Origin of the sequence: Moorena sp. SIO3E8, from assembly GCF_010692445.1 — a bacterium.
In the GTDB taxonomy this organism is placed as follows: domain Bacteria; phylum Cyanobacteriota; class Cyanobacteriia; order Cyanobacteriales; family Coleofasciculaceae; genus Moorena; species Moorena bouillonii.
The window spans coordinates 1-57,671 of the sequence record NZ_JAAHHM010000033.1 but is presented as its reverse complement, the minus strand read 5'-3'; the positions used below and the strand labels follow the sequence as shown (position 1 = coordinate 57,671).

Here is a 57,671-nt window from a genome sequence, read left to right as displayed (position 1 = left end):
CATTAGAAAGCGCACAAAGAGCGAATTTAATTCTTAATGCGGAAAGCGCACCTGATAGCTATTAAAAACGCTGTAATAAGCCATAAGCACTAACTTAGTTTGAATACTGATATATTTTATATTGCTTATTTTATGTTACATAAAATGATAATTCTGCACTTAACAAAATTTAAAACCGCTACCGCTATATGCACCATATCTTTGAAGTCAAAAACTAACTCAAAATAATAAAAATAATTAGTTGGTTTCCCGGTTAACCATTACCGTTTATCCATTATTAATTTCTAGTATTAATAGGGATCAGTGTAGGAATTTTGATAATTTTTGTTCCCTCTGCCCTATTCCCTACTCCCTACTCCCTACTCCCTACTCCCTACTCCCTGTTCCCTAATTCTGAAACAATTCTATGGTAAATTAAGTCATAATCGTCCCATCCATTAACCACTGATACCGATACTCTAACTCAACTTTCATTAAAGGATAATTTTCCAATATCTCATCCTGAAGAATAATCTTTTCGGCTGCATCTCGCGCCAAAGTTAATACCTCTTGGTCTTCTACCAAACTAGCTAGAGCAAAATCTGCTAACCCGGATTGGCGCTTACCTAAAACTTCCCCAGGACCACGAAAACGCATATCCATTTCTGAGATAAAAAAGCCATCCTGGGACTGTTCTAATACCCCCAAACGTTGTCTGGCTGTTTCAGTATTAGAACCACTGACTAAAAGACAATAAGATTTGTCAGAACCTCGACCGACACGACCCCGTAATTGGTGTAACTGAGATAACCCAAACCGTTCTGCATTTTCAATCATCATTACAGTAGCATTGGGTACATCCACACCCACTTCAATCACGGTAGTTGAAACAATAATTTGGCTTTTGTTATCCCGAAAGGCACTGAGCGCTTTATCTTTATCGGCTGAACTCATCCGACCATGAAGTAACCCAACTTTAAATTCTGGAAATATACTTTCAGAAAGTCGTTTATGCTCCTCAATTGCTGAGCGTAAATCTAATTTTTCCGATTCTTCAATTAAGGGCAATACCATATAGGCTTGCCGTCCTTGAGCCACTTCTCGACGAATCAAGTCATAGGCATGTTTCCTCTCTTTAGCCCTTAGCACAGTTGTCTGAATCTTCTGACGACCAGGGGGCAATTCATCAATTTGACTCACATCCAAATCCCCGTGGAGGGTTAGCGCTAGGGTTCTGGGAATTGGTGTGGCGGTCAGAGTCAGCACATGGGGAGATTGACCTTTTTCCTGTAAACGAGCCCGTTGCTTTACCCCAAAGCGATGCTGTTCATCAATCACTACTAAACCCAAATTGTTGAAGTTCACTGGGTCTTGAATCAAAGCATGGGTTCCGACCAACAAAGGAAGTTCTCCTGTTTCTAGCTCGGAATGAATTTTTCGACGCTTGGAAACTTTAGTGGAACCTGTTAGTAATTCAACGGGAAGGTGTAGTAAATTGAACCAATTTCCTAACTTACGATAGTGCTGTTCAGCTAATACTTCAGTAGGAGCCATCAAAGCGGCTTGGTACCCCGATTGGATGGCGGCTAGAATAGCATAAACTGCCACAATAGTTTTACCGGAACCGACATCTCCTTGGACCAACCGATTCATGGGTGTCTCTGATTCCATATCCTTGAGAATTTCATTGATGACTCGTGTCTGAGCCCCAGTTAATTCAAACGGAAGCAGTTGATTAAATTGGTCAAAGAGTTTACCAATCGGAGCCATGACCGCACTGCTTTGGGTTTTACGCTGAGCTTGGCGACGCTTGAGAAATCCTAGCTGTAAGTAGAAAAATTCATCAAAGACTAAGCGCCTTCTGGCCTCAGCAAGGGTGTCTGCATCTTGGGGAAAATGAATGTTTGCGATCGCATCACAGACCCCCATCAACCCATATTCTTTACGAAAGGTTACTGGCAAGGGTTCCTTAATCAAAGACGTGTAGGGAAGTGCAGCAATTATTGCTCGCCTTACCAAGTCAGCTGGTACCCCTTCTGTTAGGGAATAAACCGGTACAACTCGACCTATTTTCATCGAGTCAATGCTACCCCCTGGATGCTCTAATACTTCCAGTTCCGGGTCTTCTAGGGTAATCCCATATTTATTTTTCTTTACCAAACCTGAGGCAGCTACCACTGCTCCCACTGGATACCGCCGCTTTTGTTGATACTGCCAGCTACGATTACTGTAACGAAAGCCAGCAAAAAAACGACTCAGCTTAATTTGACCAGTAGAGTCTTTTAAGACTATATCTAAAATAGTTAATTTTTTATTACGGGGGCTACTGAAGCAGTTACAGCGCTTCACCGTACCCATGATAGTGACTGTTTCACCAGGTACTAAGTCAGCCATATTAACCTGACGGGCATAGTTAATATGATCACGGGGGTAGTAATAGAGCAAGTCACGCACTTTGTGCAGACCCAGACGTCCTAAATACTCACTGTTTTTACTACCCACCGCTGCCAACTTAGCCAGTGGTAGGTCAAGGTTTTTTTTGCTACCAAGCTCTGAGGATGCCTGTTGTTTCTCCACCAAGGGCTTGGTTTTAGGCACTCTGACCATAGGATGTTCTGTTTGAGATTGATCTTCAACTAAACGGCGTTGAGTGTTCTGCTTGAGGTCGTTGAGAAAGCGGCGAGTATCAGCTACCAGATGTTGCCTTTGCTGTAGCGTCATCTGAGAATAACGGGCAAACTGATTGCCAATGTCCTGCCAACGCCGTTTCTCAGTTGATGTTAGGACATTAGGAGTCTTACCAAAACTGAGGCAGAGGAATTCACTAAAGCGGTATTGATTCCCTTCCAAATCAGTAAAGCCAACTCTTGCTTCTACCGACAGGGCTTTTTGCAATCGCACCCAATCTGGTAATTCGGTCATTGGTCATTGGTCATTAGTCATTAGTCATTGGTCATTGGTAATTACCTCAGTTTAATCGTCAAACCAGCTGGCACGCCATGCTGCTTCGGCTTGAGCAACTGCTTTTTGCCGCTGTTTTTTGTAATACTCTCGCTTCAGTTGACTCATTTTAGCTAATAGATCTCTGATTTTATTACGTCCAGGGGTCAAGTTAGGGTCTGCAAATTCTATTTCAGATAAGCGCAGCTTAATGGCAATAATACGGGTTAATCTGGATTCATCTGTTTCTCCATCACCTTTAGTTTCCATCATTATTTTGATAATATTGGGGGATTCAGCCGTTTCGATCGCAGATGCTTCGACTTTTGCCGCTGCTTCTAGGATTTCTTGGGGAAATTTGTCTGGTATAATCGAGTGTTTATGCAAGAGCCGATTGCTTTCCACAGAGACATCTTGAATAGTTTTGGTGATCCCACTTTCTAGGTGCTTAAGCCATTGCTCCAGTTTCTCTATGCTATTTCGTGGTTTACTGGTCAACTCAGCTGCTGGTGATGGCTCCCTTAGAGCATTCAAAAATCGAGAGTCTTCTGTAGATGAAGGCATTTCCGAGTCCTGATCCAAGTCCTGATCCGAGTCCTGATCCGAGTCCTGATCCGAGTCCTGATCCGAGTCCTGATCCAAGTCCTGATCCGAGTCCTGATCCAAGTCCTGATCCAAGTCATCAGTAGTAGCTGACCTTGACTCTTGCCACTGTTCTAGGAGTGATGGCAACTTTTGTTGAGTCTCTTGAGCCAGCTTTCGTAGGGATTGCTGTAACTGTTGCCGACTGTTAACCGACAAATTTAGAAAAGACTCAGGATACCCTTGAGTACAAATCCGATAGGAAGCCATAATCAGCTGTTGCCCCACGCATTCACCTAAAAAGGTCAAATAGTTAAAGTAGGTTGATTGGAATTCCTTTGCCAAATGGGTGATGGCTTCCTCTAACGCTGCCAATTCCTGGTCAATTCGATTCACTGGTGTTATCTATACAATTCCATAGCTAATCCGTTGAGCATATCAAATACATGCCTACTCTACAGTATGCCCATTTTCATAGTTGTAGCACGTTCGGCTTCTACCTGTGGGAGTGTCAAATTCTCCACACCCAATTAGATCCCCAACTAGACGTTGCATCTGCCTAGTTTTAAATACTCTGATTTTTTGGGAACAAACAGTATATATTGATACAGAAGTCTAACAGGAAAAGATCTTAGATCAAAGCACCTCAAAGACAAAGCTATTAACTAGTCAATTACCTCACCTAATCCGAAAGGATGTAGATGGGTTACTAAAGAGGTAGGACTTTCTTAGGGTTGACTAGACCACTGATGAGCGTTTAGCTGGGAACCATTTCCTTTATATTTCCCCAGTTCGGATTATCAGCAAATTTTAGCATGAGTGCATGGTAGTTGAGAAATCGTGGCGTACGTGGTCGAGGGGAGTAATCACTTTTACACGAGAGGTTGATCAGCATGTATTGTGTACCAGTTTTATCGAAATTGCTTAGTCAATTGTCTACTAAGAAAACATGCTTACTTGAACCTAGAACTGGATTAATTTCAAAACCATTAGTCTAAACCATTAGTTAGAGGTGCAGCATGTCGGTTGGGGCTAAGTACTTTCAAGGTGGCTTCCGTACCTTGAAAGCACCGTCAGCAAGTAACTATACCAGTATATGTGGGGCATTCTGCAGTAATTTTTAGTTAAAAATTTCATTTAAAGAAATTTTTAATGAAAAATTGCTTTAAATCCCTTGACTATAGTCCCAGTTATTTGTAGGGTTTTGTCTTAAGACGAGGCTTTAGCTGAAGAAACTCCCTGATTACTCGCGCAGACAGGGGTCTAGCATCTAGCAATCAGGTATGTAAAGGTAGCAGGGTGAGGTCATGATGAGTCCTTTAAAAACGATGGACTCTTAGGTTTCGGTGGCTAATTTTACAATTTGTTTCCTGAAGTTTCTCAGTGTGAGGAAGTGTATCTAAATCAGAGGTAAGTTAACGCTTATTATGTCAATTTCAAAATCTCAGCGAACAATGAAAAACAAGGGTACCCTAGTAAGATCTAGGCGACCTATGGCTCACCAAGCCTCCCGTTTAGAGCCATTTAAAGCGATCGCAAAATCGTTTTCCCCTTACTGGCTCGCCTGTATTCCCCTGACAGGGATAATTGTTCTAGTTTGGCATACAGCTGCTGTTGCCCAGGATAGCGCCGGACCTACCCCAGAAGAACTTCAGGGCACTCTTAATGCTATCTGGATATTAGTAGCTGCGATCCTAGTTATATTCATGAATGCCGGATTCGGAATGCTAGAAACCGGCTTCTGCCGCCAGAAGAATGCGGTTAATATTCTCGCGAAAAACCTAATTGTCTTTGCCTTAGCAACTATTTCGTTTTGGGCAATTGGTTTTTCCTTTATGTTCGGCAAAGGCAACGCATTTATTGGGCTGTCGGGCTTTTTCCTCAGCAGTGAAGACCCCGCTACCTATGGGTTAGATCCATTTCCAGCCGGTCTACCGATAGCCGTATTTTTCCTATTCCAAGCTGCCTTTGCTGGAACTGCTGCAACTATCGTGTCCGGTGCGGTTGCTGAACGGATTAAGTTCCTAGACTTCTTAATTTTCAGCATCCTGATTGTTGGGGTATCCTACTCCATCACTGGACACTGGGTTTGGAGCAGTGATGGTTGGCTTGGTGGCATGGGATTCTCAGACTTTGCTGGCTCAACCGTGGTTCACTCCGTTGGTGGCTGGGCGGCTTTGATGGGAGCTGCCTTCCTCGGACCCCGTAGCGGTAAGTACGAAAACGGTGAACCTCGTGCTATCCCAGGTCACAACATGAGTATTGCCACTCTTGGTTGCTTGATTCTCTGGATCGGCTGGTTTGGCTTCAATCCAGGTTCTGAACTAGCTGCTAGTGAGGCAGTTCCCTATATTGCGGTGACCACTAACCTAGCCGCAGCAGCTGGTGGGATTACTGCCACCTTGACGGCTTGGCTAAAAGATGGTAAGCCAGACCTGTCCATGATCATCAATGGAATTTTGGCTGGATTAGTGGCAATTACGGCTCCCTGTAATAATGTCAGCTATTTCTCAGCAGTTATTATTGGTGCTATTGGTGGCATCATCGTTGTCTTCTCTGTTTCCTTCTTTGACAACATCAAAATTGATGACCCAGTAGGGGCAATTTCAGTCCACTTGGTCAATGGTATCTGGGGAACCCTAGCCGTTGGACTTTTCGCTAAAGATTCAGGTCTGTTTACCGCCGGTAGTGCCGGTCAACTTGGCACCCAAATCCTGGGTATTCTAGCGATTGGGGGCTTCACGGTGCTGTTTAGTGGCATCCTCTGGTTCGTGCTCAAACTAACCCTCGGTATCCGGGTGACACCAGAAGAAGAACTGGAAGGCTTGGATATTGCCGAACACGGTATGGAAGCTTACGCTGGATTTGTCAAGGAATCCAGTGTGATACCTAGTTCTAGCATGGGTAACTTCAGTAGTACTACAGACATGGCTAGTAGCTCTGAATTTTAGCGTTTTGCTGACATGGCCGATTTCTTTTAACTAGGTTTTGTTAATAGTTTACAGTTAACTGTAAACAGTTAACTGTAAACTGATGGTATTACCTTTGCCTTCAGGGATGTTAGAAAGGAAATAATGCCAATTTTTTGTTCATTGAATTGAAGCGTTGTCCACCTTGGGCTTTACTATCCCTTGCTGCCAATGGGTTTATGATTGTGACTCTCACCTGGGTACTACTGGGTGAGTATCACCAGTCAAAGTCAGATCCAGTTAGCCATCCTGTGATAAATACCCGAATTTTAAATCCTACCCCTGAGCCAGTAATTGAATTAGGGCCACGACACCAGTTAAATTACCAACAATGGCTAGCACTGCTGGAGAAGGAAGCTCAGGTAGTGGCTAATCAACAACCGGAACAGTTAACTGTCCTGCTGGGAGATTCTCTAAGCCTATGGTTTCCCAACAAGCTGCTACCTCCAAAACGCTACTGGCTTAATCAAGGACTGTCTGGGGAAACCTCAGCAGGGTTGCTCAAGCGCTTAGATATTTTGGATCAGACTAAGCCAGAAGCAATTTTTGTGATGATTGGCATCAATGACCTAATTCGGGGGGTCAAGGATGAAGCAATTCTAGAAAACCAACGGCTAACGATTCGCTACTTGCGGCGAGCCCATACCGAAACTAAGATTGTCCTTCAATCGATTTTGCCCCATGGTGCTGAACAGGCAACCTGGGAAGGACGCGATCGCTTACTTACTATCCCCAACAGTCGCATCCAAAATCTGAACCAGCAACTAAAAGCGATCGCTCACGCAGAAGGAGCGATTTATCTAAATCTCTATCCCCTCTTTGCGGATAATCAGGGCAACCTGCAACCTGAGCTTAGTACCGATGGCTTGCATCTGAGTCCCCAAGGTTACTTAGTCTGGCGCTATGGTTTACAAATCTTTGAGGAACTTATCCTCCAAGAAGGATTAGCTATTCCGATAGCAAAGGGGACAGGGAGCAGGGAGTAGGGAGCAGGGAGTAGGAAAAAAAATTATCAGAATTTATTTAGGATTGCTATAGTAACTGAGGTCACGGTTGATTGAAAGTAAATTAATAATAGCAGTGATTAACAAGTAATTTGCTTAAGATAGCTCCATGGATACAAAAGCTTTCAAGCGCTCACTCCAGAAATCAGATAACTACCACCGTAAAGGATTTGGTCACGAAGCCGAAGTTACCTCTCAGTTGGAATCGGAATATCAAAGCAGTCTGATTGAAGAGATTCGTGCCAAGAACTATCGGCTGCAAAAGGGAGATGTGACCATCCGGCTAGCAGAAGCATTTGGCTTTTGCTGGGGTGTGGAGCGAGCTGTAGCCATGGCTTATGAAACCCGCACCCATTTCCCCAGTGAACAGATCTGGATTACCAATGAAATTATTCACAACCCCTCTGTTAACCAGCGCTTGCGGGAAATGGAAGTAAAATTTATTGCCGTTGAGGATGGCAAGAAAGACTTCTCTGTTGTTGGTGCTGGGGATGTAGTTATTTTACCAGCATTCGGTGCTAGTGTTCAGGAAATGCAGCTACTCCACGAGAAAGACTGCAAGATTGTAGATACTACCTGTCCCTGGGTGTCCAAAGTGTGGAACACGGTAGAGAAGCATAAGAAAAAAGAATACACTTCGATTATTCACGGCAAATATAAACACGAGGAAACCGTAGCAACGAGTTCCTTTGCCGGAAAATATCTAGTGGTACTGAATCTACAAGAAGCGGAATACGTTGCCAACTACATTCTCAATGGTGGTAACCGGGAGGAATTTCTCGATAAATTTAAAAACGCTATCTCCGCTGGCTTTGATCCAGAGGAGGATTTAGAGCAGATTGGGATTGCCAACCAAACTACTATGCTCAAGACCGAGACCGAACAGATCGGCAAACTTTTTGAGCGCACCATGATGAAGAAATATGGTACGTCTAATTTAAACGATCACTTCCAAAGCTTCAATACCATCTGTGATGCCACCCAAGAACGGCAGGATGCCATGTTGGAGCTAGTGGAAGAAAAGCTAGACTTGATGATTGTGATTGGTGGCTTTAATTCTTCCAATACCACTCACCTGCAAGAAATTGCGATTGAGCGACAACTACCATCCTATCACATTGACAGTGTCAACCGGATTATTTCTGCTGATGAAATCGAGCATAAACCCCTACATCAGGAGGTGGAAGTAGCACGAAATTGGCTTCCCTCTGGTTCGATAGTAGTAGGAGTAACCTCTGGAGCGTCTACTCCTGATCGGGTAGTAGAAGATGTAATCAATAAGATTTTTGAACTGAAGGTAACTGCTGTAGCAGTTTAAGAATAACTGGGATTAGTTAAAATTGAAAATTTCAACTGGTTAATAGCCATTGATTATTTTCAATTTTAACAATTTTGTAAGCATTCAGATCTAAGCTCATGCGCTACGCGCACGCTACGCGAACAGCCTAATGCTTACGTGCCTCGATATCGATCCTGGGGATGCTAAAAAACGATTGGATTCTTACCAGGAAAACAATGGTCAAAAGTTTGATTTATCCCTAGCAATCACGTTTCCATTATAAACGAATAGGTTGACTTAAAAAAAATAATAACGGTAAAATTAAATGTAGTTTACATCTACTTAAAAATTGTATTCGCGCCTCATATTTTTTTTTTAAAACTTTTTTTAGTAATTGCAAATTGCCATGGAAATCCAAGACTACTTCGACTTCCTAGCCTCTGACGACATTCGCATCAAAGGTAGCCGCATTGGTATCGAAAGCGTCCTCTACGAATATATCTACCGCGCCAGAACCCCTGAAGAAATTACCCAACAATTTGAAACCATTACCTTAGAACAGGTTCATGCCACTATTCTCTACTATCTACACAACAAAGAAGAGGTCAGCGCTTACTTAGCTGACTGGCTAGAGTTTTGCCGCCAACAACGAGAAGAACAAAAACAGAATCCTTCTCCTGCACGAAAGAGGTTCCGGCAATTGAAAGCAGAAGCCGCTCTGGAGCGAGAGTCATCCCAAGCGAAGAGCGCTGTATGACGATCCAATATTTACTGGACGAGCATATCGCCTCCCTTTACCGAACCCAACTGATGCGCCAAGCACCAGAACTTATTGTCAGAAGGATCGGCGATCCAGGCGCTCCTCCTAAAGGAACTCTCGATCCAGAGATTTTAATCTGGTGTGAGATTCATGATTTTATTTTAGTAACAAACAATAGGAAATCTATGCCTAAACATTTAGTAGACCATCTCGCAGAGAGTCGGCACGTACCGGGGATTTTTGTAATCGATCCATCCAATCATATTGGAGAAACCCTCGCAGAGCTAATCATTATTGCTGGAGCTTCCTTTCCCAAGGAATATCAAGACCGAATTGAATACTTACCCTTGAGCGAATAAAAAAACAACAGTGTAACGCACCTGAATGCTTACAGAATTTTAAATTAACATCCAAGGTGATAAATTAATGTAAGTATTAGGCTGAATACTGACGATCGTACTTATGAGCTAGAGTCGATTTTCTTCCCCCTACTCTCTACTCCCTACTCCCTACTCAAAATTACCATCAACCATTACCCTCCAATCGCCACAATAACCATCCTCCTGCTCCAAAACCGAATAAATTAGGTAACCAGGCGGCTAGAACTGGGGAGAGAATTCCTGCTATACCGAAACCTCCGATCACAAAGCTCAGTAAGTAGTAGCCAAAAATTACGATTAAACAGACCCCAAAGCTAGTCCCTTTGCTGATTCGTTTAGGTCGAATACTCATGCTTGCTCCCACTAAGCCAAAGATTATACAAATGAATGGAAAAGCAATTTTTTGTTGCATCCGCACTTGCAGCATCCGGAGTTTTTTGCGATCGCCAGCTCCCTTTAGCAACTGGATCATTTCTATGGATTGAAGAATATTCATCTCATAGGGGTCACGGGCTTTAGTGACTAAATCAAGGGGCGCTCTAGGAAATGGAATTTCTTGATGATCAAAGGTTACTATTTTCCGAAAAGAGGTTTTAGGACTAATGAAATAAATTGACCCATGAAAACAATCCCAGGTATTTTGCTTAGAGTTCCAACGGGCTGATTCCGATAGAATAATTTTCTTCAACTTACCCAGATTAGACCACTCCAAGACAGTCATATCTTTCATGCTCTGACCATCAAATCGATTTGCGTAGAATAAGCGTTTGAGTGTCTGAGTAGTTGTGCCATTGGGTTGGGGAAAAGTATGATACTCTGGATAGATAATACCGTTTTCCTCGAAAGAGGGTTTTTCCTGATTAAGAGCTTTTTCTAATGTTATAGTTGCTTGGTAGTTAGCGGCTGGAACAATTAATTCATTGAAGAGGAAAGTGATTCCCGTGACAATTAGGCTGAGAACTAGAGCAGGGGCAACTAGTCGGTATAAACTCACACCACAGCTGCGCAGGGCAATTAACTCACTGTCATTACTCAAGCGAGAATATGCTATTAGTGTAGCGAGCAGTACTGATATGGGTAAGGCATAGGAAATAAACTCAGGAAACTTCAACACCACGACTTGGGCAGCAATTGTCCAGGATAGTCCTAACTCAGTGATTTTGACTACCATATCAAACAGGCTACCCACAGCGACACCAATAGATGAAAACCCGCCAACACCAAATAGAAACGGTGGGATGAGTTCAGCAGCGATGTAGCGATCCATCACTGATAAGCTAGGAAAAACGAATTTGAGGAAGTAAGGTTTGCCCAGTTTCACTCTTCTTTAGTGGTTAGAGTTCTAAAAACCATAGAAAGCAATTTCATGGCTTTTGTTGCTAAGTTTTCCCCAATCCAGTAAACCTACCATGTCTTTTAGCGCGAGTATCTGTAAAATCTAATAATTATCATAATTATGAGGTACACATTATTTTTTTTATCCCTACTCCCTACTCCCTACTCCCTAAAATCAAGTAATTTGTACCTCATAAAATTAAAAAATAATAGATTATGATGCCTAATGCCCTGAAACGGTTGTCTCAACATCAATTTGTACTTGGTTGGCTGCTAGGGGGGCTACTGTTTCGGTGTATCATTGCTTTTTGGCTTTACCCTGGTATTGATGAAGCCTATTACTATGTCTATACCCTGCATCTAGACTGGAGTTATTTTGATCACCCAGTTTTAGTTGCCCTGACTACTGGCTTTGGGACTTGGATAACGGGAGAGGTTTCCCAATTCACTATTCGTCTGGGTTCCCTGATTTTGTATACAGGTAGCTTATTGCTACTGTATCTGACTAGCACTCATCTATTTAACACCAAAGCGGCTCGATTGACATTAGCGATCGCTACCATTATTCCGATTTTTCAAATTGGCTTTGGTGTGCTTACCCTACCCGATAGTCCCCTGATATTTTTCTGGTCAGCTAGTTTGTTATGTGCTGCTTACGAATTTTTTCCCCTAAGAGCGAAACATTTAAGTAAAAAATTATCTAGTAAACTATCTACTAAACCCAATAGTTTATATTCCAATACTCCACACCCTAACCCCCATACCCTAACCCCTATTTATGGTTCATACCAACCTAGCTATCGGTTAGCACTCCTGGGTATTTTAGTAGGTTTAGCTTGTCTAGGTAAATATCATGGCTTTGTTTTGGGCTTAGGATTAGTTGGTTTTTGCTTAACCAGTCCACGTCATCGTTGTGCATTATTGTCACCTTGGGCATGGCTAGGTTTAATCTTATTTATCATAACTATTTTTCCAATTTGGTACTGGAATATACAGCATGATTGGATATCCTTTACTTTCCATTTATCCACCCGTTTTCAACCAGAGCCAGAGGTACCTCAGCAGGGCTACAATTGGCTAAATGTATTAGTGATAGTTTTATCTGGGATAGCTTATCTTTTCCCTACGATGGCATTGCCCATGTGGTGGGTGAGTTTGCGATCGCTACTTGCTCAATTTACCTGGTATAGCAAGACATCAAAATTGGAGTCAAGATTGATCCTATGGGTATCCCTACCCCTAGTTGTCGGCTTTACCCTCTTAGCAGGATATCACCAAATTTTGCCCACTTGGCCGATGCCAGGATTTTGGGGGATAACCTTACTACTAGGGCAACAGGCGCAACAGTGGCAAATGCGTTCGCCCTTAGGCGGGCACTTCCTGTCATCGCGCCATTGGGTTAACCGATGGCTAAAGGGTTCAGCCATAGCAATAGCTAGCCTATTATTGTTTGTGCTGCTGCATATCACTACAGGAACACTGCAAAAATCCGGTCACTATGCTTTACTTGGGGGTTTTCTCTCTCCCAAGGATGACCCCTCTACAGAACTGATTGATATTCAGCAACTGCGACAAGGATTTGCTGAGTCTCCTGTCCTGAGTGAGGCATTACAAAAGTCTAGCTTTGTCTTTAGTAATGGGTATTATATCAGTGGGATCGTAGCGATGGCGATTAGTCCCCTGACCTCTACACCGATTACCTGCTTGGGAGAGGATATGCGTGGTTTTATGGTCTGGTTCCAGCCTGAGCAATGGTTGGGTAAAGATGGACTATACGTTACTCTGGAGCGATTTCAAGAATTGACAGATAGCTATCGAGCTTATTTTCAGGATATGCAGGAAATAGGGACAGTGCCGATTCGACGAGCTGGAGCAGTCACAGAGGTTTTCCATGTGTATTGGGCGACTAAGATGGTCAAGCCTTATCCTAGCTGAGCGGTCGAATCGGTCATAGATCTGGGATTGAAGCTTTTCTCAGTCGCTCTGCACGGATACAGCCTCCCTGCCAATGCCACTTCGGGTCAGATTCACTTGGCTTATATTGCGCCCAAGCATTGCCACTCTCATCCTGATACAAGGCTGTAATCTCGGCAGTAGCTCTACTTCCCCAAGGTGCTTTTACTCTAATCTGGTCTTGGCACTGGAAAACTTCACCCTCAGAATTAGTTACGCTCTTGAGTGCGATTTGGGGTTTGCGCTCAATCGGGGGTATTTTTTTGATTACTAATTTTTTTGGCGGCTCAGATGTAGTCAAGTTTCTTGAGGAATTGTAGTATCTATTACTTTCTTCTATTTTAGACGCTACATACCAGCAAGTAGCAAGGGGGTAAGTTGGTAAAGAATATCAATTCCGGTGGAATACCCATCATAAAAGTGTGGGAAGGGTGGGGAGATGGGGAGATGGGGAGATGGGGAGATGGGGAGATGGGGAGATGGGGAGATGGGGAGATGGGGAGATTTTTACAAAGCGACTGCATCAAGACAGGGTAATTATCCGGAGATCATATAATCAGGGGTATTGACATTTTACCTGGGAACATCCCTACTTCCAAGCAAATGCCATTATCTATCCTGGGAGGCTACATGGGTGTTTGTATTGAGGTTAGTAAAAGCTTATCGAAAATGTCGCAGAGTCTACCAAAAACTTTTATGATTTGTTAGACTTAAATTAGGGTAACACCGACAGGGATTATTATGTAACTTAAATTAAAGCCGAAAACCAAGGGTTTAATAGTTGCGCTCTCTATCCCGGTGGAACCAACTTTGTTGACATTTTTATGGCGCTCGCGGGATATTCCGTCACAGAAGCGCGGAGATACCCCCTGGATGTGAAAGCATCTTGCCTTGGCGGGCGAGGGTCCATTTTCGTAGACTTTGGTAGCTAAAAAGTATCGGACAATACATAGAAAACCAAACAAGAAAAAGAGCCTATAACCAAGGGACACTCCCCTATCGGATCAGTCTCGCTTGGTTAATCATTCCATAATTGCACCGCGCGATCGCACAAAGTGCCCGCCTAAGGGCGAACGCAAAGCGAAATTGTAAACAGTATCGCTGCCAAAAATGCTGCTACTGTCCGAACGTGATTCCAAAATGTCCAATCGGTCAGGAATCTTGCCCATAGTTTTGTAGCTTCAGTACTGTCTGGCGTGACGATGGCGAGGGCATCATTCAGCGGGATATTGCAGGCGAAGGTCACGCCGATTGTGCCAATCAGATAAAGCAAAGTACCCGCCAGCCAATAGACAGCACCTGGTTGATGCCACTGCAGCACTAACGAAATAGTTAGCAATGTGCAAGCAGCAGCCGTTCCCAGAAATGCCATCATAAACCAGGGATTGATCACCGTGATATTAATCGATTGCATGGTGGCAATACCCTGTCCTGGTGGTTGCTGAGCCAAAGCCTTCATCACAAAGGTCGAAAAGGCGAAGAAGATACCAGCAGCCAGACCACTGCCGATTGCCGTCAACAGCATTAGAGAAAAGCGGAAGTTGTGAACAGTTACCATAAAGCCTCTTGGGAATTCTCGTGTTTTTTGACAGTGTTTAATATGTAAGCCGTCAGCAGTCAGCGGTCAGCGGTCAGCCGTCAGTTTTTGGCTGATATTTCACTAAGCATTCAGATGTTTGACATTGTCTTGATGCAGTCGCTCCTAAACTCCGAAACTCAGTCATAGCTTACTTTTGACTTCTGACTTCTAACTTCTGACTTGCGCTATAGCTGATAGCTGATCCCTGAATACTTACTTCAATAGGACAAACTTGGTGTCTGGTGAATATACTTGTCATCTGCCAGTTGCTTCAATATGAAATCAGCGACATCAGCACGAGAAATTTTGAGTTTTGATGTCTTATCGTTACTTGGAAAACCGTGTCGATATTTGCCAGTGCGATTCCCATCTACAAAGGCTCCAGGACGAACAATTGTCCAGTCTAGACTGCTTTGCTGAACATAGTTCTCTTGCCTTTGATGATCAGCAAACACGTTCCGTAACAGGAATCCAAACATGATATACTTCCAGAAAAAGTTAAGATTTTCCCAACTATCTCCTGCTCCAAGGGTTGATTGGCAGATAAAGCGTCGGATACCTGCTTTTTCCATGGCGTGAATGATCTGTTGCGTCCCCTGTGACCGGATTGTCCCTGTCATCTTCTGACCTGCTCCGAGTACACACACCACTGCTTCTTGACCTTGTACTGCCTTCTCCACTGATGGCAGATCCATGACATCCCCCTGAAGAACCTTGAGATTTGCGTGGTTGATGTCCAGCTTGGCGGGATTCCGTGCAAATGCTGTAACCCTGTGTCCCTGCTCAAGAGCCTGTTCCACAACCTGACGACCTGTACCACCGGTTGAACCAAAAATAAGTATATTCATCTTGTTGATACTTTCTGCTTAACAATCACCCTTACAGCTTAGAAAGGCGATTCATGCTAAGCTGTCTAATTCCTGTGGTACTATCACAATCTTGCGATGGCTTTTCACGTTTTTGCTGGAAACTAGCCCAACCTGACTATAATCAGAACTAAAGCATTCAGCGGTCAGCGGTCAGCGGTTAGCTTTCCATAACTCAGATTCAAAAGCTTCCTAGCCCATAACCACATCAAGTAACCTGCCCATTAGCTGATAGCTGATAACTGATAGCTGATAGCTTAGATCAGAACTAGACGCACTGGCCTTGGATTATGAAAAATCCTGCTATCCAACAGCCTCAAACAAATGACTTATCCCAGAAGTCTCGCCAAACTCAATCCTGGGAAAATATTCGAGTCCAACACTTCCAACATCCTGCTGGAGAGGGAAATTGTCATTACAATGAAGAACATACCCTTTCTATCTCCCTTGCTCCTCGTCCCGTTCGCTTGCTGCAAATTCAGGCAGGCAAAACCTATACAGGGCTGTATAAAAAAGGAGACATGTCCATTACCCCTGCCAAGACACCGTTTTTTGCTCGGTGGGACAGTGATGATAATTACTTGCAGATTCGGCTGAAATCTCAGTTTATTCAAAGTGTTGCTAGCCAAACCCTAGAACAGAATCCCGATCGGCTAGAATTACTGCCTGAATTTCGGACTCGCAATCCACAGATTGAAGCGATCGCAATCATGCTACTCACTGAACTTCAACAGGAATCTTCAGGCAGTACACTTTACATTGATTCTCTGGCTAACGTCTTAGCAGTCAATTTACTCAGGCAGCACGCAGCTACCAAACCTCAGTTGCCAATTTACCAGGGTGGCTTGCCCCTGCGTCAACTACAGCAAATTATAGATTATATTGATACATATTTAGATCGAGATATTAAACTAGCAGAATTAGCTCGATTGCTAGACATGAGCCAATTCCATTTCAGCCGTCTATTTAAGCAATCAATCGGCATGTCTCCCTACCAATACTTGATCCAGCAACGGGTAGAACGGGCGAAGCAGTTGTTGAAACAAAAAGACCGATTAATTGTGGACATTGCCTTAGAGTGTGGGTTCAACAGCCACAGCCATTTGAGCAAAAAGTTTCGAGAATTTACCGGCATGACACCGAAAGCATACAGAGCACATTAGTCCTCTGATCGTGAGTATCCCCTTCGGAAACCAACCATGATACAGTATGACCCATTGCAGTATTTACCCTCTGCAGAAGAGCTACCAGATTCCGACGATACCCCTGTGGATAATGAATTACAAATCCTAATTCCCACTCTATTAAGAGCAGTACTCTCTTCGCTGTGGTCAGAGCGCCAAGATTGGTTCCTAGGGGTAAACATGGGAGTTTACTATAAACCGAAAGAACCGGCTATTGTGCCTGATGGTTTCCTAAGTCTAGGGGTAGTGCGACGTAAGAGTGCAAAGGGAAGGCTCAGCTATGTCCTATGGGAAGAAAATTATATCGTTCCCCAATGGGTGTTAGAAGTCGTTTCTCAAACGCCAGGGGGTGAGTATGACCAGAAGCTGGAAAAATACGCTCAACTAGGAGTACTCAATTACACCATTTATAATCCCCACCATTGGCGACGGGATAAGCATGAGCCGTTGGAGGTGTATCGCTTGGTAGACGGGCAATATATCAGACAATCCGGTGAACCGATAGAGATACCAGAACTAGGCTTGTTAATTGGACGAGAACAAGGGATATACGAGGGATGGCAACGAGAGTGGTTATACTGGTACGATTACCAAGGAAATCGGTTATTGACACCAGAGCAAATTGCACAACAGGAATATCAACGAGCTCAACGGTTAGCGGATTATCTCAAAACAATGGGGATTGATCCAGAAACCCTACCGTGAATGGGAATCCTAACCGTCAATCTTTGATCAACCTTTGATTGATCATAATCCATAGTGGATCAATTTAAAACCCGACTTTCCGGATATAGGGTAAAAGGGATTGCTATACTAACCACAGCATAGATGGTAAAAAAGCGAGATTTGTTGTAAGATATGCAGCCCACTGACGCCAACAAGTTTACTGATAAAGCCTGGGAAGCGATTGTTAAATCTCAAGATGTCGCCCGTCGCTGCAAAAATCAACAGCTGGAAGTCGAACACGTTGCGATCGCATTGTTGGAACAAGATGGGCTACCCAATCGAATTCTATCCCGTATCACTGTTGATGTTAACCGGTTTCAGCAACAACTGGAAAATTTTGCTAACCGCCAACCTAAGGTCGCTAACCTAGACCAATTGTACCTGGGTCGTGCTTTAGACGTGATGCTCGATAATGCGGAAGCCTATCGCAAGGCTTTGCAGGATGACTATATTGCAGTAGAACATCTGTTACTGGCTTTAGCGGTGGATGAACGGGTAGGACGCCGCTTGCTCAAAACCTATAACCAGGATGCGGCAAAGCTCGAAGCCGCCATTAAAGCCATCCGAGGCTCTCAAAAGGTCACAGACCAAAATCCCGAATCCCGTTACGAAGCCTTGGAAAAATACGGGCGGGATTTGACCGAAGCCGCTCAAGCCGGAAAACTTGACCCAGTGATTGGTCGGGATGAAGAAATTCGTCGGGTGGTTCAGGTGCTCTCTCGTCGGTCCAAAAATAACCCCGTGTTGATTGGAGAGCCAGGGGTAGGAAAAACTGCGATCGCAGAAGGACTAGCCCAACGAATTGTGAATGGGGATGTCCCAGAATCCCTGAAAAACCGCCAGCTGATTTCCTTAGATATGGGCAGCTTGATTGCAGGTGCTAAATATCGGGGGGAATTTGAAGACCGACTTAGAGCTGTACTCAGGGAAGTGACCCACTCAGATGGTCAAATTGTCCTGTTTATCGATGAATTGCACACCGTAGTCGGAGCTGGTGCTAGCGGTGGCACTATGGATGCAGGGAATTTACTCAAACCAATGCTAGCTCGGGGAGAATTGCGTTGTATTGGAGCAACTACCCTTGATGAGTACCGTAAGCATATTGAAAAGGATGCTGCTCTAGAACGTAGGTTTCAGCAAGTCTATGTTAAGCAACCAACTGTAGAAGACACCATTTCGATTTTGCGGGGACTCAAAGAACGCTATGAAGTCCATCACGGGGTTAATATAACCGACTCAGCCTTGGTAGCAGCAGCTACCTTATCCCAGCGCTACATTAGTGACCGATTTTTACCCGATAAAGCCATTGATTTGGTGGATGAGGCTGCAGCCAAAATCAAAATGGAAATTACCTCCAAGCCAGTAGAATTGGAAGCGACTGACCGCAGGCTGATGCAGCTGGAAATGGAAAAGTTATCTCTAGAAGGGGAAGATAAGCGAACCACTGCCACCACCGCCACCTATAGTTCTGCCCAAGAACGGTTAGAGCGCATTGAAAAAGAAATTGTGGTTTTACGGGGAAAACAGGAACAACTCAATAAACAATGGCAATCGGAAAAGCAACTTTTACAAGACATCAGTGCCTTAAAAGAGGAAGAAGAACACTTAAGGGTACAAGTGGAACAGGCAGAACGGAATTATGACCTGAATAAGGCAGCCCAGCTAAAATATGGCAAATTAGAGGCTTTACAGCGGGACCGGGAAGCCAAAGAAAGTATGATGCTGGAACTCCAATCCGGAGGTACTGCTCTGTTGCGAGAACAAGTCAGTGAATCCGATATTGCCGAAATTGTGGCCAAATGGACCGGAATTCCCCTGAAGCGATTGCTGGAATCAGAGCGCCAGAAGTTATTACAGCTCGAAGGACATTTACATAAACGGGTGATTGGGCAAACAGAAGCCGTTTCCGCTGTAGCTGCTGCCATTCGTCGTGCTAGAGCAGGGATGAAGGATCCCGGGCGTCCCATTGGTTCCTTCTTGTTTATGGGACCAACTGGGGTCGGTAAAACCGAATTAGCTAGAGCACTGGCCCAGTTTCTGTTTGACAGCGAAGAAGCTCTGGTGCGGATTGATATGTCCGAGTATATGGAAAAACACGCAGTTTCTCGGTTAGTAGGTGCCCCACCAGGATATGTAGGGTATGAAGAAGGAGGACAACTGTCAGAGTCCGTGCGTAGGCGTCCTTACTCAGTAGTATTGCTCGATGAGGTGGAAAAGGCACACCGGGATGTATTTAACATTTTGTTACAGGTACTTGACGACGGACGAATTACCGACTCCCAAGGCAGAACCGTCGATTTCCGGAATACCATTATTGTCATGACCAGCAATATTGGCAGTGAGCATATTTTGGGAGTAGCTGGGGATGATTCCAAGTATGAAGAAATGCGCAAACGAGTGACAGAGTCCTTGCGATCGCATTTTCGCCCAGAATTTGTGAACCGGGTCGATGATGTGATCATATTCCATACCCTAACCCGGGATGAATTGCGCAAGATTGTCGGGATTCAACTCAAACGGATTGAGCGGCTGTTGGCAGAGCAAAAGATTACCCTGGAAATGTCCGAGCAAGCTCAAGATTATCTGACCGACGCTGGATATGATCCCGTCTATGGTGCTCGTCCCTTGAAGCGGGCAATTCAGCGGGAGTTAGAAAATCCCATTGCTACAAAGATTTTAGAAAATATGTTTATCGAAGGGGATACCATTTTCATTGATTGTGGAGATCAGGGGCTTACATTTAGTAATAAAGTACCCAGTAAACCAGTAACAGCTAGTGAATCAGTTGTTCCAGCTGTTAGTTAAGATTAGGGAGCAGGGAGCAGGGAATAGGGAGCAGGGAACAGGGAACAGGGAATAGGGAACAGGGGGAAGAGTGTGGGTTACCGGCATCTGCACTTTCAAAGCTCCGTGGAAACTAGGGATCCCCCCTAACCCCCCTTATTAAGGGGGGGACACAACCGTTGCTGATCTGACTCCCCACACTTCCCACACTTCCCACACTTCCCACACTTCCCACACTCCCCCATCTCCCCATCTCCCCATCTCCCCATCTCCCCATCTCCCCATCTCCCCATCTCCCCACGCCTTTAAAACTGGAAGTAAAGAAATTCGGAAACTCGGTTAAGAGACAGTAGGCAAAATGTAGCGATTAAGCCAATACCTGTTGCCCAGTACCAGCTAGGCTTGAAGTGTTTCATGATTTGCTGGGTATTAGGCAAAAAGGTAACCCCTAGGATTAGTCCGAATAGTACCATAAAGGTCTTTTCTAACCCTATAGGTGGCAGAAGAACTTTCATCTCTTGCCACTCCTGAAATTGGATGCCTAAGGGGGTTAACCAACCCAAGGTATTTTGATAAGTAGTAGGCAAGATAACGCCCTTGAGTCCTACCATTGCCTGTAATATTCCTAGACCATCACTAATACTAGTTGCCCGAAACAATACCCACGTACTTACCACTGCTAAAAATGTCAGCATCCAGGCTAGAATTTTTGGCATGGATAGCTTCATTTGCCGCCACCTATGATTAATTACCAAAAATAAGCCATGGAGTCCCCCCCAAATCACAAATGTCCAGCCAGCACCATGCCACAATCCTCCGAGAAGCATTGTGGCTAATAAGTTACCATATTGACGTAGACGACCGCGACGATTACCACCAAGAGGAATATACAGGTAATCCCGGAGGAAATTGGATAAGGTAATGTGCCAACGTCGCCAAAAGTCACTGATAGATCTCGCTTTGTAGGGTGAATTAAAGTTAATCGGTAGGCGGATATTTGTGATTAATCCTAAGCCAATTGCCATGTCAGAGTAGCCGGAAAAATCGAAATACAGTTGAAAGGTATAACTCAATGCCCCAACCCAGGCTTCTACAAAGCTGAGTTGGTCAGTATTACTAAAAATAGTGGCTACCCAGGGAGATAGATTATCTGCGATCGCAACTTTTTTACCTAAACCTAGGATAAAGAGGCTCAGCCCCATTCCCATGTTTTTCCAGGAAAACAGGCTATTGCGTAACTTCTCAAACTGGGGCAATAGTTCATCGTAACGGAGAATTGGACCGGCTATCAGTTGGGGAAAGAAAGACACAAACAGGCTATAGGTCATAAAATTATACCTACACTTTTTCGTTTCCCCACGATAAGCATCAACAATATAGGCAATTTGGGTAAAGCTATAAAAAGAAATTGCTAAGGGGAGTAAGATTGGTGGAATAGTGATACTTGTGCCTAAAATATAGTTTAATGAATCTACGAAAAAATTAGCATATTTGAAATAGCCCAAAATCGCTAAATTAAAGCAAATACCTATCCAAAGCAGCAGTTTCGTTTGCTGTTTATAACTAATTACTGTAGATACTAGGCTTGAGATTTTATCGGGTTTATCAGGAGCCGCATTATCCTCTCCACTTCCTTCGTCTAACAGAATTACTAGCTTCTCTATCTGTTTACCAATGACATAGTTACCACTAATTGAAATTATTAACAGAGGCAGATAAGCAATTTTCCAATAACCATAAAAAAATAGGGATGCTAACGTCATCCATACCCAGGTTGCTTTAACCACACGGAAGCGACTTAAGCCAAAAAAAACCACCAGGGTAATGGGAAGAAAGCCGAAGATGAAAGCGTATGAGTTGAATAACACGGTAGATGACTCTCGGTAAGTAGGAAATGCTAGGAATATTGCTGTTTTTTAACAGTCAATAGTGAAGAGTTAACACTAAATAGTCAAAACGATACAGTCAACAGTAAACACTAAAGAGTCAACGGTCAACACTCAAAAAATTTTTGGATAAGGGAAAATTATTTTATAAACACCCTGCATATCCCTTACCTTCTCCTAGTCAAGGATTCTAGTCAATGACGTCCATACTCAAAGGTTATTGGGTAAGGGAAAATAATTTTGTAAACACCCTGCATGTCCCTTACCTTAGTCTAGACCACGAGTTATATGGGTAAGTTCACCCATGCTGGCCAATGGGATCGCCCTTGAATTCCAGGAAAATACAGTTGTTGATTTTATCATAATTATGATTGAGTGGGTGAAGGAGGTTCTCTCCATCAATCTCAAATCACCAATCAGGATATCTCAGGATATCAAATTATGCTTCTATTAGTTGAGCCAATTTGGCAAAATTGTGGTGATTTACTAACAAAGCTAGATGAGCTAGTTCTATGGCTGTTGACTTTACTGTAGCGATTCCGACCTATAATGGGGCGAAGCGTTTACCATTACTGCTCGAAGGACTGCGATCGCAAACTTTCCTCAACTCCATCAGTTGGGAAATTATTGTTGTTGACAACAATAGTAGCGATGATACTGCCCAGGTTATTCAAGACTATCAAAGCAATTGGGATTTATCTGTCCCCTTAAGATATTGTTTTGAACTCGAACAAGGATCAGCATTTGCCAGGTTGCGAGCTGTCCAGGAGGCTAAAGGTGAATTAATCGGTTTTTTAGATGATGACAATTTACCTGATCCCAACTGGATTGCTGCAGCCTATAGCTTTGGTCAAAAGTATCCTAAGGCAGGAGCCTACAGTGGTCAAATTCACGGTGATTTTGAAGTCGAACCCCCAGAAAATTTTGATCCCATCAAGCAATTTCTCGCAATTCGGGAACATGGACCAAACCCCCATCCCTTTCAACCCGAGCAAATCAGGCTACCCCCAGGGGCAAGCTTAGTCGTTCGTAGACAAGCTTGGCTCGATAGTGTGCCACCTCGTCCCAGTTTGACAGGCAAACTACCCGGATTATTCGTCCAGGGGGATGATTATGAGCCATTGCTGTATATGTACAAAGCAGGTTGGGAAATTTGGTATAACCCAGCCATGCATAGCTATCATCAGATTCCCCAGTGGCGTCTTCAGAGAGATTACTTGCTCACTCTCGCTCGTGGCTGTGGTTTGGCCACATGTCAGCTCCGCCTGATTAATGCTACCTTTTGGCAAAAGCCTATAGTAATTACCAAAACCTTATTGGGAAATTTGCGCCGATTTATCCTACATTTCCTTAAGTATCGAGGACAATTTAAAACTAATCTCATTGCTGCCTTTGAACTAGAATTCTTCTGGGGCAGTTTGCTCAGTCCATTTTTTACTATTAGAAAGCTTTTACAAAATAAGGGAACAGGGAACAGGGAACAGGGAACAGTGGAAAATAATAGTTGACGCACATACTATCATTATAACACTTTTTTAATAGGTATGTTTAGATAAAAAAAAATCATATTCAATGAAGTACAAAAACTAATTTTTCCGACTCCCGATTCCCGATTCCCTACTCCCTACTCCCTATTCCCTATTCCCTACTCCCTACTCCCTACTCCCTTTGCTAAAATGACTCAAATATCCTTAATTATTCCAGTTAGAAATAGGCAACACTATACTCAGAATATTCTGAGTCAAATTTTTCAGCAAATTCCTCAAGCAAATACCGATAATACCTCAGTCATTTCAGTCATCATAGTAGATGATGGTTCCACAGATGGCACCCGAGACATGATTAGACGTCAATTTCCCAATGTTTACTTAATTGAGGGAGATGGCAATCTTTGGTGGACAGGTGGAATTTGTCTCGGGATGAACTATGCCATAGATAAATTAGACTCCGATTACCTAGTGTGGCTAAATGATGATATTTCTCTGTCAGACAATTTCCTTAACAACCTGATTGATATTTGTCAATCTCCACTGTACAATAATACAATTGTTGGGGGTATTGTCCGGGATAAAACCTATTCCGATTGGATTGTGTTCAGTGGCATGCATAAAAAACAGCCAATTCGGAGTATGGATTATTTTGCGACAGCAGAAGCTAGGTCAGTCGATACCCTAAATGGTAATATAGCTATCATCCCCAGAGCAGTGGTCGATAAAATTGGATTTCCAGATGCTGATAGATTCCGGCATTACGGCGGTGACTTTGAGTTTGTTAGTCGTGCTCATAAATCAGGATTTAACGTGATTTTGTCAAGTAAACTCCAAGCCACTACTGATTATAATTTAAATGACTTGATTCGTTATATGCCCCCTTTACTACAATGGTATCTTCAACCGAATACAGCCAAAAGACTAGAGATTTTGAAAGGATTCACTAATTTAAAGTCAAATTATAATATCTGGCATATGGTCAATATAATTTATCAAAATTCAAAACATGTACCTTTCTGGAGGTATGCTATTTTATATGTTAGGCAAGTTATTAAACTGTTAGTCAGTGATTTTTTACTCAAGAGTCAAACTGAAACAACTCTCAAAAACTATTTGAAGCAGCAAAATGCTCCAGAAGAAACTATTAAGGGGCTAATGAACCATAGAACTAAATCAGTATAGCATTGTCAGCTATCAGCTATCAGCTATCAGCTATCAGCTATCAGCTATCATATTAAACTAAATACTTAAATTTTTTCCTACTCCCTACTCCCTATTCCCTACTCCCTGCTCCCTGCTCCCTACTCCCTACTCCCTTAATGTCAGAACCATGAAATTTAAATGAAGGCCAGCTTAATATCTATAATTATACCGGTTTATAATGACGAAAAAACTATCAAACAGACTATTCAATCTGTTTTAAATCAGACATTTACGGATTTTGAAATAATTGTCATTGATGATGGCTCCCAAGACTCGACAGGGGAAATAATTTATAGTATCAAAGATGTTCGATTAAAAATTTTTTCCTATCCCAATGCTGGTGTCAACTCAGCCCGTAATCGTGGATTATCCCATGCTTCAGGGGACTATATTGCTTTCCTAGATGCCGATGATCTCTGGCATCCAGATAAATTAGAGTTCCAGTTAAAGGCTTTAGAGGCAAACCCCCAAGCCGCCGTTGCCTATAGTTGGACAGATTATATCGATGAATCAGGTCAGTTTGTGCGGCGGGGTAACCATATCACTCTCAATGGTAATGTTTATCCTCAGCTCTTGCTAACTGATTTTTTGGAAAATGGTTCTAACGTCCTGATTCGTAAGAAAGCATTTGACACAGTTGGTCAATTTGATGAATCCCTAACCCAGGCAGAAGATTGGGATATGTGGCTGCGGCTCGCAGCTCGTTATCCCTTTGTAGCTGTACCATACCCACACATTTTATATCGAGTCTCAGCTAATTCAGCCTCTTCTGATACTTCCAAGATGGAAGCAGGTTGCTTACAAGTAATTGAACGAGCCTTTGCTGCTGCTCCTGATTCTCTACAATATCTGAAAAAGCACAGCCTCGCTAACCTGTATAAGTACCTAATTTTCAAGGCTTTTGAATCATTTCCAGAACGACACATAACCCTAGCCGCACTCCGATTTCTTTGCCATGCCCTCAGACATGATCCAACCTTATTACTGGCAAAGGTTACCTTAAAAGTATTGCTGAAAATTATCCTATTACTTATATTACCTGCTCCTCAGTCTACCGCATTACTGAATCGATTTCCAGGATTATTTAATACTAGCACTATTCTTGGATATCTGCGAACAGAACCTTAGACGGGTGCATCGTAAGCATTCAGCTATCAGCATTCAGCCATCAGCATTCAGCTATCAGCATTCAGCAATCAGCAATCAGCATTCAGCATTCAGCCGAAGGCCAAGGTCTTTGGCTGAATGCTGATAGCTAACTTTAAACCTACTAACCTTAAACCTGCTAACCTTAAACCTAATAACCTTAAACCTAATAACTTTAAACCTGCTAACCTTCAACACTAATAACTTTAAACCTGCTAACCTTAAACCCACTAACCTTAAACCCACTAACCTTAAACCTGCTAACCTTCAACCAAAAAACCTTCAACCAAAAAACCTTCAACCAAAAAACCTTCAACCTGCTAACCCAAAAAAATAGCCGCAGAAATACTTTCCACGGCTAGGAATTTTCGCTTATGCACTCAATTTTATTACCAATTTGTTCGCTACGCGAACAGACCGGAGCCTTTGTCCGGGGGGGAAACCCCCCCAGAAATTTAAGGTGTTAACGCCAAATCCAGTATCTCCTCATCATCGTCATAAATTGCCCTGGAATTCCAGTGGGCTGAAGAGGACTCCACTCCGAAAGCTGTGCATAGCCCATGGCATTAAGGATATGCATGGTATGGCTTATTTGCTGGCGAGTTCCCTTCAGAATATACGGAACAAGGAATTCTTTTTCGGAAAACTCCTCAGGAGTAATCTCCGGAGTGATATCCTCTGGATTGTTGTCTGAATTTGGCAGAAAATTGTGATGCATAGTCGAAACAATGTTTTTAACTTAATAAATATAATCATAATGATTACTAACATATTTGTCAAGGGTTTTTAGAATTTTTTTTGAGGGATAATTTAAAGGAAACGAGGAAATCGGGAATCTGAAATCGGGAATCGGGAATCGGGAATCGGGAATCGGGAATCGGGAATCGGGAAAATATCGGAAGCGTTCGCGTAGCGTGACATGCAGGTCAATCGCGTAGGGTGACATGCAGGTCAATCGCGTTTTTTTTTAATTAAAATTACCGATAAAATCGGTTAGCTAAAATTGTAATAACAAGTTAGCGTTAGCGTAGCGTGACATGCAGGTCAATCGCGTAGCGGCTCTTTGCTGAGCATCGCGTTTTTTTTCGGAGTAATATTACCGAAAGCTTCGACAACAGTAAATTTGTAAAATCTGAAGTTCCCTACTCCCTACTCCCTACTCCCTACTCCCTACTCCCTACTCCCTACTCCCTACTCCCTACTCCCTACTCCCTACTCCCTACTCCCTACTCCCTACTCCCTACTCCCTGTTCCCTTTGCCATTAATCTACACCGTTCAATCATATCAATATAAGCTGGCGATAACTCCTGCCAACTAAACCGTTCATAGACCGTACGATGACAATTTTCACGCTTACTATCGTTATACCCTTCACTCAATACTTGAGTAATTAAATTAGCTAAACTTCCGGTTAATTCAAAATTAGCGAAATATCCTTCATTGCCTAAAACAAAGTGAGTAATGTCATAATCATGAGCTAAACAAGGTAAACCATGGGACATCGCTTCCACAATTACTCTTGGTAATCCTTCATGGAGAGACGCTAAGACGAAAATATCAGCAACTTTATAGTAATTCGTTACCTGCTCACGAGCAACAGTTCGCACTTGAAACTGATCAACCCCTAATAGATCTTGCCCAAGCTGAATAATTTCCGGTGATTCAAAATCCTGTTGACCTAATAATAAGAGTAATGGTCTAGGTTTTGGCAAACTCGCTACTTCATGAATGATGTAGTCCATGCGTTTATGATACTTGTTAATCGCTGCCACAGAAAGAATTAACGGTTGCTGTTTCGGTAGTCCTAATTTCTCTCGTAAAGCCTCTCGTTCTAATGGTGACAGTATCTGTAATTTGGAAGGGATGAAGAATCCAGAGGGAAGTAGACTTTGTTTCTCAACAGGCTCTCCATAGGTTAACGCCTGTTTATAGTGAATTGGTGTTAACTGCTGTACATGATCCCAACGGTAAAAAGGAGGAGAGAAGGCTCCTCCATTACGGAAAAGCAGCTTATAATTCTGTTTTGTCAAACGCCGCCAGTGCCACAGTAGATAGCCTAAGCCATCATCACTGAAGTAAATTACCTCTGGACGTTCACGATATATATGTGATAATAAACTTACGATAAATGATGCTTGTTCAATAAAGTAGCCTTCTTGTCTGACAAAATAGTCACCTTTTTTTAAAAAGTTACTTAATTGCTTAACCAATCTTCCCAGTTGACCGGCCATCCAACTATACCGTGGTAGATTCCATAATGTAATCATTTTTTCTTGAGACTTACCTCCTCCTTTAAACAGGGTGATATCAAGAGAAGATTCCTGAGATAAAGCGGCGAAGCACTCTTGGGCAAACGATTCATAGCCCCGCTGGATATGACCCAGACCAGAACAGATTATAAAAACTTTAGTCATGGTATATAGCAGTTATCAATATGGGTGAGGTACTTTCGTCTTGGGTTTTAGGGAGCAGGGAGCAGGGAGTAGGGAGTAGGGAGTAGGGAGGGTGGAGTGGTAAAAATTATGTGTATCTCATGAATGAGTCTGAGAATTGCTATAGCGGATTTATTTATCTTGGGTATATAGTTAAATTGTATAGCGCTGCGCTTAGGGAATAGGGAATTGATCACTTTGGTTTTTTTGTTAAAATAGCTTTTTTTATAGTAATGACGTAAACAGGATTTTTTGGCAATTCCGAAGTTCCCGACTCCCGACTCCCGACTCCCGACTCCCTACTCTCTACTCCCGACTCCCGACTCCCGTTCCCATCCTGGGAGGGGTTAGGGGGGATTCCGACTCCCGACTCCCTTTTGTTAACATCTAAAATTAACCTATAATAATTATGATACTTAACGGGATTTTAGTTAGATCAATCATTGTTGGTGCTTGGTCTTTTGTCAAGAGCAAACTACCACCAGAAGGAAGACGAAAACTAGGAACATTCCTAGGACGAATGGCTCAAAAGCCTCTAATCACTAGTCTAGTGCGTTGGTATGATCAACGGTCAGTGGATGCCTATCTGATTTCATTTCCTAAATCTGGACGAACCTGGCTCAGATTGATGATTGGACGGGTATTAGAAAAGCATTTAGGTCTAACTGACCCCAAAATTATGGAGAGAATATTGGAGTTGGAAACCTTAGCACCATTGCACCCTGATGTCCCAAAAATTCGAGTTATTCATGATGATGAACCAGAATGGAAAAAGCCTGATGAACTTGTTCAAAGTAAGGCCAACTATAAAAATGCTAAGGTAATTCTATTAGTCCGAGACCCTAGGGATGTAGTAGTATCTATCTACTTTGAACATACTAAACGGGTGGGACACTATGCTCACATCATGCAGCAAGTAGACTCTCTGAAGCAGTATGCTGAACGAATTAAACCCTATGAGGGGGATTTGCCTAGCTTCATTCATGAGTCAGTGGGGAGCTTTGATACCTTGATTAGGTATTACAATATATGGGAAGCTAATCGCTATCTACCGAAAGATTTTTTGCTGGTGCGTTATGAAGATATCCAAACAAATACAAAAAAAGAATTGAAGCGGGTTTTAGAATTTTTAGGTGTTAAATCAGTTCGGAATGAAGTAATTGAGGAAGCTGTTAACTTTGCCTCCTTTAAGAATATGCGCCAGATGGAACAAAACCGGACATTTAAATCCGATCGCTTGACTCCAACTGACCAGCAAGATCAAGAGTCTTACAAAACTCGTAAAGGAAAAGTAGGAGGATTTACTGAATATTTAAATCAAGAGGATATTGATTATATGAATTCAAAAATGGAGGAAAATTTATCTTATTTTTACCACTACAAACCCTGAAGCTGTTGTGGGTTATGATACTAAGTAGCGGTCAAAGGTACAACTTTCTATTGCCCCAATCTCCCCATCTCCCCATCTCCCCATCTCCCCATCCCACCAATCTACTATCTTTGAATGCAACTCGGTATCAGGTGTGGGGTGTTTAGCGATCGCGTAGCGTGACAAGCAAGTCAATCGCACTCAAGGCAAGTGGGCTTATTCAACAGGCTAGACTAAACTAGTGTATATATCTAGCTAGTCGGCTATTAAAAATGATTCTTAACCAAAACTTCCAGGTCATTGATAATGCTGCCCAAATTGATGAGCACTTTTGTTTAAAATTAGAACCGGAAGCTAAGGCAAAAGTCTACCGAGTCTTGATCAACGATACAGGACAAATCCTACTCGATCCAATTCCAGAAGAAGAACAGTGGTTATGGCAAAATCCCGAAACCCTGGCGCAGGTGAAACGAGGTATCCACCAAGCAGCAGAAGGGAAAGGAAAATATTTAGGTGATTTTGCTCAGTATGCTAGCCTGGAGATTGATGACTAGTGGATTTTCGGTTGGAATTTCAATCTGAAGCTGAACAAGCAGCTGACTGTTTTGGCTATTACCTCTCATCCCTAGCCAGGAAATTTTTCATTGTTGTCCCTATCCCAACCATGTTCTGTAGATTTGGGGGGTTAGGGGGGCGAAACCAACTAAACTTCACTAGTCTTCCTCAAGATACGGAAATCCGAATCCCTATCGGTGGACAACCCCATCTGTCGTATCAAAAGTTATCCCTCAGAATCGTTAAAGGGACATTCATATAAATATACCTATACCAATGACTGTACTGGAACAAGGCACAATCACGATTCATACTGAGAATATCTTCCCGATTATCAAGAAGTCTCTCTACACCGATCACGAAATCTTCTTGCGGGAGCTGATCTCCAACTCAGTGGATGCCATCCAGAAGTTGAAGATGGTCTCTTATGCTGGGGAGATTGACGGGGATGTGGGAGACCCGGAAATTAAAATTACCATTGATAAGGATAAGAAAACTCTCTCCATCTCAGATAACGGCATTGGGATGACTGCCGATGAGGTGAAAAAGTATATTAATCAAGTTGCTTTTTCTAGCGCTGAAGAATTTATCCAGCAGTACCAAAAGGAAGCTGACCAACAGATTATCGGTCACTTCGGATTGGGTTTCTACTCTGCTTTCATGGTGGCTCAGAAGGTGGAAATTGATACCCTGTCTTATCAGTCAGGAGCTTCAGCGGTTCATTGGGCCTGTGATGGTTCTCCAGCCTTTGAACTATCGGATTCTGAGCGGACGGAACGGGGTACTACCGTTACCCTGACCATGCAAGAGGAGGAACAGGAGTACTTAGAACCCTCACGGATTCGTCAGCTAGTCAAATCCTACTGTGATTTCATGGCAGTGCCCATCAAGCTGGAAGATGAGGTGATCAACAAGCATGAGGCACTGTGGAAGAAATCCTCAAGAGACCTGACCAAAGAAGACTATCTAGAATTCTATCGCTATCTTTACCCGTTCCAAGATGAACCCTTGCTGTGGGTACATCTAAACACAGATTATCCTTTCTTGCTTGATGGCATTCTCTATTTCCCTAAGCTAAAGCCAGACGTGGATGTGACTAAGGGGCAAATCAAGCTTTTCTGTAATCAAGTGTTTGTGAGTGACAACTGTGAGGAAGTAATTCCTAACTTCCTGATGCCACTGCGAGGGGTGATTGATAGTCCTGATATTCCCCTGAATGTTTCCCGTTCTGCTCTGACCAAGGACAGGACAGTGGCTCGGATTGGTGACTTTATTGCTAAGAAAGTTGGCGATCGCTTAAAGCAACAGTATCAAGATGAGCGGGATAAGTACATCCGTTCCTGGCAAGATGTGGGTACATTCGTTAAGTTTGGCTGCATCAATAGCGATAAGTTTAAGAAACAAGTAGAAGATATTGTGATCTTCCGCACCACCTATCAACCGGTGGAAAGTTCCGAAGCTCCAACCACTGACAGCCCTAAGGTAGAGGTGCAATCCCAAGATGGGGATGCTTGGGAGGATGTCACTCCAGATGCTGGCACAGAAGAGGTGAAGTCTTCCTCTTCTCAACCCTACACCACCATCAAAGAGTATCTAGAGCGCAATAAAGAAAATCATCAAAATCGGGTATTCTATTGCACTGATGAGGCTAGCCAAGCCACTTATGTAGAACTGCACAAAAATCAAGGGTTAGAAGTCCTATTTATGGACTCCTTTATCGACACCCACTACATTAGCTTCTTGGAACGGGAATATACAGAGGCTAAGTTCTCTCGGGTGGATTCGGACCTGGATGATACCCTTGTTGATAAGGAGCAGGAAAAAGAGATTGTTGACCCGAAGACCAACAAAACCCGTTCTGACCTGATTAAGGAACTGTTCGAGCAAGCGATTAATAAGCCTAAGGTCAATGTTCGGACTCAAGCCCTCAAGTCTGATGACCCCCAAGGCACCCCACCGGCAATGGTATTGTTACCGGAAGCAATGCGCCGTCTACAGGAAATGACTGCCATGATGCAGCAGGAGTCAGTGCAGTTCCCAGAGGAACATATTTTAGTGGTCAATACCACCCACCCACTGATTCAGAATCTAGTCAACCTCAGTCAAAGCAGTATTATTCAGAGTGGCGGTCAGTCTCCCTCAGCGGAATTGGCTAGCATGATTTGTCAGCATGTCTATGACCTGGCACTGATGGCCCAGAAAGGCTTTGATGCCGAAGGCATGAAGGCGTTTGTGGAACGGTCGAATAAGGTTATGACCCGTTTGACGCAAGAGTAATCGGGAGTAGGGAGTAGGGAGTAGGGAGTAGGGAGTAGGGAGTAGGGAGTAGGGAGTAGGGAGTAGGGAGTAGGGAGTAGGGAGTAGGGAGTAGGGAGTAGGGAGTAGGGAGTAGGGAGTAGGGAGTAGGGAACTTTGGATCAGTGTAAAAATCCTGTGTACCTCATAACTATGAGAAACGATAGATTCTCAGAAGGGATAACAGAGGGAAGTTAGGAAAGTCAGGGATCTGGGAGAATTGGGGGAAATTAGAACAGGCTTAAGCATCCCGTCAATAGGTAATGCCCAAGGGAATACGACGATATCCCTTCTAGCTTTTGCCTTTGATTAAGTAGCGCTCGATTAACAAAATTGCCACAATATCATCAATGGGTCGAGGAGGTTGGCGCATTCCTTGGGGGATAAGGCGTTGGAACCCTTTGGGAGGATACATTTGCCAGTAGCGTGGGCGAGCTTCTAAACTACTGTAGCGCTCATCTACCAGGACGATAGGTACTGATGCTGGTAATTCCTCCTTGATTTTCCGTTTCCATCTCTTGGCAGTAGTTTGGTCTCCCATGACAATGGTTTCAATGGGGAATTGTTGACACAATTGCTGGAGTTTTGCGATCGCATTTCCTGAAGCCACTACCTCATGGGTTAGCAGCTGACCCTCTTTCTCCATAACTGCTACACCACATTTATCTCGTCCTGGATCGAAGCCTAAAATCATCTCAAGTCAAGGGTTATATAAATCTTTGTCAAAATTGCTAATCTGGCCACACAACTAGTACTGTCCAATAACCCTACCCTACAAGTATAGTGATTGCCTAAATCCTGATTGGTATAAATCATGGGCGAAACGAACCTTGAGACAACACCATTACACCAGATGAACCCAGAGAGTCGATTTTCTGAGCTGGTGGCAGATTATGCCAAATACCGACCCAGTTACCCAGCTGCAGCTATCGATAAGATTCTGGAAGGACTTGAGAACAGAGGGCAACTGGTAGCTGCGGATATTGGTGCAGGAACAGGAATTTCCTCTCGGCTACTAGCTCAAGGGGGAGTTCGAGTTATTGCCATCGAACCCAATACTCAGATGAGACAAGCTGCTACCAGCCATCCATTGGTTGAATTCCGGGATGGAACTGCTCAACAGACCAACTTACCTGATGCATCTATTGACTTAGTGGCTTGCTTTCAATCCTTCCATTGGTTTGATCCAGAGCCAAGTTTGCTAGAGTTTCGCCGTATCCTGAAGCCTACTGGAAAATTAGCTGTGGTCTGGAATGACCGCAACCGTCAAGATGATTTTACCCAAGGCTATACTCATCTAGTGCAAATCGCCTCCAATCATCATCCGGCTGAGTCCCGAATGTGTTCGGTAGACCCCTTGCTCGCTAGTCCATTGTTTCCTAAGGTCTGTTCCTACACCTTTTCTTATCAGCAAGCCTTAGACAAAGATGGTCTGATTGGTCGTGCTATGAGTGTCTCGTATATCCCACGAGAAGGATTAGCCCACCAGAAACTGATCTCTGATTTGCAGGAATTGTACAATAGCTGGTGTGATGAAAAAGGTTTAGTTTACTTGAGGTATCGTACCAGAGTTTACCTAGCTCAACCTGAGTGCTAAGTTGTGATCAATAACTCTCAGTATAGCATTTATAATTGTGTTCTACTACTTAGTTAGTCTAGTTTAGTTAGTCTAGTTTAGTTCGTCCAATTTTAAATCATCAATATAGAGCAGGAAGAAGCCTAGAAAGATTGTCATTAGTGATCGCCAAAAAGGTTGAATAGGTATGTCCCAAAGTAACCCCCATATCCCACACCAGGAAATTATGATGGCGATCATAGTATACATAGTTGATAAGTTGGGATATTTTGTTTTGAAGTGCTAGAAGAGGTTTTACCTCGAATTCATTTCCTCGAAATCTTTTTCTATAGGAGTTTTTTTCAAAGGAAACTGATTTATTTTAATACACCTGTGGATTCACACAATAGGGTAATCGCTTACCCTATTGTCCAGCCATGAGATTATTGGCGTTGCTTAATGATGGTATGATTTTGCCCTCCTAGCCCCCCAAATTTGGTGGATTTAGAGGGCTTTATCAAAATCAAATGATCGCGCATTCATACTTCAATTCAGCAAAGCAAAAATTCCTTGATCATCTGCCCAAAATACAAATTATTAACCTCAAAGTATTGATTGTTATAAACTTTGTCAAACTTTAGTAACAAATACCAAAAGGCGATCGCTACGAGCTGTAAGCGATCGCCTTTTAATTACCCTTCTAATCCTTATATCATGTCAGCTTAAATGCACATAATATAGAAGGTAGCATCTACTATGTTTTACTCATGCCTAAACGCCTTACTATTAGCCCCCACCTAACTATTGATGAATTGGAGCAAGGTTATCGCCAAGCCAAAACGGTAACGGAACGCTCACATTACCAAATCCTTTGGTTATTAGCCAAAGGCAACAAGAGCGAGGAGGTGGCGGCTGTAACAGGTTACAGCCGTAGCTGGATTTATGAGTTGGTTCGCAGTTACAACCACTTGGGTAATGAGGCATTAGGGGATTTACGGCGCCATAATCGAGGTGCCTTACCCAAACTTGATGATGTTCAACAAGCCCATCTGCTGCAAGCGATTCGAGGGGTAGCCCCCGATGGTGGATTGTGGAATGGACGCAAAGTGGCGGACTACCTGAGTCAGGTTCTGGGAAAGCCTGTGAGTCGGCAGCAGGGGTGGAAATATCTCAAACAGATGGAGTTTCGGCTGCGAGTTCGGAGCCCTCAGCATCAACACAGTGATGAACACGAGCAAGAAGTTTGGAAAAAAAAGTTGAGGGACGAGGTGAATCGAGTACAGATGCAATATCACGACGCCGACGTCGAAATTTGGTGTCAAGATGAGCACCGCATTGGCTTACAACCGGTGATGCGACGAGTCTGGGTCGAGTTGGGGGAAACAGCCATTGCTCGGGTTAACTGGAAGCGAGAGTGGCTATGGTTATATGCATTTGTCCAACCTCACAGCGGAGAAACCTACTGGTGGCTTTTACCCTATGTCAACACCGAGTTGTTTAATCGGGTGCTCAAGGACTTTGCTGAGCACTTCAAACTTGGCAAAAATAAGCGGGTGATTTTACCTCTCGACCAAGCGGGTTGGCATACTACTGACAAGCTGAAGGTACCCGAAGGCATTCACTTACTGCACCTGCCTCCTTATTCTCCAGAGTTGCAACCTGCTGAACGATTATGGCCGGAGCGTGAATGAGCCATTAGTAAATCAAGCCTAAGACTCGATGGCTGAAGTTGAGGAGTTGGTCTATCAACGCTGTCAGAGGCTACTCCAACAACAAGAGTTGATTCGGGGGTTAACCTTCTATGACTGGCTCCTCACGGACGAGGTCGCTTAATTATGTGCATTTAAACCGACATGATATTAGGATGAATTGACAGCGGTTTTCAATTCGGTCAGGTACAAATTTTTGGGTTTTAGGGAATAGGGAACAGGGAACAGGGAACAGAGAAGTTCATGTAGGGTGGGCAGTGCTTAATACAGATCAAATCAGCTGACAAAGCACCTTGGTAGGCACTGCCCACCTTACGATTAATCACTGGTTTATTACTAGTTCATGTCAGGTGGGCAGTGCTTAATACCGATCAGATCAGCTGACAAAGCCCGTTGGTAGGCACTGCCCACCCTACGATTAATCACTGGTTTATTACTACGATTAATCACTGGTTTATGACTAGTTCCTGTCAGGTGGGCAGTGCTTAATACGGATCAAATCAGCTGACAAAGCCCGTTGGTAGGCACTGCCCACCTGACGATTGGTCGCGATCCGCCTGGATTGCCATCTACTTAATACTTCAAGGGGTTGTAATTTATCTCAATCTTTTCAAGCCCTAATTTTTGCTGGTCGCTGTCTACAACGGCTTGCAATATACATATACCATTAACTTGATGGGGCTTGTGATTTACATCTTTCTCAACAAGCTCTACTTTTTGCTCTGAGTAGTTAGCTTTAATGAGATGCACCTGTTAGCGATTAGCGATCGCCCCTTGGAGTTGGAATGACTCCCTTGCTTATCCCACACTTTGCTGATTCACTACCGGGGACTTTAAGAGTTTTGTTCCTTCCCAAATTGGGGGGCGACCGGAACCGGAATCATACCCAGAATCAGCACCGGAATCATACCCAGAATCAGCAATGCCATAAGAAATACCACGATATTTTAGGTTGACTTTGTCTTGGCCAGCTAGTAAGACATAGCCACTACCCAATCCACAATTCAGTCCTCGGTACTTGCCAGTACAGTTAACTTCTGTGGTGGTAATTTTCTTGGGATGGTATTCGTAGCTAACGCCGCGATAAGTAAGTTTCATAGTCTTTACCGTATGATGAAGTATTTTTGAGCTTCTTTAATAAATTCTTAATTATTGTCAGTTAAAAGTCAATAGACTGCACTAAGCGCGTTTATATTTGAGTTGTGAACATACTCCCAAAGGCCAAGAGGCAAGAGGCAAGAGGCAAAAGGCAAGAGGGGAAACAGATCCGGAGTTTTATTGTTCAATAAAAAAAGACCTCTTACGTTTACATCTCATTTATAAACGCGCTCATCAATGTTACATTTCGTAATATAACTTTACATGTAGACATATAATTGTCCTCTGACATCATGTCAGGATAATTACCCTTAATAAAAATCTCCCCCATCTCCCCATCTCCCCATCTCCCCATCTCCCCACACTTCCCACCCTCCCCACCCTCCCCGCGCCCGGGCCCCTTAATTATGGGTATTCAACCAGACTTGATATTATTGGTATAGCTCATAAAATAGTCGATTTGTCAACTCAAAGATGGGTTTGCCCTGGGTGCGATTGTGGTCAACGCCTTTCTTCCATGGAGCAGGTTAATTTCCAGAGCTGCATCAAAGCTGTGGTGCATTGGGTTCAACAGCAGAGCCACAGTATTCAAGGCGGTCAATCTTTAATTCTCGCCCAGAGCGAATGTCTTCCATCGGTGATTTACATTCTCGGCAAGCGTATTGACTATCAATCTCAGGTCGATAGTCTTGTTGACAGTGATGGCAAAAGGCAATTAAGGGAGTTTCCTGAATCACCAGTTTGGCACCAGACAAAAAGGTGTTGGGAATTTGAGCTTTAAAGGCCAATTCCAAACTCACAGGTTCGACACCAGTGAACTGGCCTACTGTCAGATGAACGCAGGAAATTTTGGGTCGTTCTGGCTGTGCTTCCCACCAATTGCGTAAGGTCACAATTAGTGCCTTGGTCATGTCAGTCTCATGCATTGTTGAAATCCACCTTCAAGTCCAATCTACTAATTCCGGCTGCGCTTCTGGATGAATGTAGGAGGGTTTTTCCTGGCGCGGCAGTTGACCGGATAGCACTAGGTGCGCCATTGTGTCACAGATGACGCGAGTTGCCATCAGGGCAGTGATGTCGCTGATGTCATAGGGCGGCGAGACTTCCACTACTTCCAAACCGCAAACAGGAGCTTTCTGAACAATCTTGCCCAGTAGATACAGAGCTTCCCGGGGGAGGAGTCCGCCCGGTTCGGGCCACCCTGTACCAGGAACAAAACCAGCATCGATACAGTCAATATCGAAGCTGATATAAATGCAGTCGGTACCGTCTAGTGCCCGTTCGAGGGCAAACTCTACTGCTGCGTCCAATCCCATTTCAGTGATATCGGTTACTGTCAGGATATTACTTGCCCGCTCCCGGCAAACTTTGACTCCCTGGCGAGGTACTTGCCAACCGCCAATGCCCAGTTGCACTAAGTTCTTGGCTGGAGCATTCCTCATGTTAGTGGCATGAAACCAAGGGCAGGTGTGCATCCGCTCATCCAGGTCGGTTTCCTGGGTATCTACATGGCGATCAAAGTGGATAATGCCAACTTTCTTGTCCCCTAAGTGCCGACAAATACCCCGAACCGTAGGAAATCCGATGGAATGATCCCCTCCCAAAATGATGGGAAACGCTCCAGAGCTGAAGATGTGAGCAATGCCTCTAGAAATCTGGTCAAATGACTTTTCGTTGTTAGCTGGAATGGTGAAAATATCTCCCACGTCACAGAGGGTAATTTGCTCTCGCAGGTCAATCCCCAACTCAAAGTTGTAAGGGGTGTACAAGGCAGAAATGCGGCGAATGCCTTGGGGACCAAAGCGGGTTCCGGGGCGATAGGTGGTTCCCGAGTCGTGGGGAACCCCGACAATGGCTACATCGTATGACTCAACCTGGCGAACATCTTCGAGATAGGGCGCTTTGAGGAAGGTATTGATGCCAGCGTAGTGAGGTAGTTCACCACGGGAAAAGGTGGGAATAGTGCGATCGCTAATACTCTCTGCCGCTTCCAGCCCGTATTCGAGCCCCCTTGACACCTCCTGCTGCCATCCCGTCAATGGTAGTTGAGCTTCACGCTCCAGGGCACGTTCTGCCTCAGAAGAATTTGAACTGTTACTGCCTGGGCTTTCAAACAAGGGGTTTTCAGAAGAATTTTCAGTCATTTGCACTCCCGAGAAGTTTTCTAAACATCTTAATCAGCGACTTATAGCCTACATTCCCAGGTTGGAGATGAAAGCTATGGTATTTTTTAAACTTCTCACCAATAGGTTATGAAATGATAAACCTACAGATTTCTTTTACTTGAGTTCGATCTCAGGGAGTTGGCTAAAAGCTAGGGCATGTCTGCTTGGGTCTAAAAACCCTTGGTGTAGCGGTGCAGCGAAGGCAAGGGAGGCAGGGGAAGTAAGGCAAGCAATGATAAATTACAACTGTCTTACCCGTTACTTTTCTTGATCGAGTAGTTTGCAGACAGACCCTAGAAATCAAGGAAACGGAATTATTCTAATACACTTGTGGATTCACACAATAGGGTAATGGCTTACCCAAAAGTCCAGCAATAAGATTATTCACCGCCATCGTAGCCATTTGCGATCGCGTTTGATAAGTTGCACTGCCAATGTGAGGAGTAATGATCAGATTATCCAAGGTCAACAAGGGACTATCCATGGGAATAGGTTCTGGTTTAGTTACGTCCAGAGCAGCAGCAGCGATTTGACCATTGCTCAGAGCTTGGTACAATGCTTCTGGATCTACGATTGCTCCTCGTGCGGTGTTGATCATGATCGCTGAGGATTTCATCAGCTCAAACTGGGGAGTACTAAATAAATGGTAGGTTTCTTCAGACAGAGCAGTGTGAATGGTAATAAAGTCTGATTCCCTTAGGAGCACGTCGAATTCAGCATACTTTACACCCAAAGATTTTTCTAATTCTGAGTCCCGTCGATGCCGACTGTAATAAAGAATTTCCATATCAAACCCTCGCCCACGACGAGCAACAGCTTGACCAATGCGTCCAAAGCCAACAATTCCTAAAGTAGCACCGCTGATGTTTGGTCCTAGCAATAAAGTAGGTTCCCAAGTCTGCCAATGACCAGCACGTACAAATTTATCTGCTTCAATCACTCGCCGTGCTGTTGCCATTAGTAACGTCCAGGCTAAATCAGCTGTAGCCTCAGTCAGGACACCAGGAGTATGACCAATGGGGATACCCCGGATGGTGGCAGCTGAGATATCAATGTTATCGTAACCTACTGCTAATTGGCTGATTACCTTGAGGGATGGTGCAGCTTCGATGATTTGTTGGTCAATGGAATCTGTGAGTAGGCACAGTAAGCCATCGATTTCTTTGACTTTGTTCAGCAATACCTCGTAGGGAGGCGGTTGACGCTCTGGCCAGATTTCCACATTGGCGATTTGGTGGAGTTGTTCGAGTCTGGTATCAGGAAGGCGGCGAGTTATGAAGACTTTGGGTTGAGACATCGGGTGGGTCAGTTGTTGTGGCTATAAAAATTTTCGTCTGCATCTCAAGGACTAGATTGTAGAGTAGATTATCAAGGGGATTTTGGTATTACTAGCTGCTTCTTCCAGCTAACGATTCATAAAATCTTCAGGATTAATCCCCAGCTGTTTTAGTTGAGCTTTCAAAGCATCAAGGTTCTGTTCAGCTTCCGCAGCCCGTTGCTCAGCTTGAATAGCCCGTTGACGTTCTTGAGCTGCTTCCAGCTCAGCCTGTTCAGTTCTTTCCTCTGGGGAGGGATACCGTTTCCCGTTAAGGTCATACCAATAAAGCCATTCCCGACTCCAATCCTGATAACTTCCTAACTCTGTACCAATTCCCAAACCAATTTCTGGCATCCACACTGGATTCCCGCTTTGACGCACATACACCCCATCTACCAAGCGATGAACCTCAAAGGGCTCCCCTTTGCGTGGATAATAACTGTCGCCATCATAAATTACATAATATAGGAATCCTAATTCGGCATAGTCTAATTTTTTCTGGTCGTACTCGCCATTGTAGGTTTGAGAGACATTTTCGATGGCTAGAATTGGCACGGTGTTGTTTTCTTCCCAAAGCACATAACTTAAACGTCCTTGACGACCCTTGGGACGAATTTTCCGCCGGTCTACTCCTAAACTTAAGAAAGCGTCAGGAACTATGGCGCTCTGGTTAGGGTGGTAATAGTAGCCCATATCAATTCCAAAAAACCAGTCATAGCGCTGTTGCCAGATTAAGGATAAGATCCCTTTGAGCAAGTGGGGAATTAAATCTTGCAGTTCGTTATCCACAGGGGTGTTATCAGAAGAGGGTAACTCCTCGGAAGTAGGAAGATATTGTAATGGGTCATACTTTAGCATGGTGATTCCCCTTAGTTAGACCTAGCTGATTGCATTTTACCCAAACTAGAAACTAGAAGAACTAGAATTCCCCACACCAGACCTATGAGCTTATAGGGTTAGGATGCAAGTTAAGGCGCAAGGGAAGCGTTAAAAAAAGACCCCACAAATTCTTATAAATTCTGATCTTTCCACTCTATATAATGATTGATTGGATTCCTTCCCACTCAAGGTGGGATGCAGAAGTGTTTAACTTTAGATCAGGGAACTTCGGATGAACTAGTTTTAGATTAACTTGGTATCTTTAACTACAGTTTTTAGCATCTTTATCCTAATTCTTGCTCTGTTCACAACAACGATAGACAGACATTAGCAATTTTGGTAAACTTTGATAGCTGGATTAAACACTTCTGGGGAAACCTCTAACCTTAGAACATCAGGCTATACAAAGATAAAGCTGACAAAAATAAGCAGATCCCAGCCAACCAGGCAATGGACGGTGTAACGTTAGCAGTCATCTACCATGTCAAATCTAATACTCCTGAAAGGTAAGTGTGGATGGTAGGATGATCGGTGTCTGGGTCAGATGTTAACTGGAAAAGACTTGGAAAATTTTCTGCCCAGAAAAAACGGTTACTTGAACCCAGTGTCGGATTAATCTGTAAACCATTAGTTGGAGGTGCAGCATTCATTCCCACCTAACTCTAGGAATGTAGGTGTGTTATACTGCCGCAATTTTTAATGAAAATTCCCAAATTACTATCCCTATGTGCTGTATTTCTACTTAGTTTAGTCCTAGCTATTAGCTGCAACCAGTCCCCAAACACCAAACCCTCAGATAACTCCCAAGCCGTTAAAGATTCTACTCCCATTGTTATGGGATACAGCAGTTGGCCTGGTTGGTGGCCGTGGTACATTGCGGAAAAAGAAGGTTTATTTGAAGCCAATGGTGTTAATGTACAACTAAAATGGTTTGATGGCTACCTAGAATCCATGGAAGCTTTGGCAGCAGGAAAACTGGATGCTAATTGCCAAACTCTTAATGATACGATATCTTTTGCTGCTGATGCGGTTAATGGTGAAGTAGCGGTTCTGGTCAATGATAACTCTGCTGGCAATGACAAAATTATTGTCACAGCAGAAATTAATTCCCTGAAAGACTTGAAAGGAAAAAAGGTAGCAATAGAAGAGGGAGTTGTAGATGACTTCTTGCTTAGCTTAGCCCTAGAAGAAGAGGGAATGTCCAGAAAAGATGTGGAAATTGTCCCCTTAGAAACTGGGGCAGCAGCAGCAGCATTTGCAGCGGGTAAAGTAGATGCCGTGGGTGCATTTCCTCCCTTTTGGCTCACTGCCCTAAAACGAAAGGGAAGTAAAGAATTAATTAGTTCCAAAGCATTTCCTGGGGCAATCCCTGACTTACTTGTAGTTACTCAAAAGCTGATTGATGAACGTCCTGGCCAAGTTCAAGCTCTAGTAAAGACTTGGTTTGATATCCTGGAGTTTATGAAAACTAATCCCAAGAAAGCCGATGAACTGCTGGCGGAACGCGCTAATGTTAGCGTTGAGGAATTTCAACAGTTTAAAGAAGGAACTCGAATATTTACCCTGGAAGAAAACCTAGAGGCATTTAGCCCTGGTAATAGTATGAAGCATATGCCGTTTGCCGCTAAAAAAATGTCTCAGTTTATGCTGGATGTGGGATTTATTCAAAAAGTTCCTGATTTAGATAAGATACTTGATGACCAGTTTGTCAAAGCCTATGCCGCAGGTCGTTCTTAGTCATTAATAACCCATCTAATTAAACCGGTGCGTTACACGTCGTTAACGCACCCACCACATTTCTTAGACTCTTTAATGAATAGTTCCCAGACAACCAGATCTCTAAAGCCTACCGTTTTTTGGCGCATTGCTGAGGATATTCCCAAATCCTTAAACTGGATCTTAATTATCCTATCAGTTACTATTCCGTTTGTTGTTTGGTGGCTCATCTCAAGTTTTGCTGGCCTTGATTCCGTCTTCCTCCCGTCACCGATTGACGTGGGGAAAGCCGTTATCCGTTTGTGGCAACAAGGCTTTCTTATTCAAGATACTGTTGCTAGCATTCTCAGAGTTTTTGCTGGCTTTCTGTTAGCAGCACTTATTTCCATTCCCTTGGGGATTTCCATGGGAGCATTTGCCAGTATCCGAGGGTTAACAGAACCAATAATTGGTATTGTTCGCTATATGCCAGCTCCGGCATTTATCCCTCTATTCATTATCTATCTAGGTATTGATGAAGCACCGAAAATTGCACTTATTTTTATCGGTACTGTCTTTTTCAATACCTTAATGATTATGGATGCAGTAAAGTTTGTTCCCAAGGATTTAATTGAAAGCACCTACACTTTGGGAGGACTAAGAAGACAAGTCCTATTAGAGGTGATTACTCCCTATGTGATTCCCAATATTATTGATGCATTTCGAGTCAACATGGCAGCATCTTGGAATTTAGTGATTGTAGCAGAATTGGTCGCAGCAAAAGTGGGACTAGGTAAACGAATTTTGCTAGCACAAAAATTTCTCAAAACCGATGAAATATTTGCCTGCTTGATTATTCTAGGATTAATCGGATTTGCCATTGATTTATCCTTCCGATTGCTGCTCAGACTTACCTGTAAATGGGCGATTGATTAGATTTTTTGTTAACGGTTGTTCGCGTAGCGTGGCCGAAAGGCCAAGGTTGAAGGTTGAAGGTTGAAGGTTGAAGGTTGAAGGTTGAAGGTTGAAGGTTGAAGGTTGAAGGTTGAAGGTTGAAGGTTGAAGGTTGAAGGTAAGCTGTCAGCTAATGGGCTACTTCCCAGCGTCGAAGCCCACGCTAAGCGAACAGCATATGCTTACGTAATCACAAGCAAAAGGGAAAAGGCTTGCAGGAAAATTGAGAATTACAATACCTAATACCCAATACTCAATATACCGAATACTCAATACCCAATACCGAATTACCAATATCACTAATAATAAAAAACCATGCACTTAGAAATTTATCACCTTTACAAACAATTTCCCACGAAACAAGGTACTATTGTTGCCCTAAAGGATATTAATATGCATGTTGAGACAGGGGAATTGGTCTGTGCTGTGGGTGCATCTGGTTCGGGTAAGTCTACCCTGTTGCGTCTGATAGCTGGTTTAGATATGCCTACAGCTGGAGAAATTACGGTTGATGGTTTGACGGTGACTGGACCTAGTTCAGAGCGAGGCATGGTTTTCCAACGATATACCCTATACCCTTGGATGAATGTGATCCATAATGTGGAGTTTGGCTTAAAGCTGCAAGGTGTCCCAAAGCAAAAACGCCGAGAACAGGCTGGTTATTATTTAGATGTGGTTGGGCTGTCTGGGTTTGCTAAGTCCTATCCGAAAGAATTATCTGGGGGCATGAAACAACGGGTTGCGATCGCAAGAGCTCTAGCCTGTCATCCTAAAATCCTGCTGATGGATGAACCCTTTGGCGCACTTGATGTACAAACTAAGGAAACCATGCAACAGTTTTTGCTTGAGGTTTGGCAGCGGACGGGTTGCACTATATTAATGATTACCCATGATGTAGAAGAGGCAGTGTTTTTGTCTCAAAGGATTTATGTGCTGACAGCACGACCTGGTACAATTCAACGGGAATTGCGGATTGAGTTACAGGGTGAGCGCACTTACAAAATCAAGCGTCATCCTGAATTCCATCACTACACTGAGGAAATTATGGATTTGCTCCGGGATAGGCCAGAGGAAGTAAGTAGGAGTGTAATATCAAGTCCGGTTTAATACCCATAATAAAAGTATGGAGCCTCGGCGCGGATTGAGTTAGAGGGTGGGAGGTGTGGGGAGATGGGGGAGATTTTTATTAAGGCTAATTATCCTGAGATGATATTAAGGGTTGACAGCGATGCAGCGCGGTCTTGGGGGTTTCCCCCATGAGCGACTGCATCAAGACAGTGAACCGTCACCCCTTAACCGTCAATCGGTCAATCGTCAACGAAAAAAGACATCAACTAATACAAAACAAACCTAAGTGCAAATGCGATCGCAAACACTAACCCTTCATTATTAAAAGTATGAAATGTGTGTGAATCGTAGGCCATGACTATCTAATGGGGTGCATCTTTACTTAAACTTTGACTTAAGCTTTGACTTAAGCTTTGACTTAAGCTTTTCTGATTAATTATCAAAACTAAACCCATCAATGGCCTCAATCAACCTATCAATTTCATCCGGCTGGGTGAAGTAGTGAACACAGGCACGGACACAGTCTGGGTCCCGGAGAGTTCGTAGCAAAAAGCCTTGCTGCTCCAGAAACTCTACTAACGTGTTATGGCGCTTGCCATTAGTCAACACAAAGGACACCAGACCAGCTTTGGGAGGTGAAGTAGCCAAACACCTGACTGCTTCCAACTTGGATAAGCCTTGCCATAGGTATTCACTCAATTGACAAATTTGCTGATAACGTTCCTCAGCAGTTCCCCATTGCTGATGAATTGCGATCGCACTACGTAATCCTCCATACAGGGGATAAGCCGAGGTAGCCACTTCAAATCTTTGTCCATCTGGTTGCCAAGCCACAGGTTTCCCAGCTTTATCCAGAATAATCCCCCGCCAACCAATAAATGTGGGATTGAGGCTGCTCTTGGCATCTGGACTGACATAGAGACCTCCAACTCCTGCTGGGCCACACCACCACTTGTGACCGGTAAAGGCATAGAAATCTGCCTCCAGTTCGGTTAGATTTAAGGGCAAAGAACCTACTGACTGAGCTGCATCCACTAGAACCCTCACCAATTGGCTACTCTGATCGTAGTTGTGACAGACTTGAGTAATATCCTTGAGTGGCAATACTTGACCGGTATTCCACAGTAAATGACTCAATACCACTAATCGCGTCTGAGGTCGTAAGTATTGCTCAATAGTTTTAGTGGGGTCTCCCTGATTTAGAGTTGCCATAATTGGACAAGTAGATACCTCTACCTGATAGCGACGGGAAATTTCCTGGGCAGTAGCGATAATGCCTTGGTGTTCACAATCACTCATCAGGATGTGATCACCCGGTTGCCAATCAATCCCCCACATCGCAATATTGCAGCCAACAGTAACATTTTCTGTTATTGTGATCGTTTCTGCTGATGTCCCCAACTCTGATGCGATCGCACTTCTAGTTTTGTGGGATTCCTCGGTAACCCAGTCATTGACTTTACCCGAGAATGGGCCATAGCGCTGCAGATACTCATAGGCTTGTTGGATAGCATTTAGAGATACCAGAGGCAGAGTCCCTTGGCCCCCAAAATTGAAATAGGCTTTGTGGGCTAATGCCGGAAATTGCTGTCGGTGGATGTCCCGTGGAGTTGATGTAGCAGATATACCAGTCATGAGCATTTTAGTCATTCCCGTGGTATTGTATCTTATCAGCTCCGTGGACAAGCTAAAATTTTTTGGATATATTTAACTAAGACATATGTTTTAATTTAAAGAGCGCGAATTTCGTGCATTTCTATAGCGCTTCTTTAGCTTGTCAAGTGCATATGTATAAATTTTCAGCAATTCCTCAGTTGACGGTAGCTAACACTAATCCGTTAGTCTTGGGGTTATTTTATTATGTATGCACCAGTCAACTAACTCTACTACTGTCTTTGGATTAAGTCCATAGCAGTAAGCTCGAACCGTTCTAATTATCCGTATTAATTATTAAAGTTTTATTAAAGTTTTATTAAAGTTTTAGTTTTTACTAGGTCAATGAAAAGTTTATTGAATTGAACGTTTTTTGTTGAGTTGACCCTATTGGAAAGTCAACAGTCAATAGTAAACCAATAGTCAACAGTCAACAAGTTCATGATTATATTATAGTGTTAAACACCAACCAATTAATTGAACTATGAGTAAAGTTTTGATTGTGGAAGATAACCTGGCTCAGTTAGAGTTAATGGCTAGATACCTACGGGACAGTGGTAACACAGTTATTTGTATTGCCGATGCTAAAGATGCTTTGGATAAGGCAGTAACGGAAAAACCTGATGTTATAGTTCTAGATATAGTTATGCCAGGAATGAGTGGCTTCGAGTTGTGCCGCAGCCTGAAGAACCATCGGGATACCACTAGCATTCCCATTGTTATTTGTTCTTCTAAAAATCAGGACATCGACCGTCTCTGGGGTATGAAACAAGGCGCTGATGCCTATCTCACCAAACCTTTTTCTAAACAGCAGCTAGTAGACATTGTTAAGTTGGCTGTGGTTTGATTCATCAGTTGAGTCCTAGGAGTAGTAAGACTAATTATACCCTAATCTTTTAAAGAGTTTATATATTAAAAAAAATCAAAAAAATAAATCAAAAAAATTAATACCTAAAAATAGATTTACTTCAGAGTAAGTTATTTCGGTTATTCTAATAGCTGGCTTGCTATTATTATTGTTTTTTTTATATAGAAATGACAGATAAAACACTCCTGTCATAATAATGCTAGCATTTAAAAAATATGGTTCTTCAGTACCTGCTATGCGCTCATTTCAAGTAAAAAAAATCAGAAAGCTTACTCTACAAGGTAAATGATGCTATTTAATTAACAATAATTTCTAAATACTGCCTCTTTCCACTGCTCCCTACTCCCTGCTCCCTGCTCCCTTTGCCAAGCGATGCAGCGCGGTCTTGGGGAGGCAGCGCGGTCTTGGGGGTTCCCCCCATGAGCGACTGCCGTGGTTTCCCCCATGAGCGACTGCATCAAGAAAGTGTTAATTTAGCATAACAAGTACGGAAGAGCCAAAAATATTCAAAAAAATAGGTAAAGTACACAAGTTTTGGATTTTAGGGAACAGGGGGAAAATAATTGTCTGTACCTGATTAATGATTAATATAATATCGGCTATATTATATTTTAATATATTAAAAAAAATCTATATTATTCTAGTTGAATAGTTACTCAATAATGACAGGTATACAATTGCGCCCGGTAATCAAGCCAACGACTACCCTCAGAATTTCTTCCTCTCAAAAAAGCAAAAAATCACGCCTACAATGGTTTTATAACTTACCAGTTAGGAGTAAGCAAATTGTTGGTTTGTTTTCCTCCGAAGTAATCTCTGTGGCTGCACTGATGGGTGTAGGAGCAATATTAATTATATTTGGAGGAAGAGCTCAATTACGTGGACAAGCTCAGTCAGAATTGGCTGTTACAGAAATCAACTACAACATTAAAATCAACCAAATGGGGTTTGGTTTCCGTGGTCAATCGGAAAATACTGCTATTATTGAAGCTGCTCTTGCCCATAGTAGAAATAAGTTATTGTCCAAATCACTAGAGGGACAAGTTAAGCAAATTCTCCAGAATGAAGTTAAGGCTCACCAGATTGAATATGCCACTCTGGTGGACAAAGATTTACGAATTATTGTTAATGCTAATGCTGACCGGAAAGGAGAAAGGTTTGATCCCAATAACCTGGTTAGTCAAGTCCTCAAGCAATCTAAGCAAATTACAGCCAATCAAATTGTAAGCTGGCAAGAATTGAAAAAAGAATCACCCCCTTTACCTGAGGGGTTGGCGAACCAAGAAACTGTAAAGCAAGGTGCCCTAATTCGTTACACGGTCACACCAGTAATAGACCCAAAAACTGACGAGGTGATTGGTGCTTTGATTTCTGGGGATATTGTTAATGGCAAGAAACCCATTGTCAAGGAAACCCTGAAAACCTTTAATGGAGGCTACAGTGCTGTTTATTTGCGTCAGCCTTCGGGAGAATTTACCTTAGTAACAGCCTTAGACCAAGGTAAAGCTGCCAATTGGGAGCAAGCCCAATCTGATATTCCCTTACCTAATCCATCCCTACTTGAGAAAGTCGTTAATGTTGGTAAAGTAGACGAGTTAGTTACCGACCGTCAGAAGGTAGGAAACCAAACCTACACCATGGCAGCAAAAGCTCTAATGGATTCTCAGGGAGAACCGGTGGCAGTATTAGTGCGGGGGACTAGCGAATCTGACCTGAATGCTTTTCTTACAGGTAGCCTACTGCTACAAGGGTCCGTTGTGTTCTTGGCATTAGCAACAGATGTATTTTTGGCAATTCTGCTGGGGCGGTCAATTGCTGAACCGATTAAAATGCTACAGCAGACTACCCATAAATTTGCCGCAGGCGATCGCGAAACCCGTGCTGAGGTCATAGCTACTGATGAACTTGGTCAACTGGCAGATACCTTCAATAAACTTGCTGACAACATCGTATCTAAGGAAGAAGCTCTCGCTCAACAGGCTTTTCTCCAGCAAGCCATAGCGGAGCGCTCCCAGTTATTGGCTGAGTTTACCAGCCTTCTTTATAAATCTGTGACATCAGAAAATATCCTCAGTACGTCAGTAGATGGAGTTCGCAGCATCTTGCAAACCGACCGGGTGGTGATCTATAGCTTTAATGAAGGATGGGATAGTGGAACAATCATGGCGGAATCCGTAGCACCGGGTTGGATTCAAGCCATGGGGAAAATTATAAATGATCCATTGCGGGAGGGGTCTGTGGATCGCTTCAAAAGTGGGCGAGTCTGGGTTTGCCATAACGTCTATGAAGCTAGCTTAACGGGCTGCCACTGTGAGATTCTCGAACGGCTACAGGTCAAAGCCAACATAGTTGCGCCTATTTTGCATGAGGAGGAACTGATCGGTTTATTATGTGCTCACCAGTGTTCTGAGCCACGGGACTGGCAGCCAGAAGAGGCGGATTTATTAAAGCAATTGGCCATTCAGATTGGCTTTGCCCTCAAGCAAGCTGATCTGTTTGAACAGTTACAACAAGCACGAGTAGACGCGGACTTAGCGCTAAAGAAAGCAGCATCAACCTCTGACCAAATCGAACAAGCACGCCGGGCGGCGGAGTTAAATGCTATTGAGCAACGTCAGCAAAAAGAAGAACTCCAGCACCAAGTATTGGAACTCTTGTATAATGTGGAAAATGCTGCCAAGGGAGACCTCACAGTCCGGGCAGAAGTGGGTGAGGGGGAAATTGGTACAGTGGCAGACTTCTTCAATGCGCTGATTGAAAGTTTGCGGCAAATTGTAATCCAGGTCAAACTTGCCTCGACCCAAGTTAATACTGCTGTTGCTGCTGATGAACAGGCAGTGGGTAAATTCGCCCAGCAAGCAATGGCTCAGTCAGATAAGATTACCCACACACTAAGCTCTATTGAGCAGATGATGTACTCGATTGAAGCCGTCTCAAATAATGCCCGCCAAGCAGCAGAGGTTTCTCACATCGCCTCCAACGCTGCCCTTACTAGTGGGCAAGCTATGGATAGCACGGTTGTGACTATTGTAAATTTGCGAGAGACTGTAGTCAACACAGCAAACAAAGTAAAGCTGCTAGGGGAATCCTCTAAGGAGATTGCTAAAGTAGTTGGCTTGGTACAGGAAATAGCCGTACAGACTAATTTACTGTCAGTCAATGCTGGGATTGAAGCGAGCCGTGCGGGAGAAGAGGGAGAAGGGTTCCGAGTGGTTGCGGAACAAGTGGGTAGACTAGCAACCCAGTCAGCCAATGCCATCAAAGACATTGAACAGGTGATTGACACCATTCAGCAGGAAACCCAAGAGGTGGTCAAAGCCATGGAAGACGGAAAAAAACAAGTGGTTGATGGAACCCAAATGGTTTTCAAGGCTAAACAGAGCCTAGAAGAAATTGTTGCCGTCTCCCATGAGATTGACCAGTTAGTCCAATCTATTTCTAACGCCACAGTTTCCCAAGCCAAAACATCTCGGGACGTTACTGACTTAATACAGGAAATTGCTGCCACCTCCCGACAAACCTCTCATTCTTCTGGCGAAGTCTCTCAATCCCTACGAACAACTGTCGAGGTTGCCCAGAAGTTGCAGATGTCCGTTGGTCAATTTAAGATTGGTGACGAATAGCTGAGGATCTGAGGAGGTTGGAAGCAATCTTTTACATGTCCCCTTTTGCCTACAAGCCTTTTGCCATTAGAGGTGCTTTTCTAGAGTATTAGCCAAGGTAGTTTTGGGGACTGCACCCACCACCATATCTACTCGTTGGCCTCCCTTGAAAATCATCAAGGTTGGTATACTGCGGATACCATAATCACCTGCCACCTTAGGATTTTCGTCGGTGTTCAGCTTAACGACTTTCACCTGACCTTCGTACTGCTGTGCTATCTCATCCACAACCGGAGACACCATCCGACAGGGACCGCACCAAGGTGCCCAAAAATCTACCAATACTGGGATGTCGCTCTCAAGTACCTCTGCCTGAAAGCTCGAGTCTGTAACTGGGGCGGCGTTTGACATGCCTGGAAATCCTTGCGAATACTTTTGCTACGTACCTACGAAATTTTACCATAGTCACAACACCGATTAAATATCTTGGGCAAAAGTTGACACTCCCATAGGGCGGAACAGGTGAGGCGGTTACAAGTTACAGGTTACAGGTTATTAGGTTACAGGTTACAGGTTGAAGGTTACAGCTTGAAGGTTACAGGTTACAGGTTACAGCTTGAAGGTTATAGGTTGAAGGTTATAGGTTGAAGGTTACAGGTTACAGGTTACAGGTTACAGGTTATCGTCTCAACCTTGGCTTTTCGGCCACGCGTTCGCTGAAAGCGGGACTTCGTCCATCGCGTTCAACCTTGGCTTTTCGGCCACGCGATCGCGTTCAACCGGCGTTGCGTCAGTCTTTGAATGAATAGGAGTAGAGTGGGCATCCTGCCCGCCCCAAAATAAGCATGAAACTGGCAAGATGCCAGTTCCACGCAAGATGCCCATTCCACACAAGATGCCCATTCCACGGCAAGATGCCTATTCCACAGGTGCGACCCAAGGCCGGGGAACCCGGCCTTGGAGGCGCGCACCTAAACACTCTTAAAATCATTCCATTATTAAGCAACGCCGTTCAACCTACCCTACACCGAACGCCAAAGGCGAACAACCAAACAACCTTCAACCAAACAACCTTCAACCTTCAACCTTCAACCTTCAACTTTCAACCTTCAATATAAAATAAGGAACCGCCCGAACTATGTCCGGGCGGAGTGTGGTGTGAGGAGTGAACGGAAACATTTGTCTCCGCTTTTTCCATTGTATGTCACCGTTGATTTTTTTTCAGCAATTTCCAAGCCAGTCGAAAAATTTTGACGATTGGCGGTGGTCGCGATAAGTATCTATAATCATCGCTTTAACTATTTAGCTTTAACTATTTAGCTTTAACTATTTAGCTTTAACTATTGACAACAGTTGTTCGTGAACTTTAGAAACCTTTAAAAAACCTGTTCAATTTATGAATTACCATAATATTTGGTAATTGTCAATGCTAAAGTTTCAATTTTCAATTGATGAACAACCAAGAATGATAAGTATTCAACTGGACACTATATTATTTCCCCATACCCAACTGCTGAGCTTTCTGGTACACTTTCCCTTCTGTTAGCAGAGAAGGAGCAATCACTACTTCCACTTGTTGCATTTCCTTGAGGTTTTTTGCTCCGAGGGTTCCCATACTGGTTTTCAATGCTCCCAAAAGGTTGTGGGTACCATCATCCATTTGGGCTGGTCCAGTCAGAATTTGCTCAAGTGTGCCAGTGCTGCCGACTTTAATTCGTGTCCCACGGGGTAGCACGCTCGAAGGGGTTGCCATACCCCAATGAAATCCTTGTCCGGGAGCTTCTTTGGCACGGGCAAAAGGAGAACCAATCATCACTCCATCAGCACCACAAGCAATACACTTACAGATGTCACCTCCTGTAATTAAACCGCCATCAGCAATCACTTGGACATAGTTACCGGTTTCCTGATAGTAGTCGTCACGGGCAGCAGCGCAATCTGCAACTGCTGTTGCCTGAGGTACACCGACACCCAAGACACCCCGAGAGGTACAAGCAGCACCAGGACCAATACCCACCAAGACAGCAGTTGCCCCAACTTTCATCAAATTGAGGGCAACGTCGTAGGTCACGCAATTCCCCAAAATTACTGGCATGGGCATATCCTGACAAAACTGTCCCAAATCCAGGGGATTGATAGACTCTGGTGACAGGTGAGCTGTTGAAACGACTGTTGCTTGAACAAACATTAAATCAGCACCAGCCTCTGCCACTACCTGACTATATTTACTGGCTCCAGCAGGGGTCAGACTCACAGCTGCAATACCACCTTGGTCTTTGATTTCCCGAATTCGCTGGGTAATCAATTCTGGCTTAATCGGTGAACTATAAAGTTCCTGCATCAGGGGAACAAACTCAGAATTTCCCACCGAAGCAATGCGGTCTAGAATCGGTGATGGGTCAGCATAACGGGTTTGAATCCCTTCTAAGTTGAGAACCCCCATTGCCCCAATTTGGGACAACTTGACTGCCATGGACACATCAATCACCCCATCCATAGCGCTGGCGATAATCGGAATTTCCCGTTCAATACCACCAATACGCCAGCGAGTATCAGCCAAACTGGGGTCGAGTGTCCGCTGTCCGGGAACAAGTGCAATTTCATCTATGCCGTAGGCTCTGCGAGCTATCTTACCTCGCCCAATTTGAATATCCACGCTGTTTTTCTTCCGAGATTATTTTAGCTAGGTTATCAAATTGGAGCGAAGATTGCTCGAACTATACAAAGAAACTATGAATTGTGAAGCATGAAGTATGAATTATGAATTCTTCATACGTAAGCATTCAGCCTTTCCCTGATTTAGGTTTCTTGATGCTTGGGTGGCTAAGGTGGTTTTTTTCGGTAAGGTTTGAGGTTGCTGCTGCCCGTGATGGGATGATATCGGTGGTCGGGGTTTTCTTATCCTTTGGTTTGATTGTGTTACTGGTGATTGTGCTACTGTTGTTACTCATCATCTGGCGGATTTGACTAATTAACTCCCCTAGCTTGCCTTCCTCTAACAAACCATTAATCATTGATAAGCCAGTGGTAGACAGTAGCAGTTTGTTGATGTCACCTACACTGCTAGCTCCGTTACCATTATTGCCATTGACACCGGGGAAGGAGTAAATCCGAGTATCTCCCAAAATTCCTGGCTGGGGAGCCAAGGCTTTGGCAATTTCTGGTAGTTGAGGGGCTAACTCTGGCCATATGGTAGTGATGATTTTAGCATTGAGCTGAGCATCGCTGATGGAATTTTCGGCTTCGATCAGGGATCGTTTACCTTCTGCCTCTGCCAAGGCTTTATCCCGATTTGCTTCTGCTAGGGTGCGGATCGACTCAGCTTCTAGTTCTGCTGCTTGTCTGGCTGCTTCAGCTTGACGAGAGCGGCGGAATACATCGATTTCAATCACGTTTTGCTCACCAATCCGCCTTTGTTCGGCTTCTTGTTCAGCAGCAATGATAGAAAGGCGTTGTTGCCGTTCGGCTTCTTCTACTTCCGTAGCGGTGGCTACAGCGGCTTCAGCTTGAGCTCGTTCGGCTTCGGAATTGAAGCGATCGCGTTCTTTTTCGGCAATTGCGATCGCAGCGTCTTGTTGAGCAATTTTTGACTCTCGTTCTGCTTCTGCCAATTCTACCTGAGAATTAAGCAAAGCAGCATCGACGGTTTTCTGACGAGTAACTTCTGCTACTTCTGCTTCCTGTTTTTGCAGGATTTGTGCCACCTTGAGGGCTTTATTCCGTTCTTCTAATTCAATATCTGCCTGAATTTTCTTAGCTTGAACTGCCAGCTGTTGTTGAATCTTTTCCTCTTCTAAGGTTTTCTGACGATTAATTTCTGCCAATTCCGCTTCTTGTTTTTGCAGGGTTTGGGCTACCTTGAGGGCTTTATTCCGTTCTTCTAGGGTAATATCGGCTTCAATTTGGCTTTGCTGCAAGGCCAGTAGTTTGCGAATTTCTTCCTCTTCTACAGACTTATTCTGTAAAATTTTAGTCCGCTGAATTGTGGCTGCTTCTGTGGCTTTAGCTTCTTCGATTTCCCGCTCACGCTGGGCTTTTAGGGCTTCAACCTCAAGCTTTTGTGCCAGTTTCGCTTCTTCTTGTTCTTGGGCAATGCGTAGGGATTGCTTTTCAGCGTTTAGTTCTTTCTCTTCAATGGCAACTTTGGTATTTAGCTCAACTTCAGTTTTTTGCTGAATTGATTGTTGAATGGTTTCCGTGCGCAGACGTACTCCTTGGGCATCAAAGAAGTTATTCGTATCGTAGGTATCACTCTCTTCTATCTCAGAAATAGCGATATTATTGAGGGTTAAACCGACTTTCCTTAAGTCTTGCTGAATCAAATTCAACACTTCATCAGCAAATCCTAATTTATCGGAATCAATTTCTGCCAAATTCTTTTTCTTGGCTGCTGCTCTAATCGCATCATCCGCCCGTTTTTCGATAGCTTCTTTAATATCTTCGGGGGAAATTTTACCTTCACGAGACAGTCGTTGGGCAGCAGTAATCACATCGTCTTCATTGGCATTGATACAGACATAAAAAGTTACCCGCATATTAGCCCGCAGGTAGTCTTGGGTCCGAACTGCTAGGTTACCTGTCCGCTCAACATCAATAGAAATTTCTCTGAGTGGGATACGGGTAAGTTCATGAAATCCTGGCAAAACCACACACCCGCCACTGAGAATAACCGTTTTCTTTTTGACAAAAACACCACCTGTCCGCAAAAATGCTTCGTTGTTGGGGGTGATGACATAAACTCTGGTGTAAGCCCAGATGCTTAATAGCAATAATACAATCAGACCTCCAATCACACCAGGGAAAAATAGAATTCCAGGAGGAAGCTGGCCGATAGATGACTGTACCGGAACAGTTTGCACTGTTGTATTCATCGATGAGTTTGACATGGCTAAATAGATTTAAGATAAATGGAGCTATATATACTAATCAGGGAAGATCAGAAAATTTTTGATAATCTTGAGCAAATGATATACATCACAGCAGGTTGTGCGCCCTTGCTGACTAATAAGCATTGTCTAACCAGGCTTGCTGATCAGCACTATCTTTAAGGATCACGAGATAGTTATGATGGTGTCGGTCAATCACTAATACTTTGTTCCCCCGTTTAGGAGTAACTGTTGCCCAAGTTGGTAAGGTGGCATTAACTGTAACTAAATTACGAGCTGGATCTAGAACATCGACTTGACCGATTTTGCCTTGGTTTTCCTTGGGAAGGGTGGCAGAGGAAACTGTACCGTGACAGCCAATAAAGCGATCGCTACTGGTATCTTCTCCAAAGGAAGCGAAAATTTTTCCTATCGGTCGAGAGATGAATCCTCCGGTAACTAGGGTCAGGAATAATGACATTACTGATACCACCCCTGCCAAAAACCCAGTGGGAATACTGCCAGTAACACCACCAATCATGACATTGAACATCCAGCCGAAAAGTCCCAAAAGACTACAGTCTGTGGCCAGGAGCAAAATTAGGGGGGCTTTGCCGATACCTAGCCATCCTAGAATCTGGATACCGCCTAAATCACCATCGGCATCACTATCTGTATCAGTACCGACATCTGCATCTACATCCAGATCCACATCCAGATCTACATCTGCATCTATATCAATGTCATCGTCTCCGCCACCGGAAACAATGACTAACAGAAACAGTAGAACTCCCATACCCAAAAAGATCCAGTAGGGGAGGTTGGCTAGGTTAAATAGCATGGGTGTATGCGATCGCGTTTTTTGAATGAATTGTTGCTCTATATATCAAGCCTAACGACTGGTTTCTTGGAAATCGGGAAAATGTAAGTATTTTTAATGTTCTTGAAAGATTAACCATTTTGCCGATATTCCGCACTTTAAAGTCTCACAATCAGAATTAACTGAGAAAGGAATAGAAGGCTATCGCCGATCCGATAATGTTTAGCAAATACCCAGGAGTGCAACAACACTGGTTTGTGGTGGAAAGTCAGAAGCGCAAGGAGTCTGACCTCAAGCAACTGCAAAAGAAACTTAGCCATTGCAACACCCAACTGGCAAACCAAACTACAGAAATTGAGCGTGCAAAAGTTTACCTGTGAGTCAGATGCATGGGCTGGTCTCGATCAATTTGAACAGCGCTTACCCTGGCATCGACTGGAGACCTGCACTGTGGTGTCGAAAACCGACTATCAGAAACGGAGCAAGCCCAAAGCTCGAACCCAACTGAACGACATCACCTATCACGTTCAAGACCACGGCAGTCGCTCATGGCGGAAAACCCCAAGACCGCTTAGGTGCGCTTTAGAGGATATCTCCCAAGTTTTTTTATACTGAATTTTGCCCCCCTAACCCCCCAACTTTGGGGGGAACAAGAGTCCATTTGCTTGTAAAAGTCCCCCAGAATTGGGGGACCAACGGGGGCTTGGATGTAGCAAATGAGACTT

54 protein-coding genes and 1 pseudogene are annotated in these 57,671 nt (G+C 43.7%); 27 read left to right on the top strand and 28 right to left on the bottom strand.

What is annotated here, in order from left to right; genetic code table 11:
* Positions 1-414: 414 nt before the first annotated feature.
* Both recG and F6K46_RS16560 read right to left on the bottom strand, forming a co-directional pair.
* Positions 415-2,901, bottom strand: coding sequence for an ATP-dependent DNA helicase RecG (recG, locus tag F6K46_RS16565; protein WP_293061354.1), 2,487 nt, complete (start codon positions 2,899-2,901; stop codon positions 415-417).
* 51 nt (positions 2,902-2,952) lie between these two features.
* On the bottom strand, positions 2,953-3,897 hold the full coding sequence (locus F6K46_RS16560; protein ID WP_293061356.1) for a hypothetical protein: 945 nt from the start codon (positions 3,895-3,897) through the stop codon (positions 2,953-2,955).
* A 1,058-nt stretch (positions 3,898-4,955) separates the two neighbouring features.
* Here F6K46_RS16560 and F6K46_RS16555 point away from each other — a divergent pair.
* From F6K46_RS16555 to F6K46_RS16535, 5 genes are all read left to right on the top strand, one after another.
* A complete protein-coding gene (locus tag F6K46_RS16555; RefSeq protein WP_366664709.1) occupies positions 4,956-6,452 on the top strand; it encodes an ammonium transporter in 1,497 nt (498 codons plus the stop codon).
* A 134-nt stretch (positions 6,453-6,586) separates the two neighbouring features.
* A complete protein-coding gene (locus tag F6K46_RS16550; protein WP_293061360.1) occupies positions 6,587-7,456 on the top strand; it encodes a GDSL-type esterase/lipase family protein in 870 nt (289 codons plus the stop codon).
* A gap of 127 nt (positions 7,457-7,583) precedes the next feature.
* On the top strand, positions 7,584-8,792 hold the full coding sequence (locus tag F6K46_RS16545) for a 4-hydroxy-3-methylbut-2-enyl diphosphate reductase (RefSeq protein WP_293061362.1): 1,209 nt from the start codon (positions 7,584-7,586) through the stop codon (positions 8,790-8,792).
* 367 nt (positions 8,793-9,159) lie between these two features.
* Positions 9,160-9,510 (top strand): DUF433 domain-containing protein, encoded by a 351-nt coding sequence (locus F6K46_RS16540; protein ID WP_293061397.1) that lies wholly within the window; start codon positions 9,160-9,162, stop codon positions 9,508-9,510.
* Positions 9,507-9,872: a DUF5615 family PIN-like protein gene (locus tag F6K46_RS16535; protein ID WP_070395639.1), complete on the top strand. Its 366-nt coding sequence runs from the start codon at positions 9,507-9,509 to the stop codon at positions 9,870-9,872. Before F6K46_RS16540 ends, F6K46_RS16535 begins: the two co-directional genes overlap by 4 nt.
* Before the next feature lie 166 nt (positions 9,873-10,038).
* On the opposite strand, the gene F6K46_RS16530 is transcribed toward F6K46_RS16535, so the two are convergent.
* A complete protein-coding gene (locus F6K46_RS16530; RefSeq protein ID WP_366510751.1) occupies positions 10,039-11,214 on the bottom strand; it encodes an LptF/LptG family permease in 1,176 nt (391 codons plus the stop codon).
* A gap of 230 nt (positions 11,215-11,444) precedes the next feature.
* Here F6K46_RS16530 and F6K46_RS16525 point away from each other — a divergent pair, with 230 nt between their 5' ends.
* Positions 11,445-13,163 (top strand): glycosyltransferase family 39 protein, encoded by a 1,719-nt coding sequence (locus F6K46_RS16525; protein WP_293061364.1) that lies wholly within the window; start codon positions 11,445-11,447, stop codon positions 13,161-13,163.
* Positions 13,164-13,176: 13 nt separating this feature from the next.
* On the opposite strand, the gene F6K46_RS16520 is transcribed toward F6K46_RS16525, so the two are convergent.
* Positions 13,177-13,482 (bottom strand): hypothetical protein, encoded by a 306-nt coding sequence (locus F6K46_RS16520; protein WP_293061366.1) that lies wholly within the window; start codon positions 13,480-13,482, stop codon positions 13,177-13,179.
* A 77-nt stretch (positions 13,483-13,559) separates the two neighbouring features.
* Here F6K46_RS16520 and F6K46_RS16515 point away from each other — a divergent pair, with 77 nt between their 5' ends.
* A complete protein-coding gene (locus F6K46_RS16515) occupies positions 13,560-13,718 on the top strand; it encodes a hypothetical protein (protein ID WP_293061368.1) in 159 nt (52 codons plus the stop codon).
* A gap of 526 nt (positions 13,719-14,244) precedes the next feature.
* Here the strand turns inward: F6K46_RS16515 and F6K46_RS16510 are convergent.
* Both F6K46_RS16510 and F6K46_RS16505 read right to left on the bottom strand, forming a co-directional pair.
* The gene (locus F6K46_RS16510; RefSeq protein WP_293061370.1) at positions 14,245-14,739 is read right to left on the bottom strand and encodes an anthrone oxygenase family protein; all 495 of its coding nucleotides are present in this window, start codon (positions 14,737-14,739) and stop codon (positions 14,245-14,247) included.
* Between the two features lie 239 nt (positions 14,740-14,978).
* The gene (locus tag F6K46_RS16505; RefSeq protein WP_293061372.1) at positions 14,979-15,608 is read right to left on the bottom strand and encodes an NAD(P)-dependent oxidoreductase; all 630 of its coding nucleotides are present in this window, start codon (positions 15,606-15,608) and stop codon (positions 14,979-14,981) included.
* A gap of 308 nt (positions 15,609-15,916) precedes the next feature.
* Here F6K46_RS16505 and F6K46_RS16500 point away from each other — a divergent pair, with 308 nt between their 5' ends.
* The 3 genes from F6K46_RS16500 to clpB all read left to right on the top strand — a co-directional run bounded on the left by F6K46_RS16500 (position 15,917) and on the right by clpB (position 20,341).
* A complete protein-coding gene (locus tag F6K46_RS16500; protein WP_293061374.1) occupies positions 15,917-16,789 on the top strand; it encodes a helix-turn-helix domain-containing protein in 873 nt (290 codons plus the stop codon).
* A 36-nt stretch (positions 16,790-16,825) separates the two neighbouring features.
* Positions 16,826-17,515, top strand: a complete 690-nt coding sequence (locus tag F6K46_RS16495; RefSeq protein WP_293039412.1) for a Uma2 family endonuclease — start codon at positions 16,826-16,828, stop codon at positions 17,513-17,515.
* A gap of 153 nt (positions 17,516-17,668) precedes the next feature.
* On the top strand, positions 17,669-20,341 hold the full coding sequence (clpB, locus tag F6K46_RS16490; protein WP_293061376.1) for an ATP-dependent chaperone ClpB: 2,673 nt from the start codon (positions 17,669-17,671) through the stop codon (positions 20,339-20,341).
* A gap of 138 nt (positions 20,342-20,479) precedes the next feature.
* Here the strand turns inward: clpB and F6K46_RS16485 are convergent, their stop codons facing one another.
* Complete coding sequence (locus tag F6K46_RS16485) at positions 20,480-20,605, bottom strand: hypothetical protein (RefSeq protein ID WP_293061378.1); 126 nt, start codon at positions 20,603-20,605, stop codon at positions 20,480-20,482.
* Between the two features lie 20 nt (positions 20,606-20,625).
* The gene (locus F6K46_RS16480; RefSeq protein ID WP_293061380.1) at positions 20,626-22,188 is read right to left on the bottom strand and encodes an MBOAT family protein; all 1,563 of its coding nucleotides are present in this window, start codon (positions 22,186-22,188) and stop codon (positions 20,626-20,628) included.
* 530 nt (positions 22,189-22,718) lie between these two features.
* On the opposite strand from F6K46_RS16480, the gene hpsE reads away from it, so the two are divergent.
* The 3 genes from hpsE to F6K46_RS16465 all read left to right on the top strand — a co-directional run bounded on the left by hpsE (position 22,719) and on the right by F6K46_RS16465 (position 26,027).
* Positions 22,719-23,714 carry a hormogonium polysaccharide biosynthesis glycosyltransferase HpsE gene (hpsE, locus tag F6K46_RS16475; protein WP_293061382.1) on the top strand — a complete coding sequence of 332 codons (996 nt, stop codon included), beginning with the start codon at positions 22,719-22,721 and terminating at the stop codon, positions 23,712-23,714.
* A gap of 168 nt (positions 23,715-23,882) precedes the next feature.
* On the top strand, positions 23,883-24,878 hold the full coding sequence (locus F6K46_RS16470) for a glycosyltransferase family 2 protein (RefSeq protein WP_293061384.1): 996 nt from the start codon (positions 23,883-23,885) through the stop codon (positions 24,876-24,878).
* A 159-nt stretch (positions 24,879-25,037) separates the two neighbouring features.
* Positions 25,038-26,027 (top strand): glycosyltransferase, encoded by a 990-nt coding sequence (locus tag F6K46_RS16465; RefSeq protein ID WP_293027997.1) that lies wholly within the window; start codon positions 25,038-25,040, stop codon positions 26,025-26,027.
* 481 nt (positions 26,028-26,508) lie between these two features.
* Here the strand turns inward: F6K46_RS16465 and F6K46_RS16460 are convergent, their stop codons facing one another.
* The 4 genes from F6K46_RS16460 to F6K46_RS16445 all read right to left on the bottom strand — a co-directional run bounded on the left by F6K46_RS16460 (position 26,509) and on the right by F6K46_RS16445 (position 28,675).
* Entirely contained in the window at positions 26,509-26,763 is a 255-nt protein-coding gene (locus tag F6K46_RS16460; RefSeq protein WP_293047529.1) for a hypothetical protein, read from the bottom strand.
* Positions 26,764-26,784: 21 nt separating this feature from the next.
* Positions 26,785-27,000 carry a hypothetical protein gene (locus F6K46_RS16455; RefSeq protein ID WP_293061386.1) on the bottom strand — a complete coding sequence of 72 codons (216 nt, stop codon included), beginning with the start codon at positions 26,998-27,000 and terminating at the stop codon, positions 26,785-26,787.
* A 278-nt stretch (positions 27,001-27,278) separates the two neighbouring features.
* On the bottom strand, positions 27,279-28,460 hold the full coding sequence (locus F6K46_RS16450) for a glycosyltransferase family 4 protein (protein WP_293061388.1): 1,182 nt from the start codon (positions 28,458-28,460) through the stop codon (positions 27,279-27,281).
* 47 nt (positions 28,461-28,507) lie between these two features.
* A complete protein-coding gene (locus F6K46_RS16445) occupies positions 28,508-28,675 on the bottom strand; it encodes a hypothetical protein (protein ID WP_293061390.1) in 168 nt (55 codons plus the stop codon).
* A gap of 212 nt (positions 28,676-28,887) precedes the next feature.
* Here F6K46_RS16445 and F6K46_RS16440 point away from each other — a divergent pair, with 212 nt between their 5' ends.
* The gene (locus F6K46_RS16440; RefSeq protein ID WP_293061392.1) at positions 28,888-29,868 is read left to right on the top strand and encodes a sulfotransferase domain-containing protein; all 981 of its coding nucleotides are present in this window, start codon (positions 28,888-28,890) and stop codon (positions 29,866-29,868) included.
* Positions 29,869-29,880: 12 nt separating this feature from the next.
* On the opposite strand, the gene F6K46_RS16435 is transcribed toward F6K46_RS16440, so the two are convergent.
* Positions 29,881-30,048 (bottom strand): hypothetical protein, encoded by a 168-nt coding sequence (locus F6K46_RS16435; protein ID WP_293047540.1) that lies wholly within the window; start codon positions 30,046-30,048, stop codon positions 29,881-29,883.
* 71 nt (positions 30,049-30,119) lie between these two features.
* Here F6K46_RS16435 and F6K46_RS16430 point away from each other — a divergent pair, with 71 nt between their 5' ends.
* Together F6K46_RS16430 and htpG are read left to right on the top strand one after the other, a co-directional pair.
* Positions 30,120-30,401 (top strand): hypothetical protein, encoded by a 282-nt coding sequence (locus F6K46_RS16430; RefSeq protein WP_293047542.1) that lies wholly within the window; start codon positions 30,120-30,122, stop codon positions 30,399-30,401.
* Positions 30,402-30,678: 277 nt separating this feature from the next.
* Complete coding sequence (htpG, locus tag F6K46_RS16425; RefSeq protein WP_293061393.1) at positions 30,679-32,679, top strand: molecular chaperone HtpG; 2,001 nt, start codon at positions 30,679-30,681, stop codon at positions 32,677-32,679.
* Between the two features lie 310 nt (positions 32,680-32,989).
* Here the strand turns inward: htpG and F6K46_RS16420 are convergent, their stop codons facing one another.
* Positions 32,990-33,391, bottom strand: a complete 402-nt coding sequence (locus tag F6K46_RS16420; protein WP_293051498.1) for a pre-16S rRNA-processing nuclease YqgF — start codon at positions 33,389-33,391, stop codon at positions 32,990-32,992.
* 120 nt (positions 33,392-33,511) lie between these two features.
* Between F6K46_RS16420 and F6K46_RS16415 the strand changes: the two genes are divergently transcribed.
* The gene (locus tag F6K46_RS16415; protein ID WP_293051495.1) at positions 33,512-34,294 is read left to right on the top strand and encodes a class I SAM-dependent methyltransferase; all 783 of its coding nucleotides are present in this window, start codon (positions 33,512-33,514) and stop codon (positions 34,292-34,294) included.
* A 725-nt stretch (positions 34,295-35,019) separates the two neighbouring features.
* Positions 35,020-36,085 (top strand): annotated as a pseudogene (locus tag F6K46_RS16410) (IS630 family transposase).
* A 79-nt stretch (positions 36,086-36,164) separates the two neighbouring features.
* Here F6K46_RS16410 and F6K46_RS16405 read toward each other — a convergent pair.
* The 7 genes from F6K46_RS16405 to F6K46_RS16375 all read right to left on the bottom strand — a co-directional run bounded on the left by F6K46_RS16405 (position 36,165) and on the right by F6K46_RS16375 (position 42,071).
* A complete protein-coding gene (locus F6K46_RS16405; protein WP_293062760.1) occupies positions 36,165-36,287 on the bottom strand; it encodes a hypothetical protein in 123 nt (40 codons plus the stop codon).
* Between the two features lie 472 nt (positions 36,288-36,759).
* The gene (locus F6K46_RS16400) at positions 36,760-37,059 is read right to left on the bottom strand and encodes a DUF4278 domain-containing protein (RefSeq protein ID WP_293062758.1); all 300 of its coding nucleotides are present in this window, start codon (positions 37,057-37,059) and stop codon (positions 36,760-36,762) included.
* A 545-nt stretch (positions 37,060-37,604) separates the two neighbouring features.
* The gene (hypA, locus tag F6K46_RS16395; RefSeq protein ID WP_293062756.1) at positions 37,605-37,985 is read right to left on the bottom strand and encodes a hydrogenase maturation nickel metallochaperone HypA; all 381 of its coding nucleotides are present in this window, start codon (positions 37,983-37,985) and stop codon (positions 37,605-37,607) included.
* 15 nt (positions 37,986-38,000) lie between these two features.
* Positions 38,001-39,203: an agmatinase family protein gene (locus F6K46_RS16390; RefSeq protein ID WP_293062754.1), complete on the bottom strand. Its 1,203-nt coding sequence runs from the start codon at positions 39,201-39,203 to the stop codon at positions 38,001-38,003.
* Positions 39,204-39,543: 340 nt separating this feature from the next.
* Entirely contained in the window at positions 39,544-40,521 is a 978-nt protein-coding gene (locus F6K46_RS16385) for a D-glycerate dehydrogenase (protein ID WP_293062752.1), read from the bottom strand.
* A 108-nt stretch (positions 40,522-40,629) separates the two neighbouring features.
* Positions 40,630-41,400, bottom strand: a complete 771-nt coding sequence (locus F6K46_RS16380) for a Uma2 family endonuclease (RefSeq protein ID WP_293062748.1) — start codon at positions 41,398-41,400, stop codon at positions 40,630-40,632.
* 497 nt (positions 41,401-41,897) lie between these two features.
* A complete protein-coding gene (locus tag F6K46_RS16375; RefSeq protein ID WP_293062746.1) occupies positions 41,898-42,071 on the bottom strand; it encodes a hypothetical protein in 174 nt (57 codons plus the stop codon).
* Between the two features lie 49 nt (positions 42,072-42,120).
* On the opposite strand from F6K46_RS16375, the gene F6K46_RS16370 reads away from it, so the two are divergent.
* The 4 genes from F6K46_RS16370 to F6K46_RS16355 all read left to right on the top strand — a co-directional run bounded on the left by F6K46_RS16370 (position 42,121) and on the right by F6K46_RS16355 (position 45,424).
* Positions 42,121-43,158, top strand: coding sequence for an ABC transporter substrate-binding protein (locus tag F6K46_RS16370; RefSeq protein WP_293062744.1), 1,038 nt, complete (start codon positions 42,121-42,123; stop codon positions 43,156-43,158).
* 75 nt (positions 43,159-43,233) lie between these two features.
* Entirely contained in the window at positions 43,234-44,052 is an 819-nt protein-coding gene (locus F6K46_RS16365; protein ID WP_293062742.1) for an ABC transporter permease, read from the top strand.
* Positions 44,053-44,385: 333 nt separating this feature from the next.
* Positions 44,386-45,177, top strand: a complete 792-nt coding sequence (locus F6K46_RS16360) for an ABC transporter ATP-binding protein (RefSeq protein WP_293024826.1) — start codon at positions 44,386-44,388, stop codon at positions 45,175-45,177.
* A 121-nt stretch (positions 45,178-45,298) separates the two neighbouring features.
* The gene (locus tag F6K46_RS16355; protein ID WP_293062740.1) at positions 45,299-45,424 is read left to right on the top strand and encodes a hypothetical protein; all 126 of its coding nucleotides are present in this window, start codon (positions 45,299-45,301) and stop codon (positions 45,422-45,424) included.
* A 146-nt stretch (positions 45,425-45,570) separates the two neighbouring features.
* On the opposite strand, the gene F6K46_RS16350 is transcribed toward F6K46_RS16355, so the two are convergent.
* Entirely contained in the window at positions 45,571-46,788 is a 1,218-nt protein-coding gene (locus F6K46_RS16350; RefSeq protein WP_293062738.1) for an aminotransferase class V-fold PLP-dependent enzyme, read from the bottom strand.
* A 487-nt stretch (positions 46,789-47,275) separates the two neighbouring features.
* Here F6K46_RS16350 and F6K46_RS16345 point away from each other — a divergent pair, with 487 nt between their 5' ends.
* A complete protein-coding gene (locus F6K46_RS16345) occupies positions 47,276-47,638 on the top strand; it encodes a response regulator (RefSeq protein ID WP_070391006.1) in 363 nt (120 codons plus the stop codon).
* 320 nt (positions 47,639-47,958) lie between these two features.
* Here the strand turns inward: F6K46_RS16345 and F6K46_RS16340 are convergent, their stop codons facing one another.
* Complete coding sequence (locus tag F6K46_RS16340; RefSeq protein ID WP_293062736.1) at positions 47,959-48,117, bottom strand: hypothetical protein; 159 nt, start codon at positions 48,115-48,117, stop codon at positions 47,959-47,961.
* Between the two features lie 204 nt (positions 48,118-48,321).
* Between F6K46_RS16340 and F6K46_RS16335 the strand changes: the two genes are divergently transcribed.
* Entirely contained in the window at positions 48,322-51,282 is a 2,961-nt protein-coding gene (locus tag F6K46_RS16335) for a methyl-accepting chemotaxis protein (RefSeq protein WP_293062734.1), read from the top strand.
* Between the two features lie 66 nt (positions 51,283-51,348).
* On the opposite strand, the gene trxA is transcribed toward F6K46_RS16335, so the two are convergent.
* Both trxA and F6K46_RS16325 read right to left on the bottom strand, forming a co-directional pair.
* The gene (trxA, locus tag F6K46_RS16330) at positions 51,349-51,672 is read right to left on the bottom strand and encodes a thioredoxin (RefSeq protein ID WP_293062727.1); all 324 of its coding nucleotides are present in this window, start codon (positions 51,670-51,672) and stop codon (positions 51,349-51,351) included.
* 332 nt (positions 51,673-52,004) lie between these two features.
* On the bottom strand, positions 52,005-52,169 hold the full coding sequence (locus F6K46_RS16325) for a hypothetical protein (protein WP_293062725.1): 165 nt from the start codon (positions 52,167-52,169) through the stop codon (positions 52,005-52,007).
* 6 nt (positions 52,170-52,175) lie between these two features.
* On the opposite strand from F6K46_RS16325, the gene F6K46_RS16320 reads away from it, so the two are divergent.
* Entirely contained in the window at positions 52,176-52,379 is a 204-nt protein-coding gene (locus F6K46_RS16320; RefSeq protein WP_143727444.1) for a hypothetical protein, read from the top strand.
* 374 nt (positions 52,380-52,753) lie between these two features.
* Here the strand turns inward: F6K46_RS16320 and F6K46_RS16315 are convergent, their stop codons facing one another.
* The 3 genes from F6K46_RS16315 to F6K46_RS16305 form a co-directional block, all read right to left on the bottom strand.
* Positions 52,754-53,917, bottom strand: a complete 1,164-nt coding sequence (locus tag F6K46_RS16315) for a GuaB3 family IMP dehydrogenase-related protein (protein WP_075896321.1) — start codon at positions 53,915-53,917, stop codon at positions 52,754-52,756.
* A gap of 127 nt (positions 53,918-54,044) precedes the next feature.
* Positions 54,045-56,147, bottom strand: a complete 2,103-nt coding sequence (locus tag F6K46_RS16310) for an SPFH domain-containing protein (RefSeq protein ID WP_293062723.1) — start codon at positions 56,145-56,147, stop codon at positions 54,045-54,047.
* A gap of 115 nt (positions 56,148-56,262) precedes the next feature.
* Positions 56,263-56,967 (bottom strand): OB-fold-containig protein, encoded by a 705-nt coding sequence (locus F6K46_RS16305; RefSeq protein ID WP_293062721.1) that lies wholly within the window; start codon positions 56,965-56,967, stop codon positions 56,263-56,265.
* Positions 56,968-57,164: 197 nt separating this feature from the next.
* On the opposite strand from F6K46_RS16305, the gene F6K46_RS16300 reads away from it, so the two are divergent.
* Positions 57,165-57,326 carry a hypothetical protein gene (locus tag F6K46_RS16300; RefSeq protein WP_293062719.1) on the top strand — a complete coding sequence of 54 codons (162 nt, stop codon included), beginning with the start codon at positions 57,165-57,167 and terminating at the stop codon, positions 57,324-57,326.
* Complete coding sequence (locus tag F6K46_RS16295; protein ID WP_293062717.1) at positions 57,307-57,561, top strand: hypothetical protein; 255 nt, start codon at positions 57,307-57,309, stop codon at positions 57,559-57,561. Before F6K46_RS16300 ends, F6K46_RS16295 begins: the two co-directional genes overlap by 20 nt.
* The last annotated feature ends 110 nt before the right edge of the window (positions 57,562-57,671 follow it).

Excerpts from the sequence above, each read along its gene's own strand:
- recG (WP_293061354.1), bottom strand. The coding sequence starts at position 2,901 with ATGACCGAATTACCAGATTGGGTGCGATTGCAAAAAGCCCTGTCGGTA.
- F6K46_RS16555 (WP_366664709.1), top strand. The coding sequence starts at position 4,956 with ATGAAAAACAAGGGTACCCTAGTAAGATCTAGGCGACCTATGGCTCAC.
- F6K46_RS16545 (WP_293061362.1), top strand. The coding sequence starts at position 7,584 with ATGGATACAAAAGCTTTCAAGCGCTCACTCCAGAAATCAGATAACTAC.
- F6K46_RS16540 (WP_293061397.1), top strand. The coding sequence starts at position 9,160 with ATGGAAATCCAAGACTACTTCGACTTCCTAGCCTCTGACGACATTCGC.
- F6K46_RS16535 (WP_070395639.1), top strand. The coding sequence starts at position 9,507 with ATGACGATCCAATATTTACTGGACGAGCATATCGCCTCCCTTTACCGA.
- F6K46_RS16525 (WP_293061364.1), top strand. The coding sequence starts at position 11,445 with ATGATGCCTAATGCCCTGAAACGGTTGTCTCAACATCAATTTGTACTT.
- F6K46_RS16510 (WP_293061370.1), bottom strand. The coding sequence starts at position 14,739 with ATGGTAACTGTTCACAACTTCCGCTTTTCTCTAATGCTGTTGACGGCA.
- F6K46_RS16505 (WP_293061372.1), bottom strand. The coding sequence starts at position 15,608 with ATGAATATACTTATTTTTGGTTCAACCGGTGGTACAGGTCGTCAGGTT.
- F6K46_RS16500 (WP_293061374.1), top strand. The coding sequence starts at position 15,917 with ATGAAAAATCCTGCTATCCAACAGCCTCAAACAAATGACTTATCCCAG.
- F6K46_RS16495 (WP_293039412.1), top strand. The coding sequence starts at position 16,826 with ATGATACAGTATGACCCATTGCAGTATTTACCCTCTGCAGAAGAGCTA.
- clpB (WP_293061376.1), top strand. The coding sequence starts at position 17,669 with ATGCAGCCCACTGACGCCAACAAGTTTACTGATAAAGCCTGGGAAGCG.
- F6K46_RS16485 (WP_293061378.1), bottom strand. The coding sequence starts at position 20,605 with ATGGGGAGATGGGGAGATGGGGAGATGGGGAGATGGGGAGATGGGGGA.
- hpsE (WP_293061382.1), top strand. The coding sequence starts at position 22,719 with ATGGCTGTTGACTTTACTGTAGCGATTCCGACCTATAATGGGGCGAAG.
- F6K46_RS16470 (WP_293061384.1), top strand. The coding sequence starts at position 23,883 with ATGACTCAAATATCCTTAATTATTCCAGTTAGAAATAGGCAACACTAT.
- F6K46_RS16465 (WP_293027997.1), top strand. The coding sequence starts at position 25,038 with ATGAAGGCCAGCTTAATATCTATAATTATACCGGTTTATAATGACGAA.
- F6K46_RS16460 (WP_293047529.1), bottom strand. The coding sequence starts at position 26,763 with ATGCATCACAATTTTCTGCCAAATTCAGACAACAATCCAGAGGATATC.
- F6K46_RS16450 (WP_293061388.1), bottom strand. The coding sequence starts at position 28,460 with ATGACTAAAGTTTTTATAATCTGTTCTGGTCTGGGTCATATCCAGCGG.
- F6K46_RS16440 (WP_293061392.1), top strand. The coding sequence starts at position 28,888 with ATGATACTTAACGGGATTTTAGTTAGATCAATCATTGTTGGTGCTTGG.
- F6K46_RS16430 (WP_293047542.1), top strand. The coding sequence starts at position 30,120 with ATGATTCTTAACCAAAACTTCCAGGTCATTGATAATGCTGCCCAAATT.
- htpG (WP_293061393.1), top strand. The coding sequence starts at position 30,679 with ATGACTGTACTGGAACAAGGCACAATCACGATTCATACTGAGAATATC.
- F6K46_RS16420 (WP_293051498.1), bottom strand. The coding sequence starts at position 33,391 with ATGATTTTAGGCTTCGATCCAGGACGAGATAAATGTGGTGTAGCAGTT.
- F6K46_RS16415 (WP_293051495.1), top strand. The coding sequence starts at position 33,512 with ATGGGCGAAACGAACCTTGAGACAACACCATTACACCAGATGAACCCA.
- F6K46_RS16400 (WP_293062758.1), bottom strand. The coding sequence starts at position 37,059 with ATGAAACTTACTTATCGCGGCGTTAGCTACGAATACCATCCCAAGAAA.
- hypA (WP_293062756.1), bottom strand. The coding sequence starts at position 37,985 with ATGCATGAGACTGACATGACCAAGGCACTAATTGTGACCTTACGCAAT.
- F6K46_RS16390 (WP_293062754.1), bottom strand. The coding sequence starts at position 39,203 with ATGACTGAAAATTCTTCTGAAAACCCCTTGTTTGAAAGCCCAGGCAGT.
- F6K46_RS16385 (WP_293062752.1), bottom strand. The coding sequence starts at position 40,521 with ATGTCTCAACCCAAAGTCTTCATAACTCGCCGCCTTCCTGATACCAGA.
- F6K46_RS16380 (WP_293062748.1), bottom strand. The coding sequence starts at position 41,400 with ATGCTAAAGTATGACCCATTACAATATCTTCCTACTTCCGAGGAGTTA.
- F6K46_RS16375 (WP_293062746.1), bottom strand. The coding sequence starts at position 42,071 with ATGAATGCTGCACCTCCAACTAATGGTTTACAGATTAATCCGACACTG.
- F6K46_RS16370 (WP_293062744.1), top strand. The coding sequence starts at position 42,121 with ATGAAAATTCCCAAATTACTATCCCTATGTGCTGTATTTCTACTTAGT.
- F6K46_RS16365 (WP_293062742.1), top strand. The coding sequence starts at position 43,234 with ATGAATAGTTCCCAGACAACCAGATCTCTAAAGCCTACCGTTTTTTGG.
- F6K46_RS16360 (WP_293024826.1), top strand. The coding sequence starts at position 44,386 with ATGCACTTAGAAATTTATCACCTTTACAAACAATTTCCCACGAAACAA.
- F6K46_RS16355 (WP_293062740.1), top strand. The coding sequence starts at position 45,299 with ATGCAGCGCGGTCTTGGGGGTTTCCCCCATGAGCGACTGCATCAAGAC.
- F6K46_RS16350 (WP_293062738.1), bottom strand. The coding sequence starts at position 46,788 with ATGACTAAAATGCTCATGACTGGTATATCTGCTACATCAACTCCACGG.
- F6K46_RS16345 (WP_070391006.1), top strand. The coding sequence starts at position 47,276 with ATGAGTAAAGTTTTGATTGTGGAAGATAACCTGGCTCAGTTAGAGTTA.
- F6K46_RS16340 (WP_293062736.1), bottom strand. The coding sequence starts at position 48,117 with ATGCAGTCGCTCATGGGGGAAACCACGGCAGTCGCTCATGGGGGGAAC.
- F6K46_RS16335 (WP_293062734.1), top strand. The coding sequence starts at position 48,322 with ATGACAGGTATACAATTGCGCCCGGTAATCAAGCCAACGACTACCCTC.
- trxA (WP_293062727.1), bottom strand. The coding sequence starts at position 51,672 with ATGTCAAACGCCGCCCCAGTTACAGACTCGAGCTTTCAGGCAGAGGTA.
- F6K46_RS16320 (WP_143727444.1), top strand. The coding sequence starts at position 52,176 with ATGCCTATTCCACAGGTGCGACCCAAGGCCGGGGAACCCGGCCTTGGA.
- F6K46_RS16310 (WP_293062723.1), bottom strand. The coding sequence starts at position 56,147 with ATGTCAAACTCATCGATGAATACAACAGTGCAAACTGTTCCGGTACAG.
- F6K46_RS16305 (WP_293062721.1), bottom strand. The coding sequence starts at position 56,967 with ATGCTATTTAACCTAGCCAACCTCCCCTACTGGATCTTTTTGGGTATG.
- F6K46_RS16300 (WP_293062719.1), top strand. The coding sequence starts at position 57,165 with ATGTTTAGCAAATACCCAGGAGTGCAACAACACTGGTTTGTGGTGGAA.